27 protein-coding genes are annotated in these 41124 nt (G+C 48.7%); 7 read left to right on the top strand and 20 right to left on the bottom strand.

Annotation, left to right across the window (positions count from 1 at the left end):
- The 8 genes from B153_RS38900 to B153_RS0124820 form a co-directional block, all read right to left on the bottom strand.
- The coding region (locus tag B153_RS38900; protein ID WP_425423152.1) for an SdrD B-like domain-containing protein at positions 1-2753 on the bottom strand (2753 nt) is incomplete at its 3' end.
- A gap of 2019 nt (positions 2754-4772) precedes the next feature.
- Positions 4773-5993 carry a CRTAC1 family protein gene (locus B153_RS0124850; protein WP_245564941.1) on the bottom strand — a complete coding sequence of 407 codons (1221 nt, stop codon included), beginning with the start codon at positions 5991-5993 and terminating at the stop codon, positions 4773-4775.
- Positions 5994-6516: 523 nt separating this feature from the next.
- Positions 6517-6732: a hypothetical protein gene (locus B153_RS38370; protein ID WP_157634839.1), complete on the bottom strand. Its 216-nt coding sequence runs from the start codon at positions 6730-6732 to the stop codon at positions 6517-6519.
- 90 nt (positions 6733-6822) lie between these two features.
- Complete coding sequence (locus B153_RS0124845; RefSeq protein WP_020599455.1) at positions 6823-8376, bottom strand: CRTAC1 family protein; 1554 nt, start codon at positions 8374-8376, stop codon at positions 6823-6825.
- A 934-nt stretch (positions 8377-9310) separates the two neighbouring features.
- On the bottom strand, positions 9311-10141 hold the full coding sequence (locus tag B153_RS0124840) for a hypothetical protein (RefSeq protein ID WP_157634837.1): 831 nt from the start codon (positions 10139-10141) through the stop codon (positions 9311-9313).
- A gap of 336 nt (positions 10142-10477) precedes the next feature.
- The gene (locus B153_RS0124835; RefSeq protein ID WP_020599453.1) at positions 10478-11203 is read right to left on the bottom strand and encodes a LytR/AlgR family response regulator transcription factor; all 726 of its coding nucleotides are present in this window, start codon (positions 11201-11203) and stop codon (positions 10478-10480) included.
- 344 nt (positions 11204-11547) lie between these two features.
- Complete coding sequence (locus tag B153_RS35835) at positions 11548-14790, bottom strand: SdrD B-like domain-containing protein (RefSeq protein WP_245564940.1); 3243 nt, start codon at positions 14788-14790, stop codon at positions 11548-11550.
- Positions 14791-15507: 717 nt separating this feature from the next.
- Positions 15508-16203 carry a LytR/AlgR family response regulator transcription factor gene (locus tag B153_RS0124820; protein WP_020599450.1) on the bottom strand — a complete coding sequence of 232 codons (696 nt, stop codon included), beginning with the start codon at positions 16201-16203 and terminating at the stop codon, positions 15508-15510.
- Positions 16204-16500: 297 nt separating this feature from the next.
- On the opposite strand from B153_RS0124820, the gene B153_RS0124815 reads away from it, so the two are divergent.
- Positions 16501-16782, top strand: a complete 282-nt coding sequence (locus B153_RS0124815) for a hypothetical protein (RefSeq protein ID WP_020599449.1) — start codon at positions 16501-16503, stop codon at positions 16780-16782.
- A gap of 11 nt (positions 16783-16793) precedes the next feature.
- Here the strand turns inward: B153_RS0124815 and B153_RS0124810 are convergent, their stop codons facing one another.
- Positions 16794-18698: a sensor histidine kinase gene (locus tag B153_RS0124810; protein WP_020599448.1), complete on the bottom strand. Its 1905-nt coding sequence runs from the start codon at positions 18696-18698 to the stop codon at positions 16794-16796.
- A 147-nt stretch (positions 18699-18845) separates the two neighbouring features.
- Positions 18846-19028, bottom strand: a complete 183-nt coding sequence (locus tag B153_RS38365; RefSeq protein ID WP_040762028.1) for a hypothetical protein — start codon at positions 19026-19028, stop codon at positions 18846-18848.
- A 602-nt stretch (positions 19029-19630) separates the two neighbouring features.
- On the opposite strand from B153_RS38365, the gene B153_RS35825 reads away from it, so the two are divergent.
- A complete protein-coding gene (locus B153_RS35825) occupies positions 19631-20200 on the top strand; it encodes an RNA polymerase sigma factor (protein WP_020599446.1) in 570 nt (189 codons plus the stop codon).
- Between the two features lie 213 nt (positions 20201-20413).
- Here the strand turns inward: B153_RS35825 and B153_RS0124795 are convergent, their stop codons facing one another.
- From B153_RS0124795 to B153_RS0124740, 9 genes are all read right to left on the bottom strand, one after another.
- Positions 20414-23725 (bottom strand): glycosyl hydrolase, encoded by a 3312-nt coding sequence (locus tag B153_RS0124795; protein ID WP_020599445.1) that lies wholly within the window; start codon positions 23723-23725, stop codon positions 20414-20416.
- A 54-nt stretch (positions 23726-23779) separates the two neighbouring features.
- Entirely contained in the window at positions 23780-25786 is a 2007-nt protein-coding gene (locus tag B153_RS0124790) for a glycoside hydrolase family 3 protein (RefSeq protein WP_020599444.1), read from the bottom strand.
- A gap of 52 nt (positions 25787-25838) precedes the next feature.
- Positions 25839-26738: an alpha/beta hydrolase gene (locus B153_RS0124785; RefSeq protein ID WP_020599443.1), complete on the bottom strand. Its 900-nt coding sequence runs from the start codon at positions 26736-26738 to the stop codon at positions 25839-25841.
- A gap of 243 nt (positions 26739-26981) precedes the next feature.
- Positions 26982-27899: a helix-turn-helix domain-containing protein gene (locus B153_RS0124780; RefSeq protein WP_020599442.1), complete on the bottom strand. Its 918-nt coding sequence runs from the start codon at positions 27897-27899 to the stop codon at positions 26982-26984.
- Between the two features lie 188 nt (positions 27900-28087).
- The gene (locus B153_RS0124775) at positions 28088-28825 is read right to left on the bottom strand and encodes an SDR family oxidoreductase (protein WP_020599441.1); all 738 of its coding nucleotides are present in this window, start codon (positions 28823-28825) and stop codon (positions 28088-28090) included.
- 969 nt (positions 28826-29794) lie between these two features.
- Positions 29795-30835 (bottom strand): TIM barrel protein, encoded by a 1041-nt coding sequence (locus B153_RS0124760; RefSeq protein ID WP_020599438.1) that lies wholly within the window; start codon positions 30833-30835, stop codon positions 29795-29797.
- Positions 30836-31227: 392 nt separating this feature from the next.
- Positions 31228-31482 (bottom strand): hypothetical protein, encoded by a 255-nt coding sequence (locus B153_RS0124750; protein WP_020599436.1) that lies wholly within the window; start codon positions 31480-31482, stop codon positions 31228-31230.
- A gap of 182 nt (positions 31483-31664) precedes the next feature.
- Positions 31665-32429 carry a LytR/AlgR family response regulator transcription factor gene (locus B153_RS0124745; RefSeq protein WP_020599435.1) on the bottom strand — a complete coding sequence of 255 codons (765 nt, stop codon included), beginning with the start codon at positions 32427-32429 and terminating at the stop codon, positions 31665-31667.
- Positions 32426-33547: a sensor histidine kinase gene (locus tag B153_RS0124740; protein ID WP_020599434.1), complete on the bottom strand. Its 1122-nt coding sequence runs from the start codon at positions 33545-33547 to the stop codon at positions 32426-32428. Before B153_RS0124740 ends, B153_RS0124745 begins: the two co-directional genes overlap by 4 nt.
- A gap of 373 nt (positions 33548-33920) precedes the next feature.
- Between B153_RS0124740 and B153_RS38360 the strand changes: the two genes are divergently transcribed.
- Positions 33921-34118 (top strand): hypothetical protein, encoded by a 198-nt coding sequence (locus B153_RS38360; RefSeq protein WP_211221712.1) that lies wholly within the window; start codon positions 33921-33923, stop codon positions 34116-34118.
- Positions 34099-34323, top strand: coding sequence for a hypothetical protein (locus B153_RS0124735; protein WP_020599433.1), 225 nt, complete (start codon positions 34099-34101; stop codon positions 34321-34323). Before B153_RS38360 ends, B153_RS0124735 begins: the two co-directional genes overlap by 20 nt.
- A 77-nt stretch (positions 34324-34400) precedes the next feature.
- On the opposite strand, the gene B153_RS0124730 is transcribed toward B153_RS0124735, so the two are convergent.
- Positions 34401-36455, bottom strand: coding sequence for a glycoside hydrolase family 127 protein (locus B153_RS0124730; RefSeq protein WP_051097346.1), 2055 nt, complete (start codon positions 36453-36455; stop codon positions 34401-34403).
- Positions 36456-36673: 218 nt separating this feature from the next.
- Between B153_RS0124730 and B153_RS0124725 the strand changes: the two genes are divergently transcribed.
- From B153_RS0124725 to B153_RS0124715, 3 genes are read left to right on the top strand one after another with little or no spacing between them, the layout of a single operon-like run.
- Positions 36674-37456 (top strand): 2Fe-2S iron-sulfur cluster-binding protein, encoded by a 783-nt coding sequence (locus tag B153_RS0124725; RefSeq protein ID WP_020599431.1) that lies wholly within the window; start codon positions 36674-36676, stop codon positions 37454-37456.
- A 31-nt stretch (positions 37457-37487) separates the two neighbouring features.
- Positions 37488-38495 carry an FAD binding domain-containing protein gene (locus B153_RS0124720; protein ID WP_020599430.1) on the top strand — a complete coding sequence of 336 codons (1008 nt, stop codon included), beginning with the start codon at positions 37488-37490 and terminating at the stop codon, positions 38493-38495.
- Between the two features lie 24 nt (positions 38496-38519).
- Positions 38520-40646 carry a xanthine dehydrogenase family protein molybdopterin-binding subunit gene (locus B153_RS0124715; RefSeq protein ID WP_020599429.1) on the top strand — a complete coding sequence of 709 codons (2127 nt, stop codon included), beginning with the start codon at positions 38520-38522 and terminating at the stop codon, positions 40644-40646.
- Positions 40647-41124 lie beyond the last annotated feature (478 nt).

Raw genomic sequence — 41124 nt, 5'->3', positions numbered from 1 at the left:
ACCGTACAGGGTTGTACGTAGATGATGGCCGGGTCCTCGTCGTCCTCGTCGGTGGCCGGGTTGGTATCGCCCGGTGTACCCGTGCCGTTCCCGTTGATGCTGTNATCNCTGCCTGAGTTAGGCGTGCCGCCCGCATCGTTGGTGGGGTTCTGGTCGGGTTTGCTGTCCACATCGGTGGGTGGGGTGTTGGTCGGATCGGTGTCGTTGTCGGCACTGCTGATCTCGGCCTTGTTGATAATCGGTCCGCTCACCCCGGCATTCACCGTGAAGGTGATGTTCATTTTAGTACTATCACCAGCCGCCAGCGATCCCGAAATGGGGGTTTTCAGCGTGGCCAGGCTGCCATTGGCCGTCCAGTTGGCATCGTTCAGCGTCAGTCCAGCCGGTATGTAATCGGTCAACTGAATGTTGTAGGCCGGCTGCGTTCCCTGGTTGTAGACCGTCACGGTGAAGGTCACCTGGCTACCCGGTTTGATAATCGATGCCTGACCGGTGGCTACTTTCTTGGTCAGGGCTAAGTCGAATATTGACCCTATAAAGCCGAAGTCGTAGGTATGGTTTACATCTCCATTTACGCCTGTTTTCAGCGTTATCGTTGGCAAATTGTTGACCAGGAACGCATCGTTATTGGCCAGAGTCTTGCCGGTGTTGGTTGCACCAGCAGTTTCACCCGGCGCGGGCGAAATCCCTGTCAGGGTCAAGCCTGTTGTCGATGGGTCGCTGCCTAAGGATGTTATAGTCAGTTTATAATCGGTAAGCTGCTTGATCGGTAAACCGTATTTTGCGCTGTTCGAACTTGCATACGGAGCGTTTGAGAAAATATAATTTCCATCTGCATCCGTCACGGCCGTGGCAATTACATTTCCACTGGCATCGGCCAGTTGCACGGTTACACCAGCCAGCGAAGGCTCGCCCGGATCCTGAATGCCATTTTTGTTGGTGTCTTTCCAGACCCGGTTACCGATCTCTAAATAAGGCGTAGCTTCACAAACACTGTTAGTACCCGTAATCCGGCTTAATTTTATCCCAACGAGGTCCAGACCATTGGTTATCAACCCAGTAGACATATCCATGTATACAACACCGTCCTGACCAGCCGATGTAGGATCTGTGCTACCCGCCATTAATACATTCGTATTCGGGTTAATGTATAATCCACCGTTAAAGGTGAAGGGGTGATACGCTTTGATAGGCCCTGATTGCTCAAAAAACCACCCACCACCGGGGCCATAGACATTTTGGGAACCTGACCGATAAACACTTTGTCCCACTTTCCCTCCTAATACACCCTGACTTTCAAGCGTATAACTTCCGTCGGGGTTTTGGGAAGCCCCTATGATGTAACCAACCTGGTTTGCCGATGTAGCGGCTCCATATACATACCGATCCGTTACCCCTAACACCATCGTCCCATTCTGATCGAAGGCCAGGTCTAGTAAAACAGGGCCACCACCCGTACTCCAGGGCGACATGGTACTTCCAATACCAAAATCTAAAGGAAAAGAAAACTCATTTTTCCAGGCGCCCGTAGCAGGATCATACGACAGCACAGCTGCAGTGAGATCACTGGCAGAATTACTGGTCTCGGCGCTACATACCCCACCTACATATATTTTCCCTCCATATTGTTTTACGGCAGCCGGCCGATAAATACCTCCAGTACATTGAGCTAACGAACTGGGGATGCTAATCTCTGCGGCTGATGTCGGCGCAGATGCCGGTAATTGATTATACGTAACCCCACTTAAATCTACCTTTACTAAGTTGCCATCAGACATATTGATGACGTATAATGTATTGCCGTCTTCCGATAAATCCAGCCCGCCAAGTCCCTGAACTCCAAATGGGTTGCCACCGACTGAAGTATACGTAGGGCCCACGTTTATGCCCAGGTCGCTCAGCCTCACTAAAAGTTTACTATCCTGGTAAGACTGCGTTCCGTTAGGGCCGTTGTAATTGGCGACATAAATTGCCGACGAGCCATCGGGTGCTTGTGGAAATACCCCTGCCAGATTCGTCGAGATCGGTGACATAAAAATCAGATTCGTTCCCCGTTGCGAACCAACCCCAATTGGCACCCCTACCTCAGCTCCTGATATATCGTATGTAATGTTGCTTGATCCAGTTATATCACCATAATCAAAAGATACGACTGACAAACCTGTTGTCAGGCCTTGCCCCGTAACCATGCGAGGATCAGGCAAACGGGAACATACTGTACTTGGCACATACAGGCCAAAATTATTATTCCCGGTCACTCCCTGGATAAATTGTACAGATGTGTGGCTATCATTCCCGTCAATGGTACTGACATATTGCGAGAGATTAGGCCACGAAAACTCCAGACGATACGGTTGGCCAGCGGTTAAACCCGAAAAATAATACGTACCCGTTGTGAGTACCCCATTTGAGGTCGACCCATCTACGGTTGTGGTTGTCGCCACCAGGTTGCCATTCTGATCATACGCCTTTACAGTTACTCCTGCGATGCCTGCTTCACCTGGGTCCAGTTGACCATTATTGTTCAAATCGTTAAACACAAATCCCGAAGTGACATTCGACGGCACACAAGTATAGTTTTTGTAGGTGACCGCATCCAGATAGTACCGCTGCCCTCCCGTCGCCAGATTGAATTTTATATACCGGGCATCCACTGGCAAGGTCAAACTCAACGTCTGAGCACCCGTTGAAGAGGGCAGAGTCGTAAACTCCGTGTACGGACCACCCACCGTGGCCGAGGCCCACACCGTCATCACATTGTCGCCTGTGCCACCTGTGAGGTAGGTCACATCCACACTCCGTCCAGCGGGCACCACACTCCCCAGATCCAACGTCAGCGAACTCGCCGATGTGAAGGTGGCAGAAGACCCGTCCAACTGACCCAACGCGCTGTTGGCACTGGTAACACCACTGTTGCCCGCAACCGCCGTGGCTCCCACCGGGTAACTCACCTGACGCTGACCTGCCGGACAACTCGGCAGGGCCGACACACAACTGTAACGGTCGTAAACAATCCCATCAACGAGCCATTTCCAGGCCCAGGGCTGCGACCGGGAGACCAGCCGCACATAACGCGCATTCTGGGGAAGTACCCAGGAGTCCGTTATCGGTGTATAAATAGTAGGATAATTGTAAGAACTAACTGTATGGTCCAGCACCTGAAACGGGCCCGACGCCGAGTTGCTCACCGCCACTTCTAACGGATAGTTATAGCCAGTGGTACTGCCCAGAAACCGAATCGGGGTCCCTGCTGCTACCGTCTGGCCCAGGTCCAGCACCATCGATGAATTCAAGTCCATGGTTGCATACACCCCATCGGCCAAGCCCACAGCATCCGATGTACCCGTGACCGAGCCCATCAGAGCCTGGGCAGAAACCGCCCCCTGCGAGTAGGCAATCACCTGCTGACCACTCGCACAGGACTGAATCGGCGAAGCCACACAACTGTAGGTCGGGTAGGTGATGGCATCAATCAGGGTCCGGTCCTTCACCAGTACCTGCACGTACTGGGCACTGATGGGCAAGGTAAACTGGCTGTCGGACGTATAAAAACCCAGCGACACATAAGGCCCTGAGGCCGAAGCCGCTACCCGTACTTCGTAGGTGCTACTCGGGTAGTTGGTGGTCAGCGTCAGGGGCGTGCCAGCCGCCAGCAGCGAGCCCATGTTATACACAACGGTGGTGCTGGCTGGCAGGTCGGCCACGAAGCCATCGAGGGTGCCCCCCAGTGCCTCGTTGGGCGTCGTTCCCCCCGAGGCCGATTGAACCGAGGTTGCCCCTGAAGTGACCTTCACACTAAGCTGACCGGCCGGGCAGGTAGGCACCGGATTGGGCACACAGTAGTAAACCGGATAGGTGACCGCATCAATGGAGAAGGCACTGCCACCGCTGGTAGTGAGTTGGACGTAGCGGGCATCCAGGGGCAAGGTCAGGTGCTTGGTTGAACTGGCGCTCAACGAAGGCAGCGTGCCAAGGGTAATAAACGGCCCCGATGCGCTGGTAGAGGTAGCCACATACACCACCTCTCCATTGTAAGTATTGCCTCCGGAGTAGGTCACATCAACGGCATTGCCAGCCGTCACCACGCTACCCAGGTCGATCACCAATGGTGAATACTGCTGAACACTGACCGCACTGCCGTCGCCTTGCAGGGCAACCTGGCTGGAGGCTACCCCATTGACCGCCGTGGCCCCCACCGGATAACTCACCAGCCGCTGGCCGCTGGCACAACTCGGTATCGCCGACGCTACGCATTTATAGGTGATATAAGCAACCGTCGAAACAGTTGCCGTCTCGGCTCCGGTCAATTTAATATACCGAGCAGTCGTGGGCAGAATGATATCCTGACTCACGGCGGCCGTTGATGTTGAGGGTAAACTACTAATGGCCGTGTAAGACCCACCCGACGTAGTGGAAGCCCACACCGTTAGTGGCCCTTTTGCGTAAACAAATCGAAGAGTCGTCCCTGCCGACAAAGATGTTCCCATGTCGATAGGGGTATCCAAGGCGACACTTTGATTGATTTGCCCAGTCAGGTAACCAGATAGCACCTGATTCGGCCCGCAGGAAGGTATTATCTGGGCGTACCCTCTACTGTTGTCTATCAGCAGAATACTTATTACCAGACTCATTATATGAAGCCAATAGCCCGAGAAGGCAGATGGCCTCTTACCTAAAAAAAACGGGGTACTCCTCCTGAAGGGCAGGGGCAATACCTTCCCTTTTTGCAGCGGACTATCGTACATCTTCTTCATATAATTAGATTTAGCGGCTTATCGTATTTGTAAAATGGTTAGAGGGACGCATGAACCGGCTTTGCAATTCGGCTCCTCAATCGTCAAAAACTGATCGGCAGTCACTCCCTGTAAAACAGTGCGTTGGCCTGATGGCCAGGCTACTTCCAGACGATCGATACGTGAATAGTTCCCAAGTCCCACATACTGTGTCAGACTATTCATTATCCCATAGCTCTCGCCCGACCGTACTTCCCGTATTTGTTTCTGGTTATCGGTGTAGATGGTTATTCGGGCACCAATCCCATTGAGATTACTTTGCACCCCTTTTAAGGTTATAGCCAGATAATGATTCCCGTTAGGTTGATTGAGCCATAACTCATCGGCCCCCACCCCTGCACTCGTGGCCTGGTAATCATGATAGGATACATACACATCCTGAAAGCCATCGTGATTTAGATCACCGACAGCAAACGATTTCAGGGTTTTCCCACCAAAAGCAGAGGTAACTTCTGAAAATGTCTTATTGCCATTACTGTGGTATAAATGGCTTTCGCTTCCTGAAACCAGTAGATCCACATAGCCATCGTTGTCAAAATCACGTAATAATGCCTGTAAGGGGTGCCCTAATGAACCGATGCCGGTTGTTGGCGTAATATCCGTAAAGTGGCCTGTCCCATCATTTTCCAGCAACATACTGTTGCTTTCGTGGTTGGTTACAAAGCAATCCATATCGCCATCGTTGTCGATGTCGGCAAAATCGGCTGTCCAGGATTGGCCATTGATGCGTAGACCACAGTCGGCAGCGTGTTCGCTAAAATGACCTTTCCCATCGTTGATAAACAGCATATTAATTCGACGAGGGTCCTGAGGATAGCCCATGGCAAAGATGCTGCACTTGGCAATGTACAGGTCCAGGTCCCCGTCGTTATCAATATCTGACCAGACCGAACCGTAATTACCGGAGTTGTTGGATGCAGGGACAGTTGCCAAATCAATCCAATCTGACACCGGCAACAAACTACCCTCTTTATTATTCCCCCATATTTGATTGATACCTAGATCATTGCAAGCAAAATAATCAACCCATCCATCCTTGTTAATATCAACCAGATTAGCGGCCTGCATCATAATTTTGGGGCCTGTCAAAGCGATGGCAGAAAACCCGGTGGCTGATTGCGACACTAGATGGACGCCATCATAATCTCCTCCTATAATGAGGTCATTGAATCCATTTCTATCCACATCAGCCACAGCCATACTTTGTGGTAAAGACCAATTTCTCTGCTGAATCGAATCCGTCCGAAAGCTTCCGTTATCTTGCTGGTAATCAATAAAGAGAGTTCCAGTAAGACGACTTAAAGGAGAATAAGTCCGGATGATGTCATCTTTTCCATCATTATTCATGTCTACTACCCCTTTTGACATAGCACCAATAAAATTCTGCCGGGAAAGCCGTACACTTTGATTCGATAAAGTGATTTGTCCATAACCCCAATTGGGCGGAAAGCAGGTAAACGCAACTACAAGCACAATCCACAGTCCTGCTGCATGCAAAAACCTGTAAACTACCGTACGTATAGCTCGCGTATGTATGATAACGAACTGGTTCATAAGAGGGAATCACAGCTTACTTTTTTATTGATAAGCCAGGTAAGTTTTATCTGACCAAAATCATTCATATAAAGGGGCTACGCCTACACAATACAAATCCTGCTCATCCGAACTAGAAGCACGAATGAGTTATCCTAAAACAAACAGGGTATCGATTAGTAGAACCTCGCTATCCATACCTGAACGAGTGCCCCCGGATATGAACCTGATCAGGCCAAATCCGGCGAACTGCCTGAGCAGCCTCTTGCGGCTGAACCATTCGCCAAAGGCCAGCGATGCAGGTAGTCATATGGGTAGAAAGCTTACCGCACGGCGTCGATAGCCAGCCAACGAACACAGCCAGTGTACTCGCCAGAACCCAGCAAAAATGCGCTAACAGTTTCATAATGAATGCATAAATGAATGTAACCCTAAACAAAATGAATGATAAGCAAGGCCGATCATGCATTCGCTCATACGGTCATTGACTCTATGGTTACCGAATGGCGGTAGCTTGAATCGGGACGCAATGAGTCAACGTACAGATTGGCTCGGTGAGCACCAGAAACTGGTCGGAAGCGGGGCTGTCTAATCGACTTCGCTGACCTGACGGCCACTGCACCTCAATCCGGCTGATGCTGGCCGTGGCCCCTAGCCCAATCAATTGGGTATAGCTGTTGGTGATCCCATAACTTTCTCCTCCGCGTACCTCCCGCACCAGTTGAACACCATCCGAGCGCTGCACCACAATCTTAGTTCCTACCCCATTGGCATTCGATTGAATCCCCTGCAGGGTGATGCCTACATAGTGGTTGCCATTGGGCTGATTCAGCCATAGGTCATCTTCGGCATCGGCCTTGGGGTAATGGCTGGCGTACACATCCAGAAACCCATCGTGGTTCAGATCACCCAGGGCAAAGGAAGTCGTCTTGATGGTTCCTAAAGCTCCGGTTTGTAGTGTAAATGTCTTGTTGCCGTTGTTGCGCCAGAGTTGGGCCGCCATATCGCCGGTTATCAGCACATCCACATACCCATCGTTGTCGAAATCCCGCATCAGCCCCTGCAACGGCTCCACCACACCGGTTATCCCACTCTGGGTCGTAATGTCGGTAAAGTGGCCGGTACCATCGTTTTCCAGCAGCATGGTTGGACTTTCGTGGTTGGTCACCAGTAGATCCTGATCGCCATCGTTATCGATGTCGGCAAAATCGGCCGTCCAGGATTGTCCGCTGATTTTCACGTTACTAGCTGCGGCCGCTTCGCTGAACCAGTTGGTAGGGTCCAGCGAAAAGTTGGCGGTATTTTTAACGATCTGGCCATTGATGCGATCGTAGGTATGGTTGATAAACAATTGGTTGATCCGGCGCGGATCGCCCGCATTTTGTGGCCCTACGGCATATCTGGAACACTTAGCCAGGTAAAGATCCAGGTCGCCATCGTTGTCGATGTCGGACCAGACCGAGCCGTAGTTGCCCGAATTGTCAGAAGCAGGTACTGTGCGCATGTCGATCCAGTTGGTCACCGGGCTGAAGCGGCCCGTTTTGTCGTTCTTCCAGATCTGGTTTAGGCCCACATCGTTGCAGCCAAAGACGTCGAGCCAGCCATCGTTATCCACATCGACCAGATTGGCTCCCTGCATCCAGATTTTAGGACTTTTGACGGTATCGGCCACAAAGCCACTGCCCTGATTGTAGCGTACGGTCACCCCATCGAAGAAACCCGCCGTCAGAATATCGTTGCGATGGTCCTTATCGACATCACCGACGAGGGTGGCAATGGGCTCGACGGTTAAGGTACTTAGGGTCGTGCTGGTGAATGTGTGAGCTGTAGTATGGGTAAGTAGCGAAAGCTTCTTGGTTCGGGAATGGGTCCGAACCAGGTCGTCCAGTCCATCGCCATTCAGATCGCCCACCGCCTTCGACAGAAAGCCGACGAAGGGTCGGTCGGGCAGCCGGTCGGTGGCATTGGTAAAGCTGATCTGCCCATACGAGAATTGGACGGAGCCAGCGGTCACCAGTATGAGGAACCCTATCACAAGACTACATTTCATAGCGGCTTTCTACTATTATTTTTTTGGTGATTAACCCCAGGGTACATGCATCTCTGTCAGGAAAAGTACCTTCCCGGCTTAAACGAATGTAGCCTGAGACTATTCACCACACCTTGAACGTTGGACAAGCGAAATACAACTAACGGTATAGCATAAACGTCATGTTTTAACTGAGTCCTTTAATGAACCCGTTAAAAATGGATATAGCCTAATTAATTGGCTGATTTTGGTTGGCAAACGCCTGGTATCGGGCGATCTGCCCGGTCTGGCTCTTGCCAATCGTTCAGAATAGGACAGCAAAGGTTTTGGTAAACCGGGCCGTTTCGGAATTGGATCGGTTAGCCCGACCATAGATCGGCTTTCTTTAGCAAGTGTAACTAGCCATCTGACCAGCGAAACCGAATCATATCGATTTGCCGACACATTTGGTAATGCATATTTACCCGTTAGCAGCAAACCTGGCAACCCTTGAATCAGTAGTAAGTAGAGTTCTTTTGACATAGTTGGCAAAGCTGTTTTGCTAGTGCAGTCAGGCCTGACGTACAAAGACCTGACATATCCTGAATAGCAAAAACTGAGGCACATTGGCTCATTGGACAGGCTCAATCCAGCTCCTTGCTGGTTATTGACATTTTCATACTGATTACTGCCCGTTGAAGTATAGCTAACTGCTCAATACGCCTTAATCTTAAAAGCTAAAATGCGGTTGCCTGTTTCGGCCAGGAAAGCATCGTAACAGAGTCCCCATTAAAGGCCGTTAATTACTCTTAAGTAGGCATCGAACGTATATTTATTGCGATTTTCGCCCTATGTATTCCACAACAGCGGACAAGTAAAAACGACACGTTGGCAAAAAATTTGATTGCTTCCCGTCCTCCACAATTACTGGTCAGCCATGTTCTACGCTATGTCTTTGGATGCCCCCTATATGGGCTTACGGCATTAAACTGGAAACGGTTGGCGTGTTCACGACTCCCCGTTTAATGCGGTCGACAATTGGGTCTTTTTTAAGCAGCAGGTTGAATTTTGACCACATAGCCAGGGTATTCTGGTTCAAAATGGCGTCGCTTACATCGGTCCATGAAAATGGACTATTATCCAGACGAATAAGTATTTTTCGGTTTCTCCCTTTTACAAGCTGTAGCTCCAGCCTATAGTGTTCGTATAAAATTTCTTTCAGATGATTTTCGGAGCTAGCCAGATGAACATCCAGTGCATCGAACAGAGCCTTCCGGGCATAGTGGAGATACTGCGAGAAGGTCTCTACAGGCTGATTGTTTGTCTGTAGTGACAGATAAATAGGTTTGGTTAACCAGATAGCAATCCTAAGAGCCATCATCTGATTGATTCCCCATTTCGCTTCATTATCAAATCGCTTGAGCAAAAATGGAACATCGTGTAACAGATGTAAATTCATACCAGACGGTGTAGGTGGGGCAAAGACCACACTCGCTATTGCTGTCTCTTTCCAACAATACAGGCAGTATCGAATAATGGAGTACCAATGGGTTTCTTTCATTCCAAGCGTTGGTGAAACCAGTATATCGAGGTGCTCCATGATATTATCCTGACCATTCCCAACCGTACATAACTCTTCGTAGATCTCCCTGTAGTTCATGCCTGTAAGATTCTGCCGAAAAAACACACGCATATGGTCAGTCTCTTTAGGATTCAATCCGGTTGTACGAATAATCATACTCCGTAACGACATGTACATAGCGTCTCCCCGATTCAACCGGGAGGATATATTTACTAGATTTGTCATCTTTAGTCGGGTAAAAAAGTAACACAGATAGACCCTCTTCCTACGCGTGGACAAGGGTTCTCCCTCTCCTCCTTTTCGGGGAGTTCATACAGTTCTCTAAAACCTTCTGTATAGGGGTTGCCACCATTCAATTAAAATGGCGACTGATCGCTTTTCGCATGAGCGTAGGCTATAGCTATAGCTACTGGCTGTAGAACGTACAGTCAGTAGCTATACTCGATACCAATAACCTGATTTGGCAGGCTGAAGCTAGTGAGGAAGAAATAGTAGAATACAGCTCTTTGCCACTAGTAGCAAGAGCCATGAAATAACTGATTCACTGACAGGTATTGTAGACTATTCATCAGCATATTTACTATCGGTAACCTCCAGCAGATTTAACAAGCCTTCCAACTTCTGTCGATAGGAAACCCCAATCGGTATTTTGGTTGTACCGATGCTCAAGGCCGACCGATCGAAACTGGTTATTTTGCTGATATTGATGATAAAGGACTTATGGACCCGCATAAAAAAGTGTGCGGGTAATAATTTAGCCAGTGAGGCCACACGCTCGTTTACGATTTGATAACCATCAGACATGTGGACTTTTGAATAAATCCCATACGATTCAATGTAATCAATAGCCTGGTAGTTGAACCGCTGGATTTTACGACCTGTTTTTAGAAAGATAGAGTCCAGGTTGGCAAAGCTATTCGACGCAAATTGCTGCCTGAACGTTCGGCTCATCGCTCTTAATAGTCGCTCAAACGTAAACGGCTTTAACAGAAAATCGGCAGGCGTACCAATGTTGTAACATTCCAGCGCATCTTCAGGTCGTTTGCTGGTTACGATGACCGAAGGCAGGTTGATACCGCATTTGAGCAACGTCAATCCGTCGTCGTCGCCCAGGTTCGCATCCAGAAAGATCAGGTCAATACTTTCCTTGGCTAAAACCTCAACAGCCTCTTCAAGGGTATGACAGACTCTGGTACATTCCAACAATGGAAACTTTTGCAGTTTGTCTTTTAGGTCAGCAATGTCTGTCTCTACGACATCAATGATAATGTACTTTCTTGCTTTCATGTTACGGAGATTTTATGAATGAGAAGTCCAGTTCATCACCAGTAAGGCAGCTACCTTATCATGTTTATAATGGTCTGGAATTGATTAAAATAAGGGTTACTTAATTCACTTAAATTGACAAAAAATCGTTAATAAACGCATCACTAGAAATAGTATGCCAAATAACCAACTTCCCCATTTAAAGCTACACTAAAAGGTGACAAACAGCATACTAAGTACACATTCAGCATTAATATTTTCATTATTACATATAAGGTCATTGGAAAGCCCAATATGGTTACTATTTCCGTGTACGCCCCTACTTAACCAGCAGATTCTGGACCGCCATTTGAATCCTTACTCAATCATCGCCTGATAACTTTGACTTTCATGGGTAAACAACGAACCGGCTTACAGGGCTGCGTATTGAATGGGGTGAATTCGACGGTCTGGGTACGTTGACATCCATTTGCCCCAGTTGCGGTAACCCTATAACTACCAGGTATTGTGACGAGAGGGCTAGCCTCCGTACTGGTAAATCCGCCAGGCCCAGTCCACTGTAAGGAAGCTCCTCCAGCTTCAGCGGCAAGCCGGGCCTGACAATTCACACAGGTCTGGGCAGCTCCCAGGGCTGTTAACCCGGGAGGGATCGTATCGGCCACCACCGTAATGGTCGTGGTCACATAGCTACGGAAACACGCTGCATCGTTACCCGTCAATGTATAGGCTCCGGCAACAGACACGATGGGGTTCTGGCTGGTACTGGTAAATCCATTAGGGCCAATCCAGGTGTACTCAATAGGTTGTGCCGAAACCCCATCTCCGTATATAGCTCCGCCCCGTAATTGTACACTCGTTTCCGTACAGGTTAGCCGAGAGGCCGACGCTGTAACCGATATGGATGGCGTTATTGAAATGACCGTTACATCCGACTGACGGCAGGCAGGGTTGTCGGGCATGGGATAGACAAGGGCATACACATAGAGCCAGGAAGTTGCAGAGCTTGTATTGATGGTAGGAATACCGGGATTATAGACAACAGCCCGCCCTGTCGATGGGTCTGGTTTAACCGTCCCTAAATCGATGCCCGCATTGGCATACATAGCCGTACCCGACTGCGGACTGCTGAACAAAACAAATCGTATGGAATCGGCCTGACTTAGATAAGCCCCGCTGCTGGCAATTGAATCAATAGCCACCCCCGAACAAAGCTCTATACTATCTAATTCATTGGTTAGTTCAGGGCAGGTATGAATGGACAAATCGTAGGTAAAGTCGTTTTGACCAGCATCTAAAGTGGTAAGCGTAATCGTAGCCGTGTTGCCATCGAGAGTAGCATCCGAATCCCGTATGTCCGAATCAGGATAGTTTGTCTGGTCCTTTGGGGAGAGAAAATATTGGCGCGGTAAGCGGGGGGCAGCCTGACGAGCCCCTCGGGCCGCCATCCGCCCACCAGCCGGTGCCCGTGGCCGACTACCATCCAGGGAAATATCCCAAAACGGTAGCTGAGTCATATCCATCCGAATCTGATAGGCATGGTTGAACAACACACCCCCCGAAACATTCTCATTCGTAAAGTAAAACTGCCCTCCATCATGGGTAGTCTGCGAAGCCACCTGCTCTCCGCCTTTTTCCATATCGTGCAACGTCAGCGCAATGCCATCGATACCGGGCTCGTAGGGGTCCTGAATACCATTCCGATTATCATCGAACCAAAGACGATTCCCGATCGATACCGGAGCCGGGTCGCAGAGCACTTTATTATCGCCCAGCCCCGACGCTTTCCCAAACGAACCAGGGCTAACCGTGTATAGAACAAACTCCCGGTTGGTAGTTCCGGTTCTGGTATTAAACACTTTCAAACCACCCGACAAATAAACATTTGCCATAGGATCATAGGCCGATGTAATGATTTCCCGGCGGCCGGGGACGAGCGACAGAGCCCCATTCGTTACTTCCGAATGGGCAATGTTGTTTATAAAAAACCAGTCGTCTTTCCCAAAAAATTCACCGCCCCCTGGGCCTTCCTGATTGCCAACGCCTGTTCCGGACAGGGAGCCCGCCCGGCCATTCTGCTCTAATTCAAACTGGCCATTCTGATTCGTAGCCTTCAGCAGGTCACCGCCTGTAAAGCCATTGTATTGCCCTTTTCCGGCCGGATCATGATTCGCCATGCCAGATAGTTGTCCGAAACGATCCGTGAACCCAATCAGCATACTCCCATCATCATCGAACTCAAGATCGCTTAGTATTGGTTGCGGATACATCACAAAATAAGGCTCATTGCCAACACCACAGGGCGTTGGCCAGGCGTCTGTCCAGGGCAACCAGTGATCGTACTGAATACAGGTTCCGGTCAGATCAGTCGAGCCGCGATGGAAATTGAGTGGAAACGATAACACCTCGTTGAATACGACATTGGTGGCTGTTGGATCAACCTGATAAATAGTCGCTTTTAAATCGTTGGTCTCCTGCGATGTTTCGGCCGAGCAAACTACCCCTACGTACAGTTTTCCATGGTACATTTTGAGCGCCCACGGCCGAAAATCTCCGAATGAGCAGCCAGGATCGGGAATATTCCAGGATTGCAGAGCGGTGGCCGAAGTGGGAACAGCAGCCGGAGAGCCAATCGCTACACTGTATAACTTACGATCTTTCAGGTTGATAAAATACAGTGTTTTATCATCTTCCGATACATCCATGCCCCCAAAGCTCATACGCCCAACGGCTGTCATAGCGGCCGGGTCTGTACTGGCCTGAGTTTTATCGCCAAACAGATTGGCCAATGGGTCGTTGTGCGGGTCTTCACCGACATCAACTCCTATTGATCCTACAGACATAAACGGGGTCGTCTTTCCTGAAGCTATATCGGTGATGTATAGGCCCCCTGGCCCTGCTGGGCCAAAACTCGTATGTCGTTTAACAACGGCAGCACTAAAAATCTTTTTTGTCCGACGCTGATAGGCCAATGCCCAAATAGCCCCCACATCGCCCGCATCGGCCAGATCGACGGGCGGAAAATTGGTAGGGCTGGCAATACCGGCTGCTTCATAGGGAAATTTGACCAAGGCAGGCGATTTCGCTGGTTGTTTATCGGCAGGTACAGGATTTCCGTCACTATCGGTGGTCGATTGCGTATTGCCATTCACATAACAGGGTGTAACGAGCTGAAGATCGGTACGCTGGCAATAGTCGGCGGGATAGTTTATACCTAAATTGGCCTGATCATAAGGAGCCGTTATAAATTGTACGCTGGTTTTACTGGCAACACCATACGGTCCGTTATAATCGCCCGTCAGGAGGTTAGTGAATTCGAGCCGGATTCGTTTTCCGGCTGGTATGCTTGTCTCGCTAAATGCAAAGGTTCCGTCAGCCGCCGTGGTTGTAGAAATGGGTAGCGTATTTTGCTCCACAAAAGCCAATACCCTCACACCTTCTACGCCTACTTCAACGGGTAAGGTATCCGACCGAATTCCATTGGAGTCAAAGTCCCGAAAAACGACACCTTTCACCTGCCCAATGGCAGTTTTTCCGCTGCATAACACTAAAAAGATAGCGATCAATACAGGGCAAACCAACCTGACTGTCAGTGCATAGATTTGTCTCACGAAGCAAAACGTTAATAGTAGCAAATGAATCCTAACCTCCTCTGCCGTCATCGACCTACAGCCTTATAGTATTGGAATAGAATCTATAGGAGAACAAGGCAAAAAGAATTGACAATACCATTCCACGAGTCATCAGACTCTGAGAGAACTGCAGGAGACAACAGGTCTGCTTTTGTAAATCACTTAAAAAGCAGAAGCGTCGATCTGCACTGCTGTGATGTCGCTCTGTTCACGAATAGCTCTAATCCTACTAACTGAGCGAGTAGGAAATTCAACGCTCTTCCCAGCCGGTGGTTTATAGCCTGGCTTAAACCTACCCTACTGATAATCTGTCCATTGAATACGATGACACTACAGATAAGCGCATAAAGGCTGGCCAAACCTCATCAGCTTACGAATGCAAAAGAGACAACAATAATGCCTTAGTCAACCAAAATATGAGTATAGGTGATGATCAGCTTTTTTTGTACACGAAATGCATATATCTCGCTTTTTTCAAAAAAAAGATCGCTATAAGTAGGCGCACTCCGGTAGCAGAGCTGTACGGCAACTTTATAAAAACAAGAAACTGGCAGAGGAAATGTATTCAAACGATCCTGTCATTTTCAATCGTAGCACCCTAACTAAGCGAAAGTCCTGAGTCCCCTACGAAACAAGTAAGGAACTCAGGACCTCAAATCAGATAGCCAGAAACGGCAGCGAGGAATGGGCCTGTTTTCAATAATTACCCCGCATGGCTTCAAATAATACTTTTCGGTATTTACGGCCAATGGGAATAGACTGGCGATTTATATAAACTTCGGCTTCCCCAATACGCTCTACATACTTAACATTTATGATATAGCTTTTATGAATCTGAATAAAAGAAACCGTTAAATCGTCACCGACTTTACGTAATGATCGTTTCAGCACGTATTTCTGGTCAATCGTATTGATTATTGAATAATTTCCTTCTGCCTTGACCCAATAAATTCCTTCCAGGGATACATCGATTCGATGTTTGTGCTTACCAATAACACTAATACTGTCGGAAGGCATGTCTGTACTGGCACGAACTTTAGACAGCAGTACTTCTATAGTTGCCTGTAAAGCAAATCGCTCAAACGGTTTCATTAAAAAGCCAATATTAGGCATTGCAAGCGCTTTTTTTAAGAACCCCTCCTGCGAATACCCTGTCTGGTAAATAACGGGTAACTGCCTATAGTTTTTCGTAAGGATAGTAAATACAATCCCGTCAGGCATAACGATATCGGCAATAACCAGATCAGGTAGCTGGGTACTCAATAGCTGTTGGGCTTCGGCCAGATTACTAGCCAGCATTATTGTCCCAATATTGAGTTGCTCCAGCATCATTTGGAGTTTAAGCTGCCAGATCAAATCATCCTCGATAACCAGAATTTTCAATTTATTCATGTACGTATGGGTAGTCATTGCATTCCTTAGACCAGAATAAAATAAAAAGTAATCATATACACTGTTGAAAATTTAACCTACTTATCAGATAAATACTTAAAATACAAGACATAGTACTATTTTACAGAATGGCAGCGTCCAGGGCTTGAGCAAAATGGCAGTTTGTGTACTTTTCATGCACTTTACGTACGTTGGTCAGTACGTCATACCGCTACATCTTCTAGTAATTGATATTCTTGTATTCTCTCGTCAATTTACACAGCCTCCTGGTTTTTTAGGTCCTATCTGGTATTCATTATGAAGAATGAGATCGTATTGCTTGATGTTACATGCCTCACACCCCAAAAACAATTAATTAAAGCTTTTTGCACCGATTCGAATTTTGAAACCTCTTTGGAAACGCTTTCTCAATTGGTCCGTATGGGCTGGACACTCATCAGCGTTGACTACTCCTGCATCGGCAGAGATTCTGCTTTACCATTGCCTATAGAGGCCATTGACGGGAGTTCGCTAAAAGAGCCCATGAAAAAACTGGAACAAGAGTGGATGCTGCTGCTAAAAAAGAAAAGGATATGGTAACACGAAACACTCTATCCAGTAAACGTCAGTTCAACCTCTGTGCCTTCGCCTGGTGTACTCCGAAGATCCACCGTAATGTGATTGCTCTTGCTAAATCGACCAACCAGCACCATTCCAAGACCTCGTGATAAAGCAGACGACGACAATCCGGTTAGTATATTCTTAAGGGCAGCGATTTTCTCAAAGCTCATCCCCCGTCCCGTATCTTTAACCACTACTTTGACAGGATCAGCCCCATTTCCTCCAAAAGCTTTAAGTATGATTTTGCCTCCTGTCTGCAGGCTTTTCAGGGCGTTGTCGACCAGATTTCTCAAAATTAACTCACAAGCATTCGCATCCATATATACCGTTAGATGCTCCGGACATTCGGTTAGTATTTGTACCTGCTGATGCTGGGCTACTGATTGATACAGCTCAGCGACACCACGAATTTTCTCACTTAGCTGCACATTTTCTGGATTATGGGGAATCTCCTCCCGCTGAGTCAAAGCCCAGCTCAATAGATTATCCAATAAGAGCAACGTATGCCTTCCCATATCGTCAATCGATTGAGAAATCTTCTGTAACTCAGCATATCGCTTTTTATTCAGATAATAACTGGCCAAAGCGGCTAATTCCTTAAAACTGGTAAACGGCCGTCGCAAGTCGTGGGCAATTACCCCGAAAAAATAATCTCTGGACTGATTGATCTGAGAAATTTCGGCTAAAGCCTCTTTAAGCTTTTTATTTGTCAGTCGTTGGCGATAGATCAAAAAGCCAGTAATAAAAAGCCCCAGCGTGGCCAACAAATCAAATCCAATATAGAGCCGGTTCTGCATTTCCGCCAGTTTCTTTTCCTGCATTAATAATTTGTTCTGGGCCTCTTTCTTTTCTAGCTCATAAGCCACTACCGTTTCCTGAAGCTTTGTTTTAACATTTTCGGCATCGAATGCTTCGCCATAGGTATAGATACTATCGGCCCATGTAGCTGCTTCCTTATAGTGTTTCAACCCTACCAGCGATGCATGGATGCCTGCGCTGGTTAGCCACCGATACCGCACCGATGGCCCGTCTGGCCGATACGTTGCTTCCCAGGCCACACGGTATGCATCTAACGCTTTATCGTAGTTCTGTTGCATTTCATAGTAGAAACCGAGGTTGTAGAGATGAGCGATAGGCACTTTTCGTCCATGTTGTTTGATAAGATGAATGATAGCCAGTGTAGATTTCTGTGCGTCTTTCAATCGCCCATTGCTCCAGTAAAGCAAGGTTAATATATTCAACAACTGCGTTTTATAATGAATATACTGCGGATATTGATCGATCAAGGCCAGTGCTTTCCGTAACTGAGGTACGATCTGCTTTCCGGACTTATTCAGCGATTTCAAACCCACAATGCGCCCCAGGGCATACGTATAGAGAATTTGCAGTTCTGGGTTGGAAGAATGTCGGCTTAAAGCCATGGCTTGTTCCAGATACTTGTGCCCAAAGTGGGGTTTATCGGAGGAATTTTGCTCGTCTCGCTCCAGTATGATGATCCCCATATTTGATAAAGCCGATACCATACCCGTAGAATCGTTGTGGGCTTTATAATAGGTGTAGGCGGCTTTAGCATAGGTAAAGGCCTGTCCTGAATTAGTCTTAAGTCGTTGTCGCCAAGAATTAAAATACCAGTAATGTCCCTGAGCCTCTGGGTATTTTGACAATACTTGTTTTATCTGGTCAAGGTAAGTCGTATCAATTCTCATCTCCCACGAAAGAAGGCTTTTTTCCAGACAAAGCAGCGTAGCAAGACGACCTTTGTCCCGTTGAGTGAATAACCGATTTTGCAGACTATCAATATTCGAACTAACCTGAATCTGCCCGAACGAAGGTACTTGGGCCATAAGAATAGCTCGGTTTAAAGCAAACACGATGAGCAAAATGTTCCATTTCATAAGTTACAGTTGGGTTAGCTGATAATCAGTATGCTTACTAGTTGATTGCTATGGATCAATTCGTATGTCTTGTCTGGGCGCTTACAGCTATGAGAACTTGGAATCGGACGCAGGAACAGTAGAGGCTTATAAAGCCATGTCCGAAGCTTACCGGATTTTCTGGGCTTCGCGGTGCTGGGTTATCCATTGTTTTTTACGATCCGGCTTATTCACAGGATAGGTATCAGCAAACCGTACTGGTTTAGCATGAAGGCTGCTCATCGACAGCATACAGTACAGGCAAAAAGTCAGCCTGCTGGTTTTTAAGAGGAAAGTTACGGTAAGGTTCATAATGCAAATGACCTGATTATTAAAGGCTTAATGCACCTACAATATACTTATCTTCCCAATAAGACCATGAAGTAAAACCCATCCATTTTCTCATTGGCACTGTTGATTAGAGCAATTTTTATAGAGACGGATATTGGGGCAGTAGGTCATTGCAACCGTACTAAAAAACATGAAAAAGTCCGTTCATGTACAAAAAAAGTCATTCGTGTACCAAAAAAATCACTAAACGTAAATATGTATCCTCGTGGCCTAATTTTGGATTAAAGATATTAACCTTTAGTACCTTATTGCTTACTAACCGATGGCGCTTAAGGGAAGAAGATAACTTGATGCCCTCTTTTTTACTAGTATAATCTTAATGATCAACAACTACTCTCCGAAGTAGGTAATATACTGAATGTAAGGACGCTATATACCCAACAGAGTAATGAGAAGTAAACGCATATCTCGGTTCCATTGCCCCAACTAGGACTATACCCATCCGATTCGGATAGCGGGATTTTAAGCCTCCCTTCCATCTTACCTAACTAACCATAAATAACTCCTTTTCACCCATACTTTACCCTTGAGTGACTGTCTGTTTACAATCTTTCCGTAACATAATGATGAAATCTAAGCAATTAGCCTCCCTTCTTGTTCGATCACAAGGCTCCGGTAACCCACTATTAGGTTCGTTTGATGACATCTACCTGCAGTACATAGAAAAGGTGTACCAGAAATGCCTGACTATGACCAACAATCCAATTACCGCTCAGGATTATACGCAGGACATCTTTATTAAAGTATTTTTAAAATTGGATAGCTTTAAGCGACGTTCAGATATATATACCTGGCTTTATTCCATTACCCATAATTACTGCGTAGACCAACTGCGTATCGAGAAACGAAAACGGCATCACCTGTTTTCACTCGACACAGCGATGGATTTTAGCGAAAATGAAAGCAATACACTGGATGAAAAGCTAACCATCTTAGACCAATTGATGAGTAATCTGCCTGAATCTGACCAACAGATGCTGCGCCTACATTACCAACAGGGTGTTCGGCTTGAGGCCATTGCCCGCCAAATGAACTTGAAGTTGAGTGCCGTAAAAATGCGTCTGTTGCGAAATCGCAGAAACATTTATAAGAAATACCAACAGATCATTTGTGATATGGATTGCACTGACTAATGCATTTCCCGTACCACCTAACCGTACTTAACTCCTATTAGGGAATACGATTAAAATAAACTGGGTACTACAAGTCGCCTGCTTCTAGCAAAGTCGACTTGTAGTACCCAGTTCAATGTACCAGGCCTTATTATTGAGCCAGCTTAAACTTTATCCTTAGCCCCCCTTTCTGTTCTACGTTACTTCGACCGTATATATAGTAAGGTGCCCCGTTTACTTCACCGACATTATCCGGACACTACCCAGCAAGCCTGATGGAAGTAACGGAGAGTTTGCCCGGTAAAAAGGCATCGTGGTAAACGTAATTTTGCTGGTCACGCCAGGTTGTGCATCGCCAATTAATCGATTCACCCACAGATTAGTAACCTTTATCTGGATGGTATTATTTCCCGGCTTTACGGCCTCAGTTATGTCTACCCGGAATGGCTTCTTCCAAACGATACCCGTATTTTTTCCGTTGATGATCACTTCGGCAATATTCTTCACATCGCCCAGGTCGATCATATAGCGCTCACCTTTCGATAATGCGGGTAGCTTAACGGTGTTCTCATATTCGGCAGTGCCCGAGAAATACTTAATCCCCGGATCGGCCTGCTCAGTCCAGGAAGTCAGACTGGCAAAGGTTGCCTGTTCGGGAGCCCCCCTACCGGCCTGAAAACGTACGGTCCATGGGTTGGTAAGCTGTGCCACGTCAGTGATCTTAACAGCAGGCTTGGTATAGGTCGTTGTTGTGGCTTTATCCCGGAATACGACGAAGTAGGCGCCCCAAGATTCGAACGTAAGCGGAATGGTCGTTCGGCCGTCTTTTATCTGGTACGAAACTTTCTCCGTTTTTCCCGTTTGTGGATACCAAAGTTCAGGAATTTTGCCCGTAACACGGAAACTGATGGTGGCCTCATTCGGAGCGTCGCTACGGCTATCGAGCCAGTATAGGTCTGTACTTCCAGTCTGGCGATGCACATACAGAATCGGTGATTTCGCTCCGGTAATGTCCACATCCTTTTGGATACCCAACCCATTCAGTACGTCATTCAACGGCTTGGTGGATACGTTCGGATGGTTCCAGATCTGATTGACCAGGCTCCCGAATTCCGTCGGATTATCACTAAGGCTTGGCGACCGCTCTGGCCTGGCTCCTACCACTTTCATACCCGCTTTGACCAGTTTACCTAACTTTTTCAGCACCGGCAAGGTCATAGTTCTGGCCGATGCATCGAGTGCCAGAATCCGGTACTGCTGCCCTCCCGTTGTGACCATGTTCCCTTCCTGAACCTGTAATGCTTCCTTTATAACGGTCGAATTGGCGAAGTCGAACGCATACCCCGACGGAATAGCGGGCAATTTATCGGCAAATGCCTGAGTGATATTGTAGTTCTCGCCATAATAATACAACACGTCGACAACGGGTTTTCCCTGTTGCAGCATATAACAGCTACGACTCAGATAATCAGTCCAGGCTTTGGCCTGCTCTGCCCAGGTTTCCTGGCGGGTAAAATACTGCCCGAAGGGACCAAGTGAAAAGCCTGGTTTTTTGTCGTCGAGTGGCTGGTGAACAGACGTATGAATCACAAACCGATTCAGGCCCGACGCCATTTCAAGATCCGCCGTGCGTTTCAATTTTTCCGGGTGCCAGCTAAAGGCATCTCTGGCCGATGTCATCGATTCGGCCGCTACAAACGGTTTCCCGTAAATATGCGCTACCGAAGCGGCTTCGCGAATATCGGCTTCGCTACGTACTTCCTCATCGTTTCCGCCAGCCAGACTTCCAGGGGTCCACATCGCCGACATAGGGATATCCGCCTTCCGTTTCACATCCATGCCATCGGCCAGGTAGATACGGCCGTTTTCGTGCGATTCGGTGTATCGTTTCATCCCCCGTTTGTTCAACTCTTCCCCAATAACCTCGTAATGACTCTCCACAATGAGTTCGCCAATGGTTTTGCGGAAATCCCACAGGAATTTTTCGCTGGCTTCAGCACTCTGCACCACCCTACCCGTCAATACAGGCAGCCAGGGTGTAAGGCTGTAACCTCGCCGTTTCTGAAACTCGGCGGGCATTTCTTTCGTCCAGGTCATATGCCCAGCCTCATAGCTGTCCAGCACCATATATTGTAGTCCCTGATTGCCCATTTGTCCACCCGTGGCATCCTTATACATATCCAGATACGTATTGATGTATTTTCTGACGGCTTCCTTATCCAGCTTATCGACTTCAAGGCCGGTAGCTTCGGGAGAGGCCGGATGATTTTCCCGACCGGTAAGGGAATAGCCCAATCGCATCACCACCCAGTCCGAATTGGACGCTGTTCCGGCTGGGGGTGTCCAGTTCAGAGTGCCATCGGCCGACATTTTGTCGCTGAGGTCGATCACATCTGAGGTTGGGATAGCATCGTCATCGTTTTTCACGAGCGAATGGGTACTTTCTTTCCAGGCCGCAAACCCAGCTTTTTGCTCAAACAGATCGACCCGGCTCGTATTGTGCAACACCAGTTCGGCTACGGGAACACCCTGAGGTTTACCCGTAGCCGAACTACCGCCAAACAGTTCGCCAAAGGGATTCCCTGGCGGCTTCTCCGTTTTGAATGTAAACCGGAAGACTTTAGCCGTAGTGGGCAAAATTCCCATCGTACTCTGGGGAACGGTGCTTCCCCGAATAATTACCACATCGCGGAAGTTAACCCCGTCGTCACTGACTTTCAGGCTCCGGCTGTCGGGCATTCCCCTGAACTCCGCCAGTTCACCAACTGCGGGTGCCCCCACAATGGTAAACGCTTTGAAAGTCTGCGGGGTATCAAATTCAAACTGGATCCACATATCCTCACCGACTTCCTTTGGCGGTAGTAACGTCGTTTTGGCTAAATCACCATCCGTAAGTTCGGCCAGGGTAAACGTCCCACCGCTCGAGGTAATTTTGGGGTTTAACGCGGCCAGTAATTTCTCCACGTTCGGTAACCGATAGGCAATCACTGCGGCATCGGCATAATAATGCGGTACGGCTTTCGGCGCTCCTCCCATCAGGCTGGACGACGCCAGCGGCACATTCTGAAATTTCCCCGCTATGTCGGATGGTTGTGGTAATTTACCCGAAAAAGCTTTTCCGCCTTCCAGCCGCGTTTCGGTCCAGACGTACTTTTTCATGCCATCTTTAGGTTCTACCCAGGGGCCTCCCGTTACGCTCCATCCAGGCGACCCGGCAATGGCCATTTCGAGTTGAAGTCGTTTGGCTGTTTCGGTGGTATGGCGGAATGCATCTTTCCACTCGGGCGTCATAAACACCAGTTTTTTGGGAACAACCACTGGTGTAAACAAACTGGCATCGAAGTTCTGAAACCCTCCGATACCTGATCGCTTCATCCATTCCAGATCTTTGGTGATGCCTTCTTTGGTGATGTTCCCATTCATCCAGTGCCACCAGACCCGGGGCTTTGCGGCATCCGGCGGGGTTTGAAAACCTTGTTGCAGAGGGGTTTGCCCCATGCTATATAGCACGGTCATGGAAAGTAATGAAGCCAGTTTGTATTTCATAAATCAGCGATAAAAGGGAAAGGAACCAAGCATTACACACTCTGAATCAGACGGTTAATAGCTTAAGCCGTGCCCAAATCGGAACCGGGCGTAGTCGCTGCCTTCCTGAAAACCCGGAACGTCAGACTTATTTTCGACAACAGCCTTTTCAGAAGCCGGAATCGTAAACGGCAATTTGCCCGTTGGCTTGTAAGCGCCCCGGACAATGTCCAGCAGCGCATCGGGTGTAGTTCCGAAGGTAGCCAGCATCGTTTTAGTGGCCGATGCATCCAGTTCGTCGAGGACCCACGGACTCGAAAAATTGATAGCCAGTATGGTCGGTTTGCTTTTCAATAACTCATTGACGTGGTTCACATCAACATGGTTTTTCGACAAACGTAGCTCAATGGGTTTTCCGGCCGCCGTAAACAAACTTCCGCCCGTAGGAATCAACCAGAGCAGCACCACATCGGCTTCATCTTTCGAGGACACAAATTCAAGGTTATGAGTTGCTGCGGTCGGCTTATGGATGTGAATTGCGTTGCCTCCCCGACCATTGTCATAGTAGGTTTCAAAATAGACCTTTGTTCTGGCCGATACGGGCAACTGCTTTGCGTCGTTTTGTAGCAGCACAATCGACTTACGATGCGCCAGATCTGCCTTTTTCTGCAGGGCTTCGCTACCAACCAGTTGAGCCGCTTTGTCGATCTCCACGTACGGGTTTTCAAACAATCCCAGCAAAAACTTTTCGCGTAATAATCGGCTGACCGATTCATTGATCCGCGCTTCGGAAACCAGGCCTTTTCTGACCGTTTCGAGTAGTTCGGTTGGATCGGCCGTTCCCGAAAAAATATCAACACCGGCATCCAGGGCTTTTTGGTATCGCTGCTGTAACGTCAAGCTTTCTACCCCCCAGGGCATCATATCAATGGGCCCGGTATCGGAATTGACGATGCCTTTGAAGCCCAGTTTCTTCCGCAGCAACTCCTGTATGATCGCCTTGTTGTACGAGAACCCTACCGCTTCGAACTCCTTCCCTTTAGGGGCTGAATAATAAGGCATTATGGCCGACGTACCAGCATCGATAGCGGCTTTGAACGGCTTTACATGGTACGCGAACATACCGCCGGGATAATGCGCAAACTTGCCCCAGTCGAAATGCGAATCCTGCCCATCTACCTGCGGTCCGCCACCCGGAAAATGCTTGGTTGTCATAGCTACCGACGAGGGATTCAGGGAGGTTCCCTGAAAGCCCAGCACGATTTCCCGGATCATGCTGGCGGCCAGATCAGCATCTTCACCAAATGTACCTTCGATGCGTTGCCAGCGAGGTTCCGTAGCCAGATCGGCCATGTACATATAGCCTTTTCGCAAACCGACCGATGCCCATTCCTGGGCAGCAATCTGGGCGAATTCGCGGGTAAGTTTCAGATCACGCATGGCGGCAAGACCAAGCTCGCCCGGCCACTTCGAGAAAGCGGTTGTTCCGACGCTCAACCCAATAGAGGCATCGATCGTTACGTGATTTCTGGGATTTGACGCCACAATAGCCGGGATACCCAGACGGGTTCCTTCGCACAGGGTCTGTAAGTTGTTCGCCCATTCGGCTATGGTACGGGCCGACGGATTGGCCCGAAGGATGAAATGGCGAAGGTGAAACTGGGTTACCCCTTTCGTGGTTCCAGCCGCCGACAACATGGGCACCGGCAAGGGCTTACGGGTAAACATATTGTTGGGCTGCACCAGATCTTCTTCATTGAAGCCACTGCTGATTTCGGCCTTTGGTGCATTCTGCTGAAAGGAGAGGTCGCCCGCCATACGCGTAGTACTGATGAGCATGAACCCAATTTTCTCTTCCAGCGTCATCTGCGACAGCAGATCATTGACCCGTTTCTCTACGGGCAATCGCCAATCTTCGTACGGATCAAGCTTCCCATTTTTATTGAGGTCTTTAAACTGCAACGCGTTCTTATTCAGCAATGCCACACTACGCTTCCCCAGCATAGGCTGTTTGGGTGTCTGGGCAAACGAACTGGCTGTAAGAAGGAGTCCGATACTAATACGGAGGGCTAAATATTTCATGGAGTTAGGGGTAATTTGGCAGCTAAAAATGAATCGTATAGGGTAGGTCTATTCAATGTCGTATTGCAGGCGTTTTCATAAATCCCTGAAAGTTGAGCCAATCGCCAAAACGTTCATACCACGTATCGACCGGGAGATTCTGCTTCCGCATGCCAAAGCCGTGACCACCTTTTTCGTAGATGTGTAACTCAGCAGGCTGCCCTGCCTCAACCCATTTTTTATAGATGCTGAGGCTCATAGGCATCATTTTCAACTGATCATCTCCAGCCACCACTATAAAAATGGGCGTTTTGGCGGTCGGGATTGTTGAGCCAATTACAGCCGGTTCGTAGGCATAAATAGGCGCAACAAAGTTGGGGCGATTCTGGTCGGTAGCGCTATACACGACCGACATCGTTAGTGTACCACCCGCCGAAAAGCCCATAAAACCGATCTTCTGCGGATCGATGTTCAGGCTTTTCGCATGCTCACGCACGTATTGTACAGCAGTAAGGCCATCGGCCATCGCCAGTGGTACTACGGGCGCGTTTTCTTCGTCCAGTTTTTTGAAATCCTGCATTTTGGGCATAAGCTCTCTGACAGGATCATCGGTCAAACTATGGACAACGCGGTATTTCAGCACAAAAGCCGCTATACCTTTACTGTTGAGCCACTTAGCCACATCAACCCCTTCGCTGTTGATGCTCAGCGTATGGAACGCTCCTCCCGGCGCCACGATTATGGCGGTCCCGTTGGCCGCTTCTTTGGGTGGCAAATACGCCGTTAGTGTAGGTTCCGACACGTTATACACCACCTCCGTTCTGAACTGGTTATTCGTGCTTGTCTGTTCATGCCACGTCCAGCTTTCAGAACCTTTCGGCTTACCTTCGTAAAGTTTAAAAACCTGCTGGGCCTTTATAGAGCCTATGCCCACCACCAGGCAGATACAAGCCAGAACAGCGTAACGGATCATAGTCGCTAAATGATTAACGGAAACAGGGCTTTGGCCACCGACCAAAGCCCCAATCAGGTATGCTCAGTAAAATTCTATCTACAGCACTCATCAAATACGTCGGTTTACGCAGATGAGATCACACAAAGCTAATAGAATGATAGCCGGAAAAATTAGCACAATACGAGGCAAACTATGCAAAATCCGGCAATTATGGATACCGATTATGCAGTAGCAGTTAAAACCAACGGGGCTAGAGGTCGTTTATATCGCTCCCTGACGACGGTATTCTTTAGGGGTTAAACCCGTTTTAGCCTTAAAAAAGCGGGCGAAGTCGCTGGGATTGGTTTCGGCAAATTTGAATGCTATTTCACTGACTGACAGAGCCGTTTGCTTCAACAGAACTTTCGCTTCCAGTATAATCCGATCCGACAGTAGTTCCTGGGCTGTTTTGCCCAGAGTCGATTTCACGCATTTATTTAGATGATCCGGCGTTATTGCCATCATGGAAGCGTATTCTGTGACTTTGTGATGACTATAGATAGAACGGGATAACAGGTCTTTGTACTTCTCCGTAAGGCGCAGGGCGGAGTGTTGCGAAGTTAGGACCGATGCGGTTTTTACAATGCTTAGTTCGGTGAAGAGCGTGACTAAATAAGCGCTCAAAATAGCCGGATTGGGCGACGGGTTCGACTCATATTCGCTAAGAAGCCGATTCAGAATGTTCAGAATCGGTTCACGCATGGCGTCATTTATCGTAACCAGTGGATGAGCCGAAAACTGCCAGAACGGAAAATTGTCATAAAAGGGCGTATTCGGAAAGAGGTTGTTGAGTATGTCGGCATTGAAGTGACAAAAAAAGCCCTTTGCATCTGCACTCATGTATTCGTGAGCTGAGATTTGTAGGGCAGGCAAAAAAAAGAACGTATTTCGACCAAACTCAAATCGATGTAGGTCTTTGCTGCGGGCCGTTGTTCCTTCAGCCAGAAAAATAAAATCATAGACCGTTTTACGATGTGGCGCCAGTGGAAACCGGATTTTCGCAAACACATCCTCAATGCGGTTAATATGAAATTGCCACTGAAAATCAGGCAAATCCAATACCCCTTCTGCTCCAAAATGATGCAAACTCAATTCTTTCGGAGAAAGGGGCAATAAATTCCGATAAGGATGTTCAGCCATAGTGCACACAGGTTAATGGCTTTTTCTGAACCTGACAATCCCTGAAGCCATTTCTTCTGGCGTACTGCTTTACTAACCTGCAGGCACCTAAAAAGGAAACCGAATGCCAGCAAACAGTACGTCAGAAAGATAAAGATTTCCCATCACACTTTTCTGGCCCAACTGGGAATAAGTCCCTGCCGATTCCCTTACCACGGACTTATTCCTGTATCGGGGGCGTTGTCGTCACTAAAAAACTGTCCAGTTAGCCCATCGGGTGGCAGTGTAGCGGCTTTTACCAGTCGGGCGGCTGCATCAGGAACGGTACCCGATCCCCTGTGGTGATTAAAATCGGTAGCGGTATAACCCGGATCAACGGCATTGACCTTGAACGGCGTATCGCGAAGTTCATAAGCCAATACAATCGTGTAGGCATTCAGAGCCGCTTTGGAAGCCGTGTAACAAGCCCCTTTTACGTGATAGTACTTCCAGGTAGGGTCATTATGCAGCGTCAGCGACCCCAGACCCGATGTGACGTTGACAATTCTCGGATCCGGAGATGCTTTCAGCAGATCGATAAAGGCCTGTGTAGTGCTGATAACGCCAAACACGTTGGTTTCATACACCTGCCTGAACACACGGATGTCGGTGTCGAGGGCAGATTGAGGAAAACCGCCACTAATACCAGCATTGTTAATGAGCACATCCAGGACACTAATTTTCTGCCCCAGTGCCTCACGGGCGCTCTTTATGGATGCAGGATTATCGACATCAATGGTGATGGGCTCGACACGATCAAACCCTTCCGACTTTAATTGATCGACTGCCCGCTGTCCTTTTTGAGGGTCGCGGCTGCCCAGGTAAACATAGTAGCCTTTTTGTAATAACTGCCGGGCTGTTTCGAAACCGATGCTTTTATTCGCTCCGGTAATCAATACTGTTTTCATTTTTCATCTGTTTGTGATGGGGCAAAACTACGCAACCCACCACAGGCAGTTGAAACACATTCTTCGGTATTATGGGTACATTTCACGGGTGATTGCCCGATGCTGGGCCGGAGTAACGTCCGTTTTCCGATTGGTGAAGCATCGGAATGGCAGAAAATAACAAATAGTGTCCTCAGCCCGGCAACCAAGCGATACTATTCCAGGTACCTGCTGGCGATGTACCAGAAAAGCGTGATCGAAAATACGACAGCCAGAATCCAGGGATCAAAACGAAATTTTCGTTTTGGCATTAAGCGTTTCATAAGACGTTGACGATTAAGAGCTTCGTGCAAACATATCAAATGAAACTAATACTTCAAATATCGACCACTAAAAGTTACCGAAAAATCAAATAAACAACCAATACATACGGATACGTTATGGTCTCAAAATAACTTTAGCAGAAACTTAATGAAAAAATAGAACAGGGCGAGCGAAATCAGTAGGACGAGCGTCCAGGGGCCAGGTACAGGGAGCCAATTTTTACGCTTCATGGTATGGAGAAACTATTCGTTATCAACTTACTAGCTGCTAAACTAAACAAAAATCAAGATAATCCATACAAACTTTGTCAACATTATACGTGCTGTTCAGCAATCAGAATGCGTACAGCCCGAATAAGAATTATCAAAAATAACAGGATAATTATGGGCAAATAAAGCCCAAATCGAACCCAGAATAGCACAAACAACAAAAATGCTTTCATAAAGTACAAGTTAACGGCTACAGGCCAAGGCCAGTATACGTTAGACGTGCCTTTATAAAAAAGTAACAAAATGTGTCATATGAACCAAGAACTGTTACATAAGATTTAGAAAAACCTCTTTGTGCCGATCATGATCTAACCGGGCCAGCCCATAATCAAACGGCCTCAATGAAATCGATTGTTCATTGAGGCCGCTGGAGATTTGGTTTGAAAATGCGTTTCAACTAGCTCAACGCATTCCGGCAGTAATCAACGCATTTTTTCACCTCTTTCACTGAGTTTGAACCTTCTGGAATTTTATATTCCAGTTCAACAGCCGCCGGGAAGGCATACTTCTGTTCACGCATCAACTGCAATACCTGGCGCAATGGGGTGTCGCCCTGACCCCAGGCCAGATTTCCTTTACCATGGTCGGCCGTTTGTCGGTCTTTGATGTGCATACTGGCAATCCGATCATGCTTTTGCTTCAGGAAAACCAAAGGATCAGGGTTACCAGCCGCTACGTAATGGCCCAGATCGAAGTTAATGGCGTTGGTGGGCGACTGGGCCAGTGCGGTATCCCAGAACGTGGGGGTTTGCTGCTCATGCCCGTGGTAGGCCACCTTTATACCATTCTTTTCGGCCATTTTCCCCAGTCGCAACGTATGCGCATCGTTGGAGGGGTGCTCAAGTGTGACCTGATTAGCGCCCAGTAACTTGGCCGCTTTCATGCCATAGTCGATCTCCGCATCCGAATTTTGTACCCCAAAGGCGTCGGGCTTGAAGCCATAAATTTTTACCCCGGCCTGGTTATACATTTTTCGCAACTGTTCAAATTTGTTCATGGGGGCCGAAAGCCGCCACTTAGCCAGTTCGGCCTGATACGCCTTCCGTTGCGCATCGAACTCCGCAAGCTTTTTCTGCTCGTCTTCGGTAAGCTCCTGTTTCTCGGCCCGCTTCCTCATCAATGGAAAAACAGCCCGCATATCGACCGTGCTCTTGGGGGCACCGGCAAACGATTCGGCAGGCCCACCCATCAACTCTATGGCGCTTATGCCAGAATCCAGCACATATTGAAGTGTGGCTTCGGCACTTTGATCGGGCATATCCCGAAACGAATACGTGATGGTCCCGATCTGGACACCATCGAACAGAGAATTGGGTTTATCGCCAAGGCTACGGATGAGGGCAGGAGCCCCAAACAGACGAGTACTACCAACAGTAGCTCCTGCAACAAGCATAGCTGCGGCTCCTAAAAACTGACGACGGGTTGTCTGATTTTTCATGCTTAACAATCGGTTAACGGACTTGGATGAAAGAGAAAACAGGGGCTTTATTTACTGTACCAGTCGCTCGACGGCCGAATTGAACCGAAATGTCCCCCCGACCGTATCGGGCAAGCTTTCCGACAGGCGACGGTTTCGATCTGATCGGCACACGGGTACATCTGTACAAACCGTATGCTGCTTACAGGCTTACCCAGCACTTGGCACCATTTCCTGGAAATATACCCCTAAAGCAATACTTTTTCAACTGATTGTACAAGCCATATAGACTAGCTGCTCCTGAACACCGATCAATGTGCCCTTTCAATCGACAAACAAAAATACCCGGACGTATATGAGCTGAGTCAACACGTCTGGGCATTAGTCAGTGGTTAGTTGGGTAATCAGGAATGTCAGTTCGTTAGGGATTCGATTTCCTGACCGGGCAGGCATCTCTGACAATAGGTGGGTTCAACACCCATTTGTTCGCTAAGGAGCCGGGCCGCTTCAACAGCCTGTTCGAATTGGGCATAGCTGCCTCGCCAGCGGCCAGTTCCGTTATGCGAGCGTCCCGTTTGCATGCCTTTCCCTTTGTTACAAAAGCCGCAATCGGCCCGATGAAGTGTGATTTTAGGATTACGGTAATACGTATAGAAATAGTAAGTCATAACCTGGATAGAACGTTGAATAGACGCCCTCGTCATCAGGGATACCCCAGCGAATCAGAGAACGAGACAAAATTCATACGTAGCTGGCCGGGCTCTAAAAAAAAGGTGACTAATGACGGGTTTCCAGGGACAGACGAGGGATTTTATGGGTTAAATCGATCTGGAAACGATCGTCAGGCGGCTCACTTTCCCATCCATTCCTTAAAACTGGTGACCCGATCAATACTCACAAATACTTCCTGGCGAGGCTGTGGAGCCAGTTCTACCTTAAGTTTACTACCTGAGTACGCATATACCGACTTGATGGCCGACGCACTGACCAGGTAGGATCGGTTGACGCGGAAAAACTGATCGGGATCAACCAGTTGCCCCAGTTTATCCAGGCTGTAATCGATCGATACCGGCACTCCCGAATGCGGCACAACATAGGTAGCTTTATCTTCAAAAAAGAAATAGGCGATCTCCTCAATACGAATACTTCGTAATCTGGGACCAACGCTCACCATAAACCGATCGCGATAGGTAGGAGGCTCCAGTCGTTTGATCAACTGATTGAGTACGGCTGTATGCATCGTCGCTGAAACCTGACGAACCATTTTAAACTTATCGATGGCAGCCGCTAGCTCTTCACTCTCAATGGGTTTTAACAGGTAGTCGATGCTGTTTGCCTTGAACGCTTGTAACGCGTACTCGTCAAAAGCCGTGGTAAAGATGATTGGGATCGTCAGATTTAATTCGTTGATAAGGTTGAAACCCAGATCATCTTCCAGGTGAATATCCAGAAAAATCAAATCAGGTTCAGGAGATAGTGGATCGTTGAACCACTGGACGGCTTTCGACACCGACGGCAGTTGAGCCAGTACCCGAATCTGAGGATCATAGTCAAGTAAAAGTATTTCCAGTCGTTGAGCCGTAAGAGGCTCATCTTCAACAATTAATACATTCATTCGAGCAATGGAATTTTAACCGTAAACACATTAGCCTGATCCTCAATCAGCACTGGTCGATTGGTCAGAAGCAGGTAGCGTTTGGTAATATTTTTCAGCCCCAGTCCCGTCGATGCTTCCGTTTTGGGCCGCAGTCGAATCGCATTCGTCACCCATAAATAATCCTGCTGAATGAACAGTGTAACAAGCAACGGTACTTCGGCCGACATCTGATTGTGCTTCACCGCATTCTCAATCAACAACTGAAGTGTAAGGGGAGCAATTCGAAACGAAGACACTTTTTCCTGAGGAATATCGGTTTCGACGCGAAACTTATCCCCAAACCGGATATGCAGCAGAAACGTGTAGGCTTTCAGGAACTCAAGCTCATCCGAAAGCTTTACGCATTGGGCCTCATATTGATCCAGCACATAGCGGTACGATTTGGCCAGTTGTCCCACAAACTGGATAGAAAGCTTTGGATTTACGGCAATAAGTGACGACAGTATGCTAAAACTATTGAACAGAAAATGGGGATTAACCTGATTTTTCAGGGCTACGAACTGCGCCTGAGCCGCTTCCTGTTTAAGCTGTTCGGCTTTCACCCGGATGTCTTCAAGCTGCTGATAGCCTCTTCGATTGGCCGCCAGATAAAAAGCCGCCAGCATAGCCATGATGGTTAGTCCGTTATAAAACTTATGTTCCTGAAAAGGGTCTCGAGGTCGGTTTGTTTTCTGAACATTGGCCATCGAATGCGTAGTCGTTGAAAGCCGAATCGGCTCAAACTGGGCCATTGCCTGCCATAAGCGAAAGAAGCCCATATTAAATAAAACGGCCAATCCACCCGCTACGAACAGTGTAACCAATTGCGCAGGCAGGTCGAACTCGATCAGAAAGCCCTTGTTAAAGAGTTTAAATATTCGTTGCTGGAACCAGTCGGTAACGGTGAGCCACAAACCAAAAAATAGAATCGTAACCGTAATTTCCATGATCCAGAATGGCCATATCCGCTCCAGAAGAGCCAGCGAAAAATGGCTGACCGCCACATAAAGCCGAATAGGCCAGTAGATAGCAAAAACGGTCGTGGCCAGTTGCCATCGTTGACGGTTGGTAAGGTAGTTGCCAGCAGCGTTGGCCATACGTGCGTACTCATTTATAGGTATTCATAACGTAGCTACGACATCATAGCCGATCCATTCCGTCTGAATAACCCTTCGAACGGATTCCCGAGTTCTGATTTTTCTTCGGAAAGGCGCATAAGTTTATACGGTTTTCGGATGGCCGAAAAAAAAAGATGACTAATGACGGGTTGCGCAGGTTGAAAGCGTGATTTCAGTCGCTAAATCCGATCATGACCGAAACGGCACAACTACCTTTCTCCGCTGATGGCTTTGTGGAGCTATAGCCCGATTTGTGTACCTGCGGCCAACAAAAACGCCCAATCCTGACTGGACTGGGCGTTTCTACATTACCTAACATTACTTACTCAATGGAGTAATCGCTAAATAAACGATGCCTGCGTTTCATTCGTTCATCCACTCGGCTTCGTCTGCACCGGGGCATCCACTAAATCCTTTCGACACAACTGGCTGGGTCAACCTACAACGTTTGGCATTGGTTTTGTTCCGCAAAGGAAGAGCACACATGTTCATCTTAACAACGGTATCGGATTCAATCCGTGACTCAGCTTATGATCTGCAAAGCCCATAAATTTCAGCATTATCAAACCGATTCGTACTACTTCTCGTCGGGTCGGCATAGCCAGACGTTTGTTGAAACCGTCAAGCTGTTTTGCGAACGATGTGGCGATCTGAAAGAAACCACCCGAACCGCTTTCTGTGGCTATACAGACTATCATAAGCTACCTGATTGGGCCAAGTCAATTACCACCCGCGCCTGGCATCTGGATGCCTAGTGTTTCGACCAACCAAACGCGAACTTCTGAGATCGATTCGGCTGACGGAGACCTGTCTGAAGCACAGGAATTGCAGGCTATTGTTTTGGCAACCAGACCTTATACGGATAAACACCCCGATTGCCGAATGTATAGAATGGAATTGCCGTAAAGGTCACGGCTTTCGACGACTTATCCGTTGCCTTTCCTGTAATTACATTAACCCCATTCAGCAGGCCAGGCTTATACGTCAGTTGAAGCGATGTATCGACAGGCAACGCATACGTGGTCAATTCGGGGTTATCGACCCCTTCAAACCCATAAACAATTGGTCCTGCTGCCAGCGCAACCTTCCCTTTAATGGTCTGAATCGAATCGTTTGGGGTAATAACCCTGGGTTGAATAGGCAGACTTAGTTCGATCCGGTCACCTTTTTTCCAGGTTCTGTGAAGAGACGCGTACCCATTCTGGATGTGAACAGCAATCGCCTTACCGTTCACTTTAAGCGAAACGGGTTCGCTCACTTGTGAGCGATACAAACCAAACGGATTTTCCAGGCTATGTGCCCAGCCCGGAATCCGTACTTTAACCGTGAACGCTTTACTCGCTGAAGGGTCAACTTCAATAATCGACTCCCCTTTCCAGGGATACTGGGTCATTTGTCGGATGTGCACTTTGCTGTCTTTCCGGTCAATTGTCGCTTCGCTGCCGATAAACAGATTTACATAAACCGCATCTTTGTCGTAGGCATAAATAAAACCCGGCATGGCCGATACCATTTTCAGGAGCATCGGCGGGCAACAGGGACAGCTATGCCATGCCCAGCGTTTATGATCGGTAGCTACCAGCGGATTTTCGTAGAAATAATGGCTTCCATCGAGCGACACGCTGGACAGCAGGTTGTTGTACAACACCCGTTCGAGTTCGTCGATGTATTTTCCATCGGCCTCCAGTTCATTCATCCGCTGGCTGAAAAATGCCGCTCCAATGGCCGCACAGGATTCCAGATAGGCTGACTCGGGCAGGAAATGGTTGGCCCCAAACCGCTCACCATCGGCAATAGCCCCTTCGCCACCCGTAATAAACATCCGTTTGCCGATCATATTGTCCCAATAATTATTGGCCGTTTCGACATAGCGCTCGTCTTTGTTTTCTAAAGCCGTTGCCGCTACCCCTGTAGCCAGTAAAGTAGCCCGAACGGCATGGCCCTCGATGGTCTTCTGCTTAAAAACCGACATGTGGTCCTGGTTATACGATTCATCGCTCTTGCGGGCATGGCTCCCGTCTTTCTCCCCATAATTACCCCGATTTTCGATCCAGAACCGAGCCATGGTATAATAGTGGTTTTCATTGACCGGCACGCTCATTTTTGCCTTCAGCGCGGGTTCATCCCGAAACAGCCAGTAGAGCTTCAGAATAGCCTCTTCGGGTCCGCCATGGCCCGGAATTACATTTGCCTTCGGAGCCGGGCCAATTTGCTGGTAGATGTAATTACTGAATGTAGTGGCTACATCCAGCAGCTTTGTTTTGCCGGTTGCTTTATAGTAGTGAACAGCCGCTTCGATGAGCATACCCGCATTGTAGATATCGTGCTGCCACTTATCGTCGCCCCCGTTAGTGCCCCACCGCTGATTGGGTTTTACCAGCGTTGTATAGGTGTTAATGTAGCCATCGGGATCAGCCGCCTGGGCAGCCGCTATACGATCAATATACCCATCGATTTTCTGCTCCAGTTTGGGGTCAGGGTATTCGACCAGCAAATCGGCCGCTCCCCGAATCGTTTCGTAAACCAGGCCATCGTACCAGGGCGGCCCATCATGCTCGCCTGTATTTTTCTTTCCCTGAGCTACCCAATCGAAATTCAAAAACGCATTTCGGGTCCGGCCTAGCTTCGCCTTTTCGTCGATCAGGTCTTTTCGGTCAGGTTCATACTTCCCTTCGAGCTTGTCAAAAACATCGTACACCGTTTTCGAATCCCAGACTTTCAATTTGGGGCTCCAGAACTGGTCATTGACTCGGACCTGCTCCAGGCTTAGGGGCTGAATACGATGAAGGGTAGGGCTTGCCGATTGAGCAAACATCAGATTCGACGACAGCATCAGTACTGAAGCTGCAACATCCCGAATCAACCTAGTTGTAAGGATACGTTTCATAGGTCAGGAGCTTAGGCTATAAGCCATTACGTTGCTATCTGTAAAATGGCATGATGCCCGATTTCTAATGCCCCAGGTGCTGATAAATATCCTCCTCGCCGATCCGATAAATAAGTAGAACAATACACCCTAACGATGGGTTTAAGTCGTTACTCATCTGAGCCTTCGTGCAAATCCAGCAAAAGGGCTCATACCGACTCTCAAACGATCCCATTCTGATGGACGAACACGAATCACCCGAACTGACGGAGGACGAAAAGCGACTGTTTGCCAATCTGATGCCCGAAGACCTGAGCGAAATTCTGGATACCGGCGTCAATCGTCGTCATTTCCTTAAACTGATGACACTGGCTGGCGGAGGTATACTGGCCGCTCAGTCGGCAGTGGCCGAGCAGCTTTTAACGCGTCCATTAACTCCGGCTCCAGCCATCGAACCCGCTTCAGTAAGCCTCGACAATGCCGTTAACGTGTCGTTCAAGGTCAACGGTACAGTCCGGAAATTAACCGTCGATTCGCGCATGACCTTACTGGATGCCTTACGCGAACGGCTGGACCTGACGGGTTCAAAGAAAGGCTGCGACCACGGTCAATGCGGAGCCTGTACGGTGATGGTAAATGGCCATCGGGTGTTGTCGTGCCTGACGCTGACGGCTTCCTGCGAAGGCAAAGCGGTACAGACCATTGAAGGACTGGCTAAAAACGATACGCTACACCCCATGCAGGATGCCTTTCTCAAACACGATGGATTTCAGTGTGGCTTCTGTACGCCCGGTCAGATCTGTTCGGCCGTAGCGATGCTGGATGAAGCGAAAAAAGGGCAGGCCAGCTACGTTACCCAAAACGTGCGCCAAACAACAGGCCCGGCAAGGCTGTCAAACGAAGAAATTCGGGAGCGGATGTCGGGGAATATCTGCCGGTGCGGAGCCTATCCGAATATAGTGGCTGCTATTCAGGAGGTGTATAGTGGTAAGCCGGTCGAACAGGTTTTCCGTTCGGTTTAAGCCTTTACCTCACTCTCAACAACTTTACGCCATGCGACCTTTCACCTATACCCGGGCCAACGATGCCACATCAGCCATTAAGCTGCTGACCGAGAACCCAAACGCCAGATTCCTCGCCGGTGGCACCAACCTGCTAGACCTGATGAAGGAAGATGTGGAACGGCCCAACACCCTGATCGACATTTCGGACCTCGGCCTGGCCGAGGTTAAGTCCATTGCCAATGGGGTCAACAAGGGAGGGGTTTCGATGGGTGGACTCGGCAAAAACACCGATGCCGCCAACCATCCACTCATTCGCCAGCATTACCCGCTGCTGACCCAGGCCATTCTGGCAGGCGCATCGGGGCAACTACGAAACATGGCGACCAACGGGGGCAACCTGCTTCAGCGGACCCGTTGCCCGTACTTCTACGAGGTATCTATGCCCTGCAACAAGCGCGCCCCCGGAACAGGCTGTGGGGCTCGGGAAGGCATTAACCGGATGCACGCCATCTTCGGCTGGTCGGATCAATGCGTGGCTGTTTATCCGTCCGATATGGCTGTTGCGCTGGCGGCTCTGGATGCAGTGGTCCATGTTCGAAATGCGGCTGGTCAGGAACGGCAGATTCCCATCGCGGATTTTCACCGACTTCCCGGCAACCAGCCTGAAAAAGATACGAACCTGGTGCATGGCGAATTGATCACTGCCATCGAACTCCCTCCGAACCGACTGGCCGATAAATCGTACTACCTCAAAGTTCGTGATCGGGCATCCTATGCGTTTGCTCTGGTATCGGTTGCAGCCGCTTTGGAAACCGAAGGAGCTATGATCAAACAGGCCCGTATTGCAATGGGGGGCGTAGCGCATAAGCCCTGGCGAGCCCTGAAAGCCGAACAACTCCTTGTGGGCAAAGAGGCTACCGAAGCCAATTTCAATCAGGCAGCCGAGGCCGTCATGGCCGACGCAAAACCACTGGCTCACAATGCATTTAAAGTTGAGCTTGGCAAGCGAAGCATTGTTCTGGCGCTGCAAACAGCCATGAACGGCGGCAAACTGTAATGCGGTGACGCAAACAACAATCTCATGAAAGACACGAATAAAGCCGTTGGCTCCCCTATCAACCGCATCGACGGCATCGCTAAAGTAACGGGCAAAGCGCCGTATTCAATGGATCACACAGTGACCAATCCGGCCTATGCCCTTCTGGTCAAAAGTACCATTGCTGCCGGTACGATTCAGGATATTGACAGTGCTGCGGCCGAAAAAGCGCCCGGTGTGCTGGCGATTATTACCCATAAAAATGCACCGAAACTGAATGTCAAAGGGGGGTTGCGTGGGGGAGCGTTGCTGCAAAGTCCGGAGATTGAGTTTTTTGGGCAAAACATCGGCATCGTAGTAGCCGAAACATTCGAACAGGCGCGTTACGCATCCCGACTGATCAACGTTACCTATGAGAAGAAGGAGCCTAAAGTCGACTTCGATCTGGTTGCCGATCAGGCTCGTATGCCCAAAGATAAAGACAAGGCCGACGCTAAACGGGGCGATGTACAGGCTGCGCTCAGGCAGGCTACCCACAAAGTGGAAGAGGTATACGAAACGCCCATCGAGCACCATCACCCTATGGAGCCCCATGCCGCTATTGCCGAATGGAACGGGGATAAGGTTACCTTATACAGCAGTGCCCAGATCGTCAATGGTGCCCAGAGTGCCGCAGCCGCTACCCTGAATCTGAAACCCGAACAGGTACGCATCGTGTCACCTTACATTGGTGGTGGGTTTGGGTCAAAAGGCGGTCAATGGGCCAATCTGGCTCTGGCAGCCGTTGCGGCCAGACAGGTCAATCGTCCTGTGAAGCTGGCACTCACCCGTCAGCAAATGGTCAACTCCGTGGGACTTCGGCAGCACAATCGCCAGAAAGTGAGCCTGGCCGCTACCGCCGATGGTAAACTGACGGCGCTGGCCCATGAGATCACCACCCACTGCGCTATCAACGATGAATTTGTGGAGCCTTGTGGCGACTGTTCGAAAATCATGTACGACAGCCCGAACTCGCTCATCACGTACCGGGTAGTGCCTATGAATCTGATTGTGCCGACCTACACCCGTGGCCCAGGCAAATCGACGGGGAGTTTTGCCCTCGAATCGGCGATGGACGAACTGGCATATACATTAAAAATGGACCCGATCGAGTTTCGGATCAAAAACGAACCCGCACGCGACCCATCGAACGGAAAACCCTGGTCGTCGCGGACAACGGTGCAATGCCTGCGTGAAGGAGCGAAAGCCTTTGGTTGGGAAAAACGGAAACCCGAACCTCGTCAGAATGCGCAGGGCAATTACTGGATTGGTTATGGGGTTTCGGCGGGAACCTATCCGGCGCATCAACGACCAACTTCCGCTTTGGTAAAGCTAAACCGTACAGGCAATGAGGTAAAGGCTACCATTGAACTGGCCGCTGCAGACCTGGGCACAGGCACGTATACCATTCTGACCCAAACGGCTGCCGATGCCCTGGGTTTAGCGGTTCAGAACGTGCACGTAAAAATTGGCGACTCCGATCTGCCTCCTGCTGCAGGTGCGGTGGGTTCAGTGGGTGCTGCCAGCTACGCCAATGCGGTGAATGATGCCTGTGAGAAGATCACACAGGAGTTGCTGACCAAATCGGGCAAACAGTTTTTTGTTCGCCCCACAGCCGCTCAGTTGATGTTGTCAGAAAAGTTGACCGACTACCAGACACGAGTGGATAGCAAGCCCCCCGAACAGGCGGAGGAATACTCAGCTCATAGCTTCAACGCCAATTTTGCTGAAGTGGCCGTCAACAAATCGACAGGCATGGTCCGAGTAAATCGATTTCTGGCCGTAACAGGTGCGGGAAAAATTCTGAATCCCAAAACGGCCCGTTCACAGATCATCGGTGGCAACGTCTGGGGTATTGGTATGGCCCTTACCGAAGAATCGGTTGTCGATCCACGCTGGGGCAATTTCGTAACCCGTTCCTTAGGAGATTACCATGTTCCGGCCAACCTCGACATTGGTCATCTGGATGCTATTTTCATCAATGAGCACGATGAACATGTCAATACGCTGGGGATAAAAGGCATTGGCGAAGTGGGCATTGTAGGTGTAGCAGCCGCTATAGCCAATGCCGTCTTTAACGCTACCGGAAAACGGGTCCGTGAATTACCCATCACGCCCGACAAGGTACTGTAAAGGTTCGTATTAACGAGATCGAAATGGACGGACGCGCCATCACATACCTGGCTTTTTGGCAACGCCTACCAGCGTAACATCGACCAGTTCGAGCGACTTCACCATGTCCTTTACGGTATCCTTATATTTCTTAAAATGGGGGGTTGTAATATGGGCTTTGTAGGCGACTGTATCAGCGTATATTTTCTGTCATTCTATGTTTGTAGCAGTCCTTTTGAGTGCCTCCGTCGGTAGACTATCTTTTGTCAAGGGTCACCAAGACCGCTCGGAATGCGAGTCGCCGACGGAGGTTTTCAACCGCCAGCTTGAACAGTTCGTGGGGCATAAAGCCCGAATAAAGAATCGATAAGCATCAGCGGTAAACGCCTTAATCAACTACGCCTATGAACACCATCTATGTCGGTATTGACATCGCCAAGACCAGTTTCACCCTGGCTATACCCCAACCCAATGGGCGATTCCTGGATTATACCCTGGC

The sequence above is a fragment of the Spirosoma panaciterrae DSM 21099 genome (assembly GCF_000374025.1).
In the GTDB taxonomy this organism is placed as follows: domain Bacteria; phylum Bacteroidota; class Bacteroidia; order Cytophagales; family Spirosomataceae; genus Spirosoma; species Spirosoma panaciterrae.
This window is presented reverse-complemented; position numbering and strand designations above follow the sequence as displayed.

Coding starts and splice junctions, on each gene's coding strand:
- B153_RS0124850 (WP_245564941.1), bottom strand. CDS start 5,993: ATGGCTGTGGCTGATGTGGATAGAAATGGATTCAATGACCTCATTATA.
- B153_RS38370 (WP_157634839.1), bottom strand. CDS start 6,732: ATGAAACTGTTAGCGCATTTTTGCTGGGTTCTGGCGAGTACACTGGCT.
- B153_RS0124845 (WP_020599455.1), bottom strand. CDS start 8,376: ATGAAATGTAGTCTTGTGATAGGGTTCCTCATACTGGTGACCGCTGGC.
- B153_RS0124840 (WP_157634837.1), bottom strand. CDS start 10,141: ATGACAAATCTAGTAAATATATCCTCCCGGTTGAATCGGGGAGACGCT.
- B153_RS0124835 (WP_020599453.1), bottom strand. CDS start 11,203: ATGAAAGCAAGAAAGTACATTATCATTGATGTCGTAGAGACAGACATT.
- B153_RS0124820 (WP_020599450.1), bottom strand. CDS start 16,203: ATGAATAAATTGAAAATTCTGGTTATCGAGGATGATTTGATCTGGCAG.
- B153_RS0124815 (WP_020599449.1), top strand. CDS start 16,501: ATGAAGAATGAGATCGTATTGCTTGATGTTACATGCCTCACACCCCAA.
- B153_RS0124810 (WP_020599448.1), bottom strand. CDS start 18,698: ATGAAATGGAACATTTTGCTCATCGTGTTTGCTTTAAACCGAGCTATT.
- B153_RS38365 (WP_040762028.1), bottom strand. CDS start 19,028: ATGAACCTTACCGTAACTTTCCTCTTAAAAACCAGCAGGCTGACTTTT.
- B153_RS35825 (WP_020599446.1), top strand. CDS start 19,631: ATGATGAAATCTAAGCAATTAGCCTCCCTTCTTGTTCGATCACAAGGC.
- B153_RS0124795 (WP_020599445.1), bottom strand. CDS start 23,725: ATGAAATACAAACTGGCTTCATTACTTTCCATGACCGTGCTATATAGC.
- B153_RS0124790 (WP_020599444.1), bottom strand. CDS start 25,786: ATGAAATATTTAGCCCTCCGTATTAGTATCGGACTCCTTCTTACAGCC.
- B153_RS0124785 (WP_020599443.1), bottom strand. CDS start 26,738: ATGATCCGTTACGCTGTTCTGGCTTGTATCTGCCTGGTGGTGGGCATA.
- B153_RS0124780 (WP_020599442.1), bottom strand. CDS start 27,899: ATGGCTGAACATCCTTATCGGAATTTATTGCCCCTTTCTCCGAAAGAA.
- B153_RS0124775 (WP_020599441.1), bottom strand. CDS start 28,825: ATGAAAACAGTATTGATTACCGGAGCGAATAAAAGCATCGGTTTCGAA.
- B153_RS0124760 (WP_020599438.1), bottom strand. CDS start 30,835: ATGAAAAATCAGACAACCCGTCGTCAGTTTTTAGGAGCCGCAGCTATG.
- B153_RS0124750 (WP_020599436.1), bottom strand. CDS start 31,482: ATGACTTACTATTTCTATACGTATTACCGTAATCCTAAAATCACACTT.
- B153_RS0124745 (WP_020599435.1), bottom strand. CDS start 32,429: ATGAATGTATTAATTGTTGAAGATGAGCCTCTTACGGCTCAACGACTG.
- B153_RS0124740 (WP_020599434.1), bottom strand. CDS start 33,547: ATGGCCAACGCTGCTGGCAACTACCTTACCAACCGTCAACGATGGCAA.
- B153_RS38360 (WP_211221712.1), top strand. CDS start 33,921: ATGCCTGCGTTTCATTCGTTCATCCACTCGGCTTCGTCTGCACCGGGG.
- B153_RS0124735 (WP_020599433.1), top strand. CDS start 34,099: ATGATCTGCAAAGCCCATAAATTTCAGCATTATCAAACCGATTCGTAC.
- B153_RS0124730 (WP_051097346.1), bottom strand. CDS start 36,455: ATGAAACGTATCCTTACAACTAGGTTGATTCGGGATGTTGCAGCTTCA.
- B153_RS0124725 (WP_020599431.1), top strand. CDS start 36,674: ATGGACGAACACGAATCACCCGAACTGACGGAGGACGAAAAGCGACTG.
- B153_RS0124720 (WP_020599430.1), top strand. CDS start 37,488: ATGCGACCTTTCACCTATACCCGGGCCAACGATGCCACATCAGCCATT.
- B153_RS0124715 (WP_020599429.1), top strand. CDS start 38,520: ATGAAAGACACGAATAAAGCCGTTGGCTCCCCTATCAACCGCATCGAC.